General features: G+C 70.9%; 39 protein-coding genes and 1 riboswitch (2 of these 40 running past the window's edge). Of the genes, 26 read left to right on the forward strand and 13 right to left on the reverse strand.

What is annotated here, in order from left to right; translation table 11 throughout:
• On the reverse strand, positions 1-623 hold the 5' portion of the coding sequence (locus tag KZ829_RS06925) for an immunity 26/phosphotriesterase HocA family protein (protein WP_220143010.1). 292 nt of this gene lie to the left of the window's left edge; the window shows 623 of its 915 coding nt (coding positions 1-623); its start codon is at positions 621-623; the stop codon falls past the left edge of the window.
• On the opposite strand from KZ829_RS06925, the gene KZ829_RS06930 reads away from it, so the two are divergent.
• A complete protein-coding gene (locus KZ829_RS06930; RefSeq protein ID WP_220143011.1) occupies positions 623-883 on the forward strand; it encodes a hypothetical protein in 261 nt (86 codons plus the stop codon). The genes KZ829_RS06925 and KZ829_RS06930 overlap by 1 nt on opposite strands.
• 53 nt (positions 884-936) lie before the next feature.
• Here the strand turns inward: KZ829_RS06930 and KZ829_RS06935 are convergent, their stop codons facing one another.
• On the reverse strand, positions 937-1,656 hold the full coding sequence (locus KZ829_RS06935; protein ID WP_220143012.1) for a DUF6348 family protein: 720 nt from the start codon (positions 1,654-1,656) through the stop codon (positions 937-939).
• A gap of 430 nt (positions 1,657-2,086) precedes the next feature.
• Here KZ829_RS06935 and KZ829_RS06940 point away from each other — a divergent pair, with 430 nt between their 5' ends.
• From KZ829_RS06940 to KZ829_RS06960, 5 genes are all read left to right on the forward strand, one after another.
• Positions 2,087-2,974, forward strand: coding sequence for an alpha/beta fold hydrolase (locus tag KZ829_RS06940; RefSeq protein ID WP_220143013.1), 888 nt, complete (start codon positions 2,087-2,089; stop codon positions 2,972-2,974).
• Between the two features lie 603 nt (positions 2,975-3,577).
• Positions 3,578-4,099, forward strand: a complete 522-nt coding sequence (locus tag KZ829_RS06945; protein WP_220143014.1) for a DUF4262 domain-containing protein — start codon at positions 3,578-3,580, stop codon at positions 4,097-4,099.
• A 246-nt stretch (positions 4,100-4,345) separates the two neighbouring features.
• Positions 4,346-4,690 (forward strand): ArsR/SmtB family transcription factor, encoded by a 345-nt coding sequence (locus KZ829_RS06950; RefSeq protein ID WP_308285366.1) that lies wholly within the window; start codon positions 4,346-4,348, stop codon positions 4,688-4,690.
• A 55-nt stretch (positions 4,691-4,745) separates the two neighbouring features.
• Positions 4,746-4,960: riboswitch (cobalamin riboswitch) on the forward strand.
• Between the two features lie 124 nt (positions 4,961-5,084).
• A complete protein-coding gene (locus tag KZ829_RS06955) occupies positions 5,085-7,484 on the forward strand; it encodes a ribonucleoside-diphosphate reductase subunit alpha (protein ID WP_220143016.1) in 2,400 nt (799 codons plus the stop codon).
• Entirely contained in the window at positions 7,484-8,479 is a 996-nt protein-coding gene (locus KZ829_RS06960) for a ribonucleotide-diphosphate reductase subunit beta (protein ID WP_220143017.1), read from the forward strand. Before KZ829_RS06955 ends, KZ829_RS06960 begins: the two co-directional genes overlap by 1 nt.
• A gap of 42 nt (positions 8,480-8,521) precedes the next feature.
• On the opposite strand, the gene KZ829_RS06965 is transcribed toward KZ829_RS06960, so the two are convergent.
• Entirely contained in the window at positions 8,522-13,384 is a 4,863-nt protein-coding gene (locus tag KZ829_RS06965) for a GAF domain-containing sensor histidine kinase (protein WP_220143018.1), read from the reverse strand.
• Between the two features lie 57 nt (positions 13,385-13,441).
• Positions 13,442-14,689 carry a guanitoxin biosynthesis pre-guanitoxin forming N-methyltransferase GntF gene (gntF, locus tag KZ829_RS06970; protein ID WP_220143019.1) on the reverse strand — a complete coding sequence of 416 codons (1,248 nt, stop codon included), beginning with the start codon at positions 14,687-14,689 and terminating at the stop codon, positions 13,442-13,444.
• A 319-nt stretch (positions 14,690-15,008) separates the two neighbouring features.
• Here gntF and KZ829_RS06975 point away from each other — a divergent pair, with 319 nt between their 5' ends.
• Both KZ829_RS06975 and KZ829_RS06980 read left to right on the forward strand, forming a co-directional pair.
• A complete protein-coding gene (locus tag KZ829_RS06975; protein WP_220143020.1) occupies positions 15,009-15,887 on the forward strand; it encodes an alpha/beta fold hydrolase in 879 nt (292 codons plus the stop codon).
• Positions 15,888-15,912: 25 nt separating this feature from the next.
• A complete protein-coding gene (locus KZ829_RS06980; protein WP_220143021.1) occupies positions 15,913-16,329 on the forward strand; it encodes a VOC family protein in 417 nt (138 codons plus the stop codon).
• Positions 16,330-16,352: 23 nt separating this feature from the next.
• Here the strand turns inward: KZ829_RS06980 and KZ829_RS06985 are convergent, their stop codons facing one another.
• A complete protein-coding gene (locus KZ829_RS06985; protein WP_308285387.1) occupies positions 16,353-17,231 on the reverse strand; it encodes an acyltransferase family protein in 879 nt (292 codons plus the stop codon).
• Positions 17,232-17,511: 280 nt separating this feature from the next.
• A complete protein-coding gene (locus tag KZ829_RS06990) occupies positions 17,512-18,483 on the reverse strand; it encodes a LysR family transcriptional regulator (RefSeq protein ID WP_220143023.1) in 972 nt (323 codons plus the stop codon).
• Positions 18,484-18,507: 24 nt separating this feature from the next.
• On the opposite strand from KZ829_RS06990, the gene KZ829_RS06995 reads away from it, so the two are divergent.
• The 9 genes from KZ829_RS06995 to KZ829_RS07035 all read left to right on the forward strand — a co-directional run bounded on the left by KZ829_RS06995 (position 18,508) and on the right by KZ829_RS07035 (position 34,699).
• Positions 18,508-19,374 (forward strand): serine hydrolase, encoded by an 867-nt coding sequence (locus tag KZ829_RS06995; protein ID WP_308285367.1) that lies wholly within the window; start codon positions 18,508-18,510, stop codon positions 19,372-19,374.
• Between the two features lie 157 nt (positions 19,375-19,531).
• Positions 19,532-20,467, forward strand: a complete 936-nt coding sequence (locus tag KZ829_RS07000; RefSeq protein ID WP_220143295.1) for an MBL fold metallo-hydrolase — start codon at positions 19,532-19,534, stop codon at positions 20,465-20,467.
• A gap of 266 nt (positions 20,468-20,733) precedes the next feature.
• Positions 20,734-22,752, forward strand: coding sequence for an FGLLP motif-containing membrane protein (locus tag KZ829_RS44420; protein ID WP_220143024.1), 2,019 nt, complete (start codon positions 20,734-20,736; stop codon positions 22,750-22,752).
• A gap of 302 nt (positions 22,753-23,054) precedes the next feature.
• Positions 23,055-25,307 carry a vWA domain-containing protein gene (locus KZ829_RS07010; RefSeq protein ID WP_220143025.1) on the forward strand — a complete coding sequence of 751 codons (2,253 nt, stop codon included), beginning with the start codon at positions 23,055-23,057 and terminating at the stop codon, positions 25,305-25,307.
• 15 nt (positions 25,308-25,322) lie between these two features.
• Positions 25,323-28,487: a tubulin-like doman-containing protein gene (locus KZ829_RS07015; protein WP_220143026.1), complete on the forward strand. Its 3,165-nt coding sequence runs from the start codon at positions 25,323-25,325 to the stop codon at positions 28,485-28,487.
• Positions 28,484-30,727, forward strand: a complete 2,244-nt coding sequence (locus KZ829_RS07020) for a hypothetical protein (RefSeq protein WP_220143027.1) — start codon at positions 28,484-28,486, stop codon at positions 30,725-30,727. The genes KZ829_RS07015 and KZ829_RS07020 overlap by 4 nt, the downstream gene beginning before the upstream one ends.
• A complete protein-coding gene (locus tag KZ829_RS07025; protein WP_220143028.1) occupies positions 30,727-32,652 on the forward strand; it encodes a GTPase domain-containing protein in 1,926 nt (641 codons plus the stop codon). Before KZ829_RS07020 ends, KZ829_RS07025 begins: the two co-directional genes overlap by 1 nt.
• Positions 32,652-33,536, forward strand: a complete 885-nt coding sequence (locus tag KZ829_RS07030; protein WP_220143029.1) for a hypothetical protein — start codon at positions 32,652-32,654, stop codon at positions 33,534-33,536. The genes KZ829_RS07025 and KZ829_RS07030 overlap by 1 nt, the downstream gene beginning before the upstream one ends.
• The gene (locus KZ829_RS07035; RefSeq protein ID WP_220143030.1) at positions 33,533-34,699 is read left to right on the forward strand and encodes a hypothetical protein; all 1,167 of its coding nucleotides are present in this window, start codon (positions 33,533-33,535) and stop codon (positions 34,697-34,699) included. Before KZ829_RS07030 ends, KZ829_RS07035 begins: the two co-directional genes overlap by 4 nt.
• Positions 34,700-34,754: 55 nt before the next feature.
• Here KZ829_RS07035 and KZ829_RS07040 read toward each other — a convergent pair whose 3' ends face one another.
• Both KZ829_RS07040 and KZ829_RS07045 read right to left on the reverse strand, forming a co-directional pair.
• Positions 34,755-35,495 carry an SDR family oxidoreductase gene (locus KZ829_RS07040; protein ID WP_220143031.1) on the reverse strand — a complete coding sequence of 247 codons (741 nt, stop codon included), beginning with the start codon at positions 35,493-35,495 and terminating at the stop codon, positions 34,755-34,757.
• 76 nt (positions 35,496-35,571) lie between these two features.
• On the reverse strand, positions 35,572-36,192 hold the full coding sequence (locus KZ829_RS07045) for a sigma-70 family RNA polymerase sigma factor (RefSeq protein WP_220143032.1): 621 nt from the start codon (positions 36,190-36,192) through the stop codon (positions 35,572-35,574).
• Positions 36,193-36,374: 182 nt separating this feature from the next.
• Between KZ829_RS07045 and KZ829_RS07050 the strand changes: the two genes are divergently transcribed.
• Both KZ829_RS07050 and KZ829_RS07055 read left to right on the forward strand, forming a co-directional pair.
• Positions 36,375-39,116 carry a helix-turn-helix transcriptional regulator gene (locus KZ829_RS07050; protein WP_220143033.1) on the forward strand — a complete coding sequence of 914 codons (2,742 nt, stop codon included), beginning with the start codon at positions 36,375-36,377 and terminating at the stop codon, positions 39,114-39,116.
• A gap of 278 nt (positions 39,117-39,394) precedes the next feature.
• A complete protein-coding gene (locus KZ829_RS07055) occupies positions 39,395-40,216 on the forward strand; it encodes an SAM-dependent methyltransferase (protein ID WP_220143034.1) in 822 nt (273 codons plus the stop codon).
• 97 nt (positions 40,217-40,313) lie between these two features.
• Here the strand turns inward: KZ829_RS07055 and KZ829_RS07060 are convergent, their stop codons facing one another.
• Together KZ829_RS07060 and KZ829_RS07065 are read right to left on the reverse strand one after the other, a co-directional pair.
• Positions 40,314-41,462 carry an endo-1,4-beta-xylanase gene (locus KZ829_RS07060; RefSeq protein WP_308285368.1) on the reverse strand — a complete coding sequence of 383 codons (1,149 nt, stop codon included), beginning with the start codon at positions 41,460-41,462 and terminating at the stop codon, positions 40,314-40,316.
• 224 nt (positions 41,463-41,686) lie between these two features.
• Complete coding sequence (locus KZ829_RS07065) at positions 41,687-42,997, reverse strand: extracellular catalytic domain type 1 short-chain-length polyhydroxyalkanoate depolymerase (RefSeq protein WP_220143035.1); 1,311 nt, start codon at positions 42,995-42,997, stop codon at positions 41,687-41,689.
• Between the two features lie 264 nt (positions 42,998-43,261).
• Here KZ829_RS07065 and KZ829_RS07070 point away from each other — a divergent pair, with 264 nt between their 5' ends.
• The 4 genes from KZ829_RS07070 (at position 43,262) to KZ829_RS07085 (ending at position 48,210) form a co-directional block, all read left to right on the forward strand.
• Positions 43,262-44,212: a PaaX family transcriptional regulator gene (locus KZ829_RS07070; protein WP_220143036.1), complete on the forward strand. Its 951-nt coding sequence runs from the start codon at positions 43,262-43,264 to the stop codon at positions 44,210-44,212.
• Between the two features lie 352 nt (positions 44,213-44,564).
• The gene (locus KZ829_RS07075; RefSeq protein ID WP_220143037.1) at positions 44,565-45,587 is read left to right on the forward strand and encodes a glycoside hydrolase family 11 protein; all 1,023 of its coding nucleotides are present in this window, start codon (positions 44,565-44,567) and stop codon (positions 45,585-45,587) included.
• Between the two features lie 150 nt (positions 45,588-45,737).
• The gene (locus KZ829_RS07080) at positions 45,738-47,351 is read left to right on the forward strand and encodes a methyl-accepting chemotaxis protein (RefSeq protein WP_220143038.1); all 1,614 of its coding nucleotides are present in this window, start codon (positions 45,738-45,740) and stop codon (positions 47,349-47,351) included.
• A gap of 22 nt (positions 47,352-47,373) precedes the next feature.
• Positions 47,374-48,210: a polysaccharide deacetylase family protein gene (locus tag KZ829_RS07085; RefSeq protein WP_246635216.1), complete on the forward strand. Its 837-nt coding sequence runs from the start codon at positions 47,374-47,376 to the stop codon at positions 48,208-48,210.
• Here the strand turns inward: KZ829_RS07085 and KZ829_RS07090 are convergent.
• A complete protein-coding gene (locus KZ829_RS07090; RefSeq protein ID WP_220143039.1) occupies positions 48,207-49,604 on the reverse strand; it encodes a DUF1349 domain-containing protein in 1,398 nt (465 codons plus the stop codon). The genes KZ829_RS07085 and KZ829_RS07090 overlap by 4 nt on opposite strands.
• An 86-nt stretch (positions 49,605-49,690) precedes the next feature.
• Here KZ829_RS07090 and KZ829_RS07095 point away from each other — a divergent pair, with 86 nt between their 5' ends.
• From KZ829_RS07095 to KZ829_RS07105, 3 genes are all read left to right on the forward strand, one after another.
• Positions 49,691-50,797, forward strand: coding sequence for a sensor histidine kinase (locus KZ829_RS07095; protein ID WP_220143040.1), 1,107 nt, complete (start codon positions 49,691-49,693; stop codon positions 50,795-50,797).
• Complete coding sequence (locus tag KZ829_RS07100) at positions 50,794-51,450, forward strand: response regulator transcription factor (protein WP_220143041.1); 657 nt, start codon at positions 50,794-50,796, stop codon at positions 51,448-51,450. The genes KZ829_RS07095 and KZ829_RS07100 overlap by 4 nt, the downstream gene beginning before the upstream one ends.
• 313 nt (positions 51,451-51,763) lie before the next feature.
• On the forward strand, positions 51,764-54,688 hold the full coding sequence (locus KZ829_RS07105; RefSeq protein WP_220143042.1) for a M36 family metallopeptidase: 2,925 nt from the start codon (positions 51,764-51,766) through the stop codon (positions 54,686-54,688).
• A gap of 47 nt (positions 54,689-54,735) precedes the next feature.
• Here KZ829_RS07105 and ppk2 read toward each other — a convergent pair whose 3' ends face one another.
• Positions 54,736-55,584: a polyphosphate kinase 2 gene (gene ppk2 / locus KZ829_RS07110; RefSeq protein ID WP_220143043.1), complete on the reverse strand. Its 849-nt coding sequence runs from the start codon at positions 55,582-55,584 to the stop codon at positions 54,736-54,738.
• 135 nt (positions 55,585-55,719) lie between these two features.
• Positions 55,720-57,671, reverse strand: partial view of a DUF6493 family protein gene (locus KZ829_RS07115; protein WP_220143044.1) — the 3' portion only. The gene runs 733 nt beyond the window's last position; only the last 1,952 of its 2,685 coding nucleotides appear in the window; its start codon lies off the right edge, out of view; its stop codon occupies positions 55,720-55,722.

The following is a 57,671-nucleotide window of genomic DNA, read 5'->3' on the forward strand; positions in this document are numbered from 1 at the left end:
TACTGCCCGTACGGCAGGGCCACAGGCTCAGCGGCAAGATGGTCGAGCGTCGGCCCGGCTACTCGGCCCACGAGGGCCCCCACGCTCAGCCCGAAAGTGCTGTCACTGTTGAGGGCAACGACGAGGTGGTAGTACTCACCCGAATCCGCGGGAATCGCGATGACGTCGCCCGGCTCGGCCCGCACGCGAATCCGTCGCCCACGCGCAGTGACACCGACGACATCGCGCGCTGCGGCGTCGGCGAATTGTGTATGGCCGGCACGAACCGCCGCCGCGATGCCCGCCGCCAGCACGCCGAGCGTGACCCGCTGGCCGGTGCCGGCGTACGCGGCGTCGGCCAGCGCCGCAAGAAGCCCGTTCGCCTCGACGTACACCGCGTCGTTGAGATCAGCGGCCCGGGAAACTCCGGGCCTACGGTAGCGGCGACCGCCTGCCAGCGTCGCCGCGAAACGAGGACGTTCGAACCGCCCGATCATCGCCTCGCCAGCCGGGACCGAGTCATCGAGGATGTCGAGGAACTCGCCCAGCGTCGGCGGACCTTCACCAAGTTCGTCCTCGAACTCATCGATCAGGTTGGCCAACGACGCCAAAGCAGCGGCCGGAACCCCGACAGGGTATGTCATTGCCTCAGTATCCCTTGCCGATCTTGCCGCAACGGCCTGCGGAACTTTACCCGAGCAGCAGAAACCTGGCCGGACCGTCCGAGGTTGCTACGTCGGGCCGCGATGGCCCGTTGATGTTCGATCGGGTCGAGCGGATTCTCCACAAGACCGCTGAACGGGATGTCGCCTTCAACCTGACCGATCGTTTCACGTACTCGCATGATGTGCCGACGGCCGGTCAACGCCCTCACGTAGCCGCGATCAGCGAGATGCTGAGCTGATCTGGGGCCTTGAGTCGGGTCAGGGGTCTGCCAGGCGGGTGGTGGTGGATGGCCTAGTCCCGGCCGACCAGGAGGATGAAGGTGCGGGCGAGCTCGAAACCATCGGTTCGCGGCCAATCCAGGGCCGCGAGCGCCGCACTGGACGCTTCGTGCCGCCGGCCATTGATCCGGATCTCGCATTCCGTGAAGTCTCCGCCCTGGCCCACCAGCATCCGGACACCGTTGAGGAACCGCCGGTCGAGGCCGGCCGTGATGACCGGCGCGAGTTCCGACCACGGCATCGTTTCGGCGAACCATTCCTGCTTTGCGTGGGAGCCGTCAACGGACCAGCCGGTCACGCCGCCAACGATCGCGTGCCAGCCAGCGAATCCACCCTCATCGCTGGAAGAGAAGTGGGTCGCTAACCGGCCTTTCTGCTCGATCATCTCCAGCACTGTCACGAGGCTGGTATCGATCCAGGCCTGGATCGCCTGGTGGGCCGCCTCGACCGGATCGTCGGCGAGGCCCACCGTGCAGTCGACGAGCTTCGGCACGTAGAACAGGTTCGCGTTCAGCAGGATTTCCAGGTCGAAGTGGCGGTGGTCGTCGCTGTGCGGGGGAAGAACACGGACGCCCAGGGATCCCGAGCGCAGCATCGGTGCGCGGCGGCGGCCGGGCCACCAGCGACTGCGGTCGGTCAGTCGCCACGTGCCACCCAGCTCGGCAAGCATCGGCGCGGCAATCTCCAGGACGCGTCGCGGCGAGAGGGCCTGCGACGCCTGCGGGTCGATCATGGTGGGTGAGGCTACCGCCATGATTCTCAACGACCCGCGGCGGTTGCCGCAGTGGCTGTCAGCCGGCGTTGTCTCGGTGTGAGTTCCCCCGCTTCGATCGGATCCTCAGCGGCGCGAGGCCTTCCTGCTCACACAACTACATAAAGAGGAGAAGGCAGTGACCGCCCATACGCTGCGTAACTGGGACCGGGACTTCGGGACTCTCCGATCGCAGAGAGGTCACCGGGCGGCGCACGCCGGCATGCCGCCTGGCTGTGCGGCAGGTCAGGCCGGGGACCGGCCGCATCACATCCTGTCGAGGGCGATCACGAGTTCGTTGGGAGCCTGCCCGCCGCTCAACGCCCAAGCCCAGCCGGGAAGGTCGACGAGTTCCACATCTTCTGGATCCTCCTCGGAGCGGCTCTCAGACTTGTTGATCTAGATTGCGGGCATGACAGCCGAGACACGGGAACGCATCATCACCCTCGCGGATGGACGGCAGGTGCCGGTGCTGGAGGGTGGCGACCCCGGTGGGCGGCCGGTGCTCTTTCACCACGGCACGCCCAGCTCACGACACCAGGCGACGCCGTTCAGCGATGCCGCACGCGACCATGGAATCCGCCTGATCTCCTTCAATCGGCCAGGCTACGGCCGCACATCGAACACCTCGCCGAGCCTCGCCTCGGTCGGCGTCGACACGATCGCGATCGCCGACGCCCTGGAAGTAACCAGGTTCGGCGCCGCCGGGCTCTCCGGCGGCGGACCCTACGCTCTTGCCACCGCCCTGGCCGCGCCCGAACGGGTCACCGCGGTAGCCATTGTCGGCGGCATCGGACCGTGGCGACTCGCCCTACCCGACGATCCCGACGACCACGAACGTGACCTGCTCGCGCTGGCCGACGCCGGCGACCTTGACGCCGCACTCGCCGGCTTCCGGTCCGACCTGGCCCCCGATATGGCACTGCTCGACATCGCCGACGACGATGCGATGGTCGACGCCTACTTCGGCGGCATCCCGGCAACCGAACTCACCTGGCTCACCCCCGAGGTCCGCCGCTGCTGGGCCGTCGACATGCGCGAGGCACTCAGCAACGCCGACGGGTACGCCCGGGACAACCTGGCCTGGGGCGGCCCCTGGGACATCGACGTCACCGCGGTGCGCTGTCCGGTTCACCTCTACTACGGCGACCGCGACAGCCTGGTTCCCGAAGCCAACGGCCGCTGGCTGGCCGCGCACCTTCCCAACCCCACCTTCGTGACCTCTCCGAACGCCGGCCACGGCACCACAACCTTCGCCCACTGGGACACCGTCTTCGCCGACCTACCCGCACCTGTTTGAGCTCGCTCGCGCGCCTGGCCCGCAGACACCGCCGAACAGCGCTTGAACGGCAGATCAAGGCCCGATGCGGTGGCGTCGTACCAAGTCGCGGCCAGAAACGGCGACAGCGGACGTCTTCCAGTTGCTGTGGTGCCCGGCGCTGCACGACGACGACTGCCGGCCGCTGCCGCTCGTGCGGTGGCGCGCGGAGGCCGCGATCGGCGAACTGCTCGATAATCCGGAGCCGCCGGACGACGAGGCCGTCGAGGACGATCACGTGCCGGTGGCCTGCGCGCCGAGTCCCGAGCGGGTCCGGGAACTGCCCGACGCCTGGGAACTCGATGACGGCCTGCGCGATCGGGTAGAGGCGTGGGCGCAGGAGCGCGGGTGGAGGTACTTCGCGCACCTCAGCGCCGCCGACGGCACCAAGGCGGGCGGCCGGCCGGAGTGGATCCAGGACCCGCAGTACCCGGTGTGTGACTGCGGCACCACGGGTACAGCTCGGTTCGCTCTGCGGCAAGCGGCCATCCGCATCTGCCGCTGGACATGCGCCCGGCTGAGTCTGCCGTCACTGACCGTAGCACCAATGCTGCCGCTGACAGGGTCATCGCATACCCTCGGCGTGTGTTCGAGGCTTCGCGGATCTGCCGCTGCATCATCTGTCACGACTACGGCGATCGCGATGACTACGATGCGGCCGACGATGGCGTGATCGGCAATGTCAACGAGTTCGGGTGGAGCGTCACTGGTGTTCCCGCGGATGAGCAGGGGCCGGGCTGGTCGTACACGATCGGCCGTTGGCACAGCCGCGGCGGGCCCGAACTGGCCATGTTCGGACTCGACCTTCGTGTCATGCAGTCTTGTCTGAACATCCTTGGCCAACGGGACGGCCTTGCCGACGGCCAGTCCCATGACGATGTCGTCAACGGTTACCCGGTGCGCCTGAGGACCGTCGAGCCGACCTGGTATCGGGCCTTCTTCGGCCAGGCCATCTGGTTCTACCGGCGCCCGCCCGTTCCGATTCTCGAAGTCGTCTGGCCGGACCGCGACGGTGCTTTCCCCTGGGACACGGGAAGCCTGGCCCAGCCACACCTCTGGCTCGCACCCGCCGCGCACGTGCAAGGTGTCTGGACCCAAGACGTCTGAACCGAGGTAGGCGTACGGGCTGGAGCCGATCGACTGGAACCGGTCGGCCCGTGCGGGCCTTACTTGCCGCGCTCGGTCGTCACCTCGCCCGAGGCCGGTCGGAGGGCCCGGGAAGACTCGACCTGATCCCAGGGCTCGTCCGGCAGCGCCGGCCCATCGACCCAGCCGGGAACCGAACGCTCCGCCGAAGCGACTCATCCGGTAAGGACGGTCAGCGAGAGAGCGGGTCACAGGATGAGATACGGCGTGCAGAGACGGCGGCCGCGGGGCTGGGCACATCCCGACCTCGGTGACGTCGACCTCGGCAGGGTGCTCGATGCCCTCGGCGACCCGGTGCGGCTGGAGGTCGTCCGGCAACTGGCGGCCGCCGGGGGAGTGGTGCGGGGCGCGTTCGATGTGCCGGTGACCGGTCAGACCCTCTCCCATCACCTGAGGACTCTCACCACCGCCGGTCTCGTACGGGTGAGCCAGGCCGGCCGGTTCCGGTGCTGCGAGCTGCGTACACGTGAGGTGGAGCAGCGCTTTCCCGGATTGCTGCCGGCGATCCTGGCCAATGCCGGCGGCGGTGCCGTACGAACGATGCCGCCGTGAGAGTGACGGTTTGGACACACCATGTGGGGCTGTGACTTTCCGATGCCGCCCATATATGGTGTTCCCCGCAGCTGGTTCGGTCGCGCCCGTCAGGGTGTGTCCGAGGCAACAGGGAACCCGGTGTGAAACCGGGACTGCCCCGCAGCGGTGAGTGGGAACGACCGCCGTCATGAAGCACTGGGCTCGTCAGAGCCTGGGAAGCGACGGCCAGTAGGCGGCTTTACCCCAAAGCCCACGAGTCCGAAGACCTGCCAGCGCGCCGTGCATCTCAGGTGATGCGCGGCGGTCGAAGGCCGCGTGGGACGGCCGACGCCATCAGCCGGGCCCTCACGGGCCGCGGCGGCGTCCTCCTGCGCACCCGAGACCTCGGCCGGCGTGATGAGGGGGACGAGACATGACAGCAGCTACGCAGGATCCGCCGGCTACCGGACATGTGGTGCCGGAGCAGCGCCGCCATGTGATGCAGGTGCGCAAGCGAAACGGCGATCTGGAGCCGGTCGACGTCAACAAGATCGTCAAGGCGGTCGAGTTGTGGGTCACCGATCTCGGCGAGGTCGACCCGCTGAGGGTGGCGACCAAGACCATCAGCGGCCTGTACGACGGAGCGACCACGGCTGAGCTCGACAAGCTGTCGATCCAGACGGCGGCCGAGCTGATCGGCGAGGAGCCGCAGTACTCGAAACTCGCCGCCCGGCTGCTCGCCGCGTACGTCGACAAGGAGGTCCGCGGCCAGGGTGTCGCCAGCTTCAGCCAGTCGATCCGCTACGCCCACGGCCTCGGCCTGATCGGCGACGAGACCGCGGCGTTCGTGGCCCGCAACGCGCGTAAACTCGACGACGCCGTGGACGTCGCCGGTGACCTGCGGTTCGAGTACTTCGGCCTGCGCACCGTCGCCGACCGCTACCTGCTGCGCCACCCACGGTCCCGCCTGGTCGTGGAGACCCCGCAGTACTGGCTGCTGCGCGTCGCCTGCGGGCTGTCCACAGACGCCCGTGAGGCGATCGGCTTCTACCGGCTGATGTCGAGTCTGGCCTATCTGCCCAGCTCACCCACGCTGTTCAACTCCGGAACCCGGCACACCCAGATGTCGTCGTGCTTCCTGGTCGACTCGCCGAAGGACGAACTGGACTCGATCTACGAGCGTTACCACCAGGTCGCGAAGCTGTCGAAGTACTCCGGCGGCATCGGTATCGCCTGGTCGCGCATCCGCGGCCGGGGCGCCCTGATCCGCGGCACGAATGGAAAGTCCAACGGCATCGTCCCGTTCCTGAAGACGCTCGACGCCGGGGTGGCGGCGGTCAATCAGGGCGGCCGCCGCAAAGGCGCCGCATGCGTCTATCTCGAGCCGTGGCACCCGGACATCGAGGAGTTCCTGGAACTGCGCGACAACACCGGCGAGGAGTCCCGCCGCACGCACAACCTGAACCTGGCGAACTGGATCCCGGACGAGTTCATGCGCCGTGTCGAGGCCGACGGCGAATGGTCGCTCATCGACCCGTCCGACGCCCCGTCACTGCCGGACCTGTTCGGTGACGAATTCACCGAGGCCTACCGGGCAGCGGAGAAGAAGGCTGTCAAAACCGTCAAAGCCCGCGATCTGTACGGCCGGATGATGCGCACCCTGGCGCAGACCGGCAACGGGTGGATGACGTTCAAGGACCGCTCGAACGCGCTGTCGAACCAGACGGGCGAGCCCGGCAACGTGATCCACCTGTCGAACCTGTGCACCGAGATCCTCGAGGTCAACAACGACGACGAGACGGCCGTCTGCAACCTCGGCTCGATCAACCTGGGTCAACACGTCAACGTTGACGGTGTTGACTGGGTCAAGTTGAGGGAGACGGTGCGGACCGCGGTCGTCTACCTGGATCGGGTCATCGACATCAACTACTACCCGTCGCAGCAGGCCGCGGCCTCGAACCCGCGGTGGCGGCCGGTCGGGCTCGGGCTGATGGGCCTGCAGGACGCGTTCTTCACCCTGCGACTGCCGTTCGACTCGGCCGAGGCCAAGGAACTGTCGACCCGGGTCCAGGAGGAGATCTTCCTGACCGCGCTGGAGGTGTCGGCCGACCTGGCTTCGACTTTCGGGCCGCACCCGTCCTATGCGCAGACCCGCGCGGCCAAGGGCGATCTGCACCACGAACTGTGGGGCGCCCAGGTCGCACAGGCCGACCGCTGGGCGGCGCTCAAGGAGAAGATCGCCGAGCACGGGCTCCGCAACTCGCTGCTGATCGCGATCGCGCCGACCGCGACGATCGCCTCCATCGCCGGTGCCTACGAGTGCATCGAGCCGCAGGTGTCCAACCTGTTCAAACGCGAGACCATGTCGGGTGAGTTCCTTCAGATCAACACCTATCTGGTACGGGAACTCAAGTCGCGTGGACTGTGGACCGCCGCCATCCGCGAGCAGATCAAGCGCGCCGAAGGCTCGGTGCAGGCGATCGCCGAACTGCCCGAGGACGTACGGGAACTGTTCCGCACCGCATGGGAACTGCCGCAGAAGGCGCTGATCGAACTCGCGGCGGCCCGGGCCCCGTTCATCGACCAGTCGCAGTCACTGAACCTGTTCATGGCCGCACCGACCATCAACAAGCTCTCCTCGATGTACCTGTACGCGTGGAAGGCCGGTCTCAAGACCAGCTACTACCTGCGCTCGCGCCCGGCGACCCGCATCCAGCAGGCCACCGTCGCGGTCGCGCCCGCTGTCACCGCCCCGGTCTCGCTCATCCCGGCGCTCACGCCGGCCGAGGCCTGTTCCCTGGAAAACCCCGAATCGTGTGAGGCCTGCCAGTAATGCTGCTCGACCCTGGAATGGACCTGACCCTGCGGCCGATGAAGTACCCGCACTTCTTCGACCGTTTCAAGGACGCCATCAAGAACACCTGGACCGTGGAGGAGGTCGACCTGCACTCCGACCTCGCCGACCTGGCCAAACTGTCACCCGCCGAACAGCACCTGGTGTCCCGGCTGGTCGCGTTCTTCGCCACCGGCGACACCATCGTCGCCAACAATCTGGTCCTCAATCTGTACCAGCACGTCAACTCGCCGGAGGGCCGCCTCTATCTGTCGCGGCAACTGTTCGAGGAGGCCGTACACGTCCAGTTCTATCTGAATCTCCTCGACACCTACGTGCCCGACGAGCAGGAACGGTTCGAGGCGTTCGCCGCGGTCGAGAACATCCCGTCGATCGCCCGTAAGGCCGAGTTCTGCTTCAAATGGATCGACTCGGTCTTCGATCTGCGGCAGTTGGAGACCAAGGAGCATCGGCGGGCCTTCCTGCTCAACGTCATCTGCTTCGCCGCCTGCATCGAGGGGCTGTTCTTCTACGGCGCCTTCGCGTACGTCTACTTCCTGCGCTCCCGCGGCGTGTTGCAGGGCCTCGCGTCCGGCACCAACTGGGTGTTCCGCGACGAGAGCATGCACATGGCGTTCGCCTTCGACGTCGTCGACCAGGTTCGGGCCGAGGAACCCGACCTGTTCGACGCCACGATGGAACAGCAGGTCCGCGACATGCTCGCCGAAGCCGTCGAGTGTGAGGTCCAGTTCGCGGCCGATCTGCTGGAGCAGGGCGTCTCCGGGATGTCGCTCGGGGACATGCGCGAATACCTCCAGCACGTCGCCGACCGGCGGCTCGCCGCACTCGGCATCGACCCGATGTACGGCAGCAGGAACCCGTTCGCGTTCATGGAATTGCAGGACGTTCAGGAGTTGTCCAACTTCTTCGAAAGGCGCGTTTCGGCGTACCAGGTCGGCGTGACCGGAACCGTCAGCTTCGACGACGACTTCTGACCGGCACCCGAAACGGCCGGGACCCTCGCGGTCCCGGCCGTTTCAGGCGCGGCTCACGTCCGGGTGAGTTCCCACCGGGACAACGGTCGCCGACGGAAGCGAGACGACGAAGGTCGACCCGTGCGCGGGCGAGTAGCGATAGCGGATGTCGCCGCCGTTGGCGCGAGCCAGTTCGCGGACGATGTACAGGCCCAGCCCGGTGCCGGCGACCTTCCCGGCGGTGTTCTCGGCGCGTGCGAAACGGTCGAACAGCCGGTCGCGGAACTCCGGTGGCACGCCCGGGCCCCGGTCGGCGACATCGATGGTCACGGGGCCGCCGTCGGAGCCGTGCACGTCGATCGCCTCGACCCCACCGCCGTACTTGTCCGCGTTGCTGATCAGGTTGGTGAGGATCTGGTCGAGGTGGCCGGGCTGGACTGCGGCGACGAGGTCGGGCGGGCAGGAGACGGTGACCGCGGTGGTGGCGGCGGCTCCGAGCGCGGCCTCGATGTGGTCGAATACCCGGACCGGGCGCGGGGTCGCGGTGAGCCGGCCGGCGTCGATGCTGACCAGGGCGAGTACCTCCTCGACGATGCCGGCCAGCCGCCGGGCGGCGCCCTGCTGTATGGCGAGCAGCCGCTCGGCCGACGGCGGCAGGGGATCGCCGGTCAGGACCAGATCGAGGCTGCCGAGGATCGTGGCCAGCGGATTGTTGATCTCGTGGCCGAGCATGCCGATCAGGTCGGCCTTGAGCTGGTTGGCGGCCTCCAGCTCGCGGTTGCGGTCGGCGATCTCCGCGGTGCGTGCCCGGACCTCGTTCTCCAGGGAGTCGTAGTGCAGAGCGTTGTCGAGGGAGACGGCCAGTTGCCCGGCGATCAGTTCGACGGTCTCCAGGCGGCCGGTGGAGAAGACACCGCGCTGCCTGTGGTTGGCCAGGACCAGGACGGCGTCTCTGGTGCTCTGGCAGGGCACCGGGATGACCAGCAGGCTGCAGGCCTCGAGACCGGTCAGATACGGATCCTGCGAGAACCGGTCGTCGCGGGTCGCGTCGGCGACCAGCAGCGGTCGGTGGGTGCGCTCGACGTAACGGACGGCGGACGTCGGCAGGCCGGTGGTGGAGGAGCCGGAGACGGTGTGGTCCCGTAGCGACAGATGCACGTCGGTGGCCCCGGTCATCGCGCGCAACACATCGATCACCTGCGTGGTCAGCCCGGCGAGGGTGGTCTCCGAGCTGAGCGCCCGCGACGCGCGCAGGATCGCCCTCAGGTCCAGGCGGTCGGCGCCGCTGCCCGGGCCGATGATCGCCGTGTTCCGCAGGAAGGGGTGCTCGGCCTCAAGGCGTGCGACCGGGCCGCCGGCGCCCCACGCCTGGTAGGCGTCGCGCGCCTCGGCCAGCAGCCGGCGCCCGGCGTGAGTCAGCCCTTGCTCCAGGTGCAGGCGGGCGGCCCGTTCGGCGAGCAGGGCGTGATGCCACGGGCGGCCCGTCACCTCGTTCAGGCCCTCGTCGAACAGCCGGATCGCGGCGCCGGCGTCGCCACCGGCCCGGGCGATCTCTGCGTCCACGAGCAGCAGCAGCGGCCGGAAGTTGCGGGGCGCGTCGGCGGCCCGGCGGGCCAGCCAGTCCCGAGCGTCCGCCGCCGCGGGGGAGGGATCACTGAGACAGCGGGTGACCCGGGCGAGCGCACCGGAGTAGAACCCACGGATCGCCTTGCAGTGCACCATCGCCGCGGCCGAGTGCTCCTCCAAGGCCGTGGTGTCGTCGCTCAGCAGCGCCGCCAGGGCCCGGTCAAGGTGATAGCCGGAGAGCAGGGCCGAATTTTCGCCGATCTCGTCCAGGTAGGCCGCCTCGTCGAAGTCCGCGCCGTCGAACGACCCCGGCCCGGCGGTTTGCCCACGCAACACCTGGATCAGCTGCCGGTGTCCGAGAGCCATCAGCCGGGCATACCGGTTGCCGGTCCGTTCCGCGAAGGCCAGCACCGCCGCGGTCTCCTCGGCGCAGGTCTGCAGCGAGTCCTCGGTCTCCAACAGCAGGACCAGCAACCGCGCCCAGTGCCACCCGCCGATTTGCACGTCGCCGGCCGCGAGGAGCTCGTCGCGAACCTGCCAGCAGCCCTCGACGACCTCCTCCAGCGGCTCGAACCAGGGCGTGGCCAGCAACAGGTGCTGGTAGGCGGCCACCGCCGCCGCGTGATAGCCGTGCTCGCGAGCGGCCCGCAGCGCGTGCCCGGTCAGCAGGTATCCGGTGCGGTGGTCGTCGAGCAGCCAACTCGTGACGCGTATGGCCCCGCCCAGGGTGCCGGTCAGCGGCGAGCACACCCCGTTGTGTTGCCACAGCACGTGTGTCCGCAGCACCAGCCAGGCGTGCAGGTCCGGGTCGATCATGTAGGTGGGCCCCTGCATCCGCTGCAGGATCCGGGCCACCGCGACGATCCGCGGATCGGTGGACTCCCTGGTCGGGTAGGCCGGTCCACGGTCGGCCACCCAGTCTCGGAGTTCGAGCACGGCGCGCCGGTTGTCCGCGACCAGGTCGGCCGGCGGGGTGATGCCGAACCGCCGCAGCGCGTCGAGCCCGAGAGCGATCGCTGCGTGGCACTCGTCGCGCACGGTCAGACTGTTGATCTGCACGGCGGTGGCGGTGGCCAGGAGGAGAGGGTCCGGGGAGTGAGCGGCGAGATCGTGGTAGATCCGGTCAGCCTCGGCGTGCCGGCCCAGGCAGTAGAGCACGGTGTGCCGGTCCACCGCGATCGCGTCCCGGTCTGCGGCGCTGCCGGCGGCGAGGACCCGGTCGGCGGTGGCCAGCAGTTCGTCGGCGGCCGGATAGTTGGTCATCCGCGCGGCGTGGCGGCCGGCCTGGTGCAGCAGAGCCGATGCGGTCCGGCGTTCGCCGTCGTCGCCGATGAGGCCGGTGACCGCGAGGTACTGCTCGGCGGCCTGCTGCCCGTAGTCGCCGTGTGCGGCCAGGCGGCGGGCCATCGCCAGCCGCGATCGATCCATCTCGTCGACCGGAACCAGATCTCGGGCTGCCTGCAGGACCAGGTCGTGGCAGAACTTGACGTTGCTGTCCGCGCTGATCAGGCCATCGGTGACGGCGGGAGCGAGGTGTGCCGGGAGGGAGACGGGCGGGGTCGCGGTGGCGGTGGCGAGCAGGTCCGGGGGGACGTTGCTGCCGAGACAGGTCAGCGCGACCAGTAGGCGCCGGGTCGTCGCCGGCTGTTGCCTCAGGCGGGCGGTGAGCAGTTGTGGAAGGTGGTGGCGGGTGACGAAGTTCCGTATCGGATCAGGTTCGAAGTCCCAGCCGCCTTCCGCCGGCGTCAGCAGGCCCTCTGCGCGAAGCCCGTTGATCAGTGCCACGGTGGCGTACGGATTCCCGGAAGTCGCCTCGCCGATCAGGTCGGCGAGCGACTCCGCGGCCGAGGGCTCCAGACGCAGCACCGCCCCGGTCAGCTCGGCCAGCCCGGCCCGGTCCAGCCCGGCCAGCCGCAACGGCGGCTCGGCGAGTCCGTCGCGCTCCCAGCGTGCGGTGAGGCCGGCGAGCGGACGGCCGGCGCCGGTCTCCTCATCCCGGTAGGCGCAGACGACCAGCAGCCCGGGGACCGGCCCAGCGGTCACCAGCCCGTCCAGCACCCGTAGCGATGCGCTGGTCGCCCACTGCAGGTCGTCGACCATCATGACCAGAGGGCGGTGCGCCGCCACGGTGCGCAGCAGCGTGACCGAAGTCCCGCTGACCCAGCTCGGCGGGGTGACCAGGTCCGGCGGCTCGGCCGCCTCCTGCCCGCCGAGAAGTATGTCCAGCTCGGGCACCGCGCCGGACCACACTTTGCCGACCCGATCCAATGCGGCGACCAGCCGTTCCCGGTGGTCCTCCAGTTCCGCCTCCGGCAGGGCGAGCAGGAGCCTGGCCAGGTTTCTGATCACCTGGACCGTGCCGCCGGCGTCGACACCGGTGCGGAACTGCTCGTACTTGCCGGCGAGAAACCAGCCGCCGCGAGCGGCGATCAACGGTCGCAGCGTCTGTATCAGGGCGCTCTTGCCGATTCCGGCCGGCCCACTGACCAGCACGGCACGGCCGTCGCCGGCCAGCGCGCGGTCAAGGGCCGTGGCCAGTCTGCCGATCTGCGGGTCCCGGCCGACCAGGATGGGCGGTGGCGGCAGGAACAGCGGGAAGTCCCGGTCGCCCGGCGTCCAGTCGCCGTCCGGGTCGGCCGTCCAGCGGGCGAGATCGTGGGCCAGGCCCTCGGCGCTCTGATAGCGCCGGTCCGGGTCCTTCTCCAGCAGCCGCATGATGATGTCGCCCAGCCGCGGTGGCAGGCCCGAGGCGGACGGGGTGCCGACGAGGGTGTCGCGCACCAGTTCCAGAGGGTCGTGGCCGGTGACCGGGGGAGTGCCGGTGGCGAGGGCGTAGAGGGTGGCGCCGAGGCCGTAGAGGTCGGCGCGGCGGTCGGTGCTCAGGCCGGTGCGGCCGGTCTGCTCGGGCGCCAGGAAGCCGAGAGTGCCGACCGGGCCCTCGTCCGGTTCCGGGGCGCCGGTGAGCGCGACGTCGAAGTCGATGAGCAGCGGGGGAGCGTCCGGGCGCAGCACGACGTTCGCCGGGGTGATGTCGCGGTGCAGGACGCCGGCCCGGTGGACGGCGGCGAGTGTGGTGGCCAGGGCGTGTGCGGTGCGGACCAGGTCGGGCAGGGGCATCGGCCCGGCCGGTGGAGGGGTGCCGCCGTCGTCCTGCAGGATCAGGGTCCGGCGCGGCTGGTGTGCGGCGAGGCGGGGGATGCCGGGCAGACCGGCAAGCTTTTCCAGTACGGCACGTTCGTGCTCGATGCGACGGATCGCGCCGGCCCCGGTGGCGTGTTTGCAGACCACGCTGGGACCGTCGGACGGGGTGTGGCGGGTCACCTGTGTCCGGTCGCTCAGGTACAGCAACTCCTCAGCCACGTATCGGATGATCCCACTTTTTGCATGATTTTTCTCTATATCAGCAGCCGCTGGCCGCTAAGCGCGGCGCGCCCGGCAGAGCAGGATCGCGGCGTAGCCGTGGGAACCGCGCTGAGCCGTCGGTATGACCTCGATCCCCTCGTTCAGCGGTTCGAAATCGGGCCGGAGGGCCGCTTTGAGGTCGCGTTCATCGATGTCGGCGCCGGGGAACGTCTTGCCGCCGACCGTGTAGCCACGGCACCGGCGCAGCGCCGCGGTGAGGAAGAGGCCGCCCGGCTGGACCAGGCCGGTGATGTGACGCATGAACAGTTCCCACGTGGCGCGGTCACCGGTCGCCGAGTCCGCGCAGTAGGCACTGACCACCGTCGGGTAGCTCCGTTCCACCGGACGAGGATGGTGAGCGTCCACCCGTACAAGTGTGGTGATCTTTGCCCTGGTCAGGTCTTCGCGCGCGGTGATCTCATCGTCGGTCGGACAGGTGTTGCCCTCACACTGCAGGGTGTAGCGGACGAACGGCCGCCAGTCGTGGGCCCCCGGCGCACGCTCGATCCACCGTCGGATCTCGGCCAGGTTCTCCGGCAGATAGTCGCCCAGATGGATCTCGGACGCCGTCTCGGCGCACGCGAACACGTGGTGGAGGGTCGGACCGGTCCCGAAGTACAGGATCGGCTGGTCGCGTTCGGCGTGGCGCATCGCGTCGACGAGGAACGCGATCGTGGCGATCTCGTCCGGTTCGACGGTGCGGTAGTAGTCGGTGAGGTACTCGGCCGGCACCCAATCGGTGTCGAACGACGCATGTCCGCGATCCCGGCCGAGAACGGTCCGGGTGAGGCGGGCAAGGACGACTTCGTAGGACGCGGCGCCGAGATTGGCACCGCAGAGGAAGACGAGTGCCTCATCGGTGGTGATCGAATCGGTCGCGGCGGCCGCGCCGAATGCGGCCAGGTAGTACGGCACCTCCTTGGCGATCTCCGTGCCGGTGTACGCCACGGCGGCGGCCAGCCGGGCGGCGGCCCCATCGCCGAACCGGCGCCGGGCGACGTCGTACGCCAGCTTGGACAGCACGTTGGTGCTCGCCCCCGTCGCCGCCAGCAGACTTCCGTTCGCTCTCAGGCTGGCGCGCAGCCCGAACACCCAGGCCGTGTAGCTGGCCAGGAGGAACGCCACCACCGACTGATGGCCCAGGTCGGCGAGCAACCCGGACGCGACCAGAGCGGCACCGGTGGCCGCCGCCCAGGCATCCAGCGCGTAGGTGGACGCCACGGTTGCCGCCAGGCTCGTGGCCCAGGCGGCGGCCGGCGACATCCTCGAACCCCTCGCGGTCCTCGCCGGCGTTACGGGCGATCGGACCATGGGGCCCCTCCAGGCACTGATTCCGCGAGATGCCCAGCGAGCGCATGCACCGCGAGCAGCCCGGCGACAAGACACCGGCGCACCGGACGTTGTGCTGTACCCATCGCGCCTCCTGAGCAGAAAGGTCGTGATGGAGACCGCGGACGACGCCTGATTCGTACGTCGCCTTGCCGACAGCATCGAGAGCCGGCTGACGAGATCGTGTTGCCCCAAAATCTATCGTTCTGTATACCTAAGACTCTGCTTCAACCTGATCAAATCCAGGAGACCTGTGCCCATCACTCCCCTCGGGATCGCCTACGACCATGCTGTAGGCACCGACGGCCTGCCGATCGTTCTCATCCACGCCGGTGTCGCGGATCGTCGGATGTGGGATCCCCAGTGGCAAACTCTCAGCGACCAACACGATGTGGTGCGGCTTGATCTGCGGGGCTTCGGGGAATCGACGGCTCCTCCAGAAGGGTCACTGTCGCACGTCGATGACGTCCTCTCGACGCTGTCGCATCTCGGCGTCGGGCATTGCCACCTGGTCGGCTCGTCATTGGGCGCCGGTGTCGCAGTCGAAGTGACGCTGACGGCGCCGAAGCTTGTTCGATCCCTGCTGCTGTGCCCGCCGGGTGGCAGCCTGCTGGCGGAACTGACCGACGATCTCAAAGCCTTCTTCACCGCGGAGAGGACCGCCCTCGCCGTCGGTGATGTCGATGCCGCTGTCGAGGCCAACATCGCTTCCTGGGTCGTCGGCCCCGGCCGGGAGGCTTCCCAGGTCGACGCCGGCTTCCAGAACTTCGTGCGCCGCATGCAACGCCAGGCGTTCGAGGTGAGTGCGTCCTGGCCGGATGTCGACGAGGCCGAGCTGGATCCGCCCGCCCTGGATCGGCTGGGGGAGATCGCAGCGCCGACCCTGGTGCTGGTCGGCGGTCATGACCTGACCACGACCCGGAACTCCGCCGACCGGCTGTGCGAAGGTCTTGACGAGGTTCGCCGCGTCGACTGGCCCGATGTAGCGCACCTGCCCTCGCTGGAGCAGCCGGAGCGATTCCTCGCCCTGCTCCTCGACTGGACAGCTGACCCCCGAAGCGCGTCGGCGGACGCCGAGGATTCCGGTCCTCCCGACACCGATGAGTTCCGGAAGATCGTACGGTCTACCTGACCAAACCGCCTGCCCAGGAGGGCCCATGACCTCGATCCAGCCCATCGCCAGCACGCCTGACCTGCCCCGACTGCGCGCCTTCTACGAGACGGTGCTCGGCGCGACGCAGACCCTCCGCGTACCCGAGGAAGGTCCCGAGTTCTACGTCGAGCTGCGGATCGGCGCGACCACGCTCGGGCTCGTGCAGGAGGAGAACACCGAGATCGGCGCACCGGTGCGGATCATCCTCAGTGCCGATGTCGCAGACGTCGACGCGCTGCTCCCCGCGGTCGAGTCGGCTGGGGGCACCGTACCGGGACAGGCCAACGACATGCCGTGGGGCCAGCGCGTCGCGCACGTCCTCGACCCTGACGGCAACATGCTCAACCTGACCAAGTGGCTTCGAGACGAGTTGCCGTCCGGACCATCAGCATCAGCGGCGAGGGAGTATGAAACGCCTTAGGCTGCATGATCCACGGCACTCTCCTAGGTTCCGTCAGCCTGTCCTCGATGAGGGCGGGCGACGCCTGGCCCGGGCCAGTCTGCCCGGTGCGCAACCCGCCGGAGTTGGCGTGGGCGCGCGCAAGATCGGCCAGGCGATGGCCGGCTGTCTGCAGGGATGTCACCTGTGTCCGCGTAGGCCGAGTTGGTCGCTGAGAATGCACCTCGCCGGGTGCTGCCCGCGTCGCGGAACGGGGTCTCGAAGTGGACAGCGAACAGGCGGGATGCTGCCAGGCAGACCGGTAGCGCCAGAGTGACGGTGATCGTGAAGCCGGTCAGGCCGGGTCCGGTGTGTGGGGCTATAAGGAGGGTGCTGATCAGGGCGACGATCGGCATGTGGATCAGGTAAAGACTGTAGGAGAACCCTCCGAGGGCCACCAGCGGGCTGCTCTGCTGCAGCCGGATGAGTCGTGCCGGACGGCGGGTCGCCAGGGCAACCAGGAACAGGGCGATCGCCGGGCCGGTGGCCAGGTCCAGCCAGTAGTAGCGCGATATCGTCCACACCGAGTCGTGCAGGACGATCAGTGTCAGCACGGGGGCGGCGGCCAGGGCGGACAGACCCAGCCAGGGCAGGCGCCGTACCCGCTCGCTTCCGGTGACGATCCCGGCGGCCAGCATGCCCAGGGTGAACAGCGGGGCCATCTCCAGGGTGCAGCCCGTCGCTCGTGCCCCGGTGGACCATCCCGGCCACAGCAGGCCCGCAGCCACGGCCGGTACGACGATCACGGCGAGAGTCACCACCGGCCCGAGCCGTCGCCGGGCGGGCAGCAGCAGGGGGAACAGCAGGTACAGGATGGCCTCCACCGCGATCGACCAGAATGCCCCGTTGGGCGCGGGCGCGGCGATCAGGTCCTGCAGCAGCAGACCGCCTGTTCACTTAACCGGTTCACCAGCAGCGTCCCCGGACGACCCCGACCCGGAAGGGTTCATCCGGTTCGTCGCCCAGGACGTACGCGCGGCGCTGAACCGGCTCCCGGACGAGGGCCGCCGCAGGACCGGCACGAGATAGCCAGGCCGCCACGTCGAAGCCAACCGCAATTCGGGATTCGAAAGCCCGGGTGGATCAGCATCGGCCGGTGCGTGCTGGCCGGCGGGCAGTGGCCGGAGCCGCAGCTTCGTGATGGCCCGGCCGGTGATCCGGCCTTCAGTCGAGCCCGCTTCGGCGGGCGACGTCGAACACCACCGACCAGGGAGCCGGCGTTTCGAGCCCGGGCGCCGGCACGGCCGCCGGTGGGCCGGCCAGCAACCGCGTGGCGAGAGCGGCGAACCGGGCCGCGGCCGGGTGTGGCGCCCGCCGGGGCCACACCGCGGAGACCTCCTGCCACAGCGCAGCGCCGGCCAGCGGCCGCCACGCCACCCGCGGCTCGCGCCGGACCGTCGCCTGCCGCTCCAGGGCGACGCCGTGACCGGCGATGACCAGAGCGCAGAGCATCTGCGGGCTGCGGGCGTGCCGGATCCGGGTCACCGGGAAACCGCGCTCACCGGCCGCCGCCAGGATCCGGTCGTACCAGTCCGGGGCGGTGGCCCGCGGGAAGATCACCAATCCGTGGCCGGCGAGCTCGGCGAGATCCACCGCCGCGGCGCGGGCCAGCGGCGACACCCGCGGCAGCACCACGCCCAACGGGGTACGGATGACGCCTCCACAGTGCAGATCGACCAGGTCGACGGGATGCTCCACCACACCGACGTCCAGCCGGGCCGCCGCCAGCGAGTCGAGCTGCTCCGCGGTGGTCAGCTCCTGCAGATCGACGTCGAGGCCCGGCGCCTGGTCCGACAGCCGGTCGAGCAGCTCACCGAGCACCGGTGCGGGGGTGCCCGGCAGCACCCCGGCACGCAGCGTCCCCATCGCGCCGTCCCGGATGGCCCGCATCGACGTACGCATCCGCTGCTCCGCGGCCAGCAGCTGCCGCGCCTGGTCGGCGAGCATCTCACCAGCGGTGGTCAGTGTGGTGCCGCGCGGCAGCCGGTCGAACAGCGTCACACCGAGGTCCCGCTCCAGCCGGCGCATGGCCTGACTCAGCGGCGGCTGCGCGATGCCGAGCACCTCCGCGGCCCGGCCGAAGTGCAGCTCCTGGGCGACGACCAGGAAATACCGCAGGTGCCGGAACAGATCCACGACACTCCACCCTAGGGTGGGCCGGTGTCACAGCTTCCGATGGTCTCCGAGAACGCCGAGTACTGGCTGCACGCCCGCGACATCGACTCCGGGCGGTGCACCGGCCACCGGTCCGGCGAACCGGTGGTGATCGGCTCCATCTTCAAGATCCTGCTGGTGCTCGAGTACGCCCGCCAGGTCGCCGCCGGCGCCCTCGACCCGGCCGAGCGGGTCCTGCTCGGACCGGACGACCGGCTCGGCGGCTGGGGGACCGGCGGCTGCGCCGACGACGTCGAACTGTCCCTGCGGGACCTCGCCTACTTCACCATGTCGGTCAGCGACAACACCGCGGCGGACGCGCTGATGCGGCGGGTCGGCCCCGACCTGGTACCGCTGCTCGCCGACGAACTCGGCCTGACCCGGACCCGGGTGACCGGCGGGCCACGCGACCAGCTGTCGTCGATGTTCGCCGACGTGGGCGCCGCCGACGACGCGGCGTTCGCCCGCATCTTCCCCGCCCTCACCGACGACCAGGTCCGCCGCCTGCGGATCTACGACCCCGGGCAGACGACCTCCAGCACCCCGGAGGAGATCACCCGGCTGCTGCGGATGATCTGGCGGGACACCGCGGGCCCTGCCGGCGCCTGCGCGGCGGTGCGCGCGCTGATGGCGCGGCAGATGTTCTGGACGCGCCTCGCGGCGGCGTTCCCGGCGGAGGTACGGGTGTCCGGCAAGACCGGCACGCTGCCCGGCCTGCACATGGAGGCGGGAGTCGCCGAATACCCCGACGGCGGCCGGTACGCCCTGGCCGTGTTCGTCCGCACCCGGAACCTGGCCACCACCCGCCTCGACGTGGACATGATGCTGGGCCGAGCCGCCGCGGACGCGGTCCGGCGCCTGCGCGACGAGTGACCTGGACCACTCCGGCCGGGCGGCGCCGGGTGCCCGGCCAGCGCTCATATCGAACCGGATATGAGCCGTTCACCCGGTCGATCTTGGACGTCACCGGAACCGGGTTGATCTCCTGACCGGGCACCGTCACCGCCCGAGAGGAACCATCTTGACCAGAATGTCGTTCGGCCGTCGCGATCTCCTGCGCGGCGCCGCCGCCGGAACCGCCCTCGCCTCCCTGCCGGCCGTCCCCGCCGCGGCCGCGCCCACCGCGCCGAGGTCACGCCGGCGGACCGCCACGTTCCGCTGGCTCGGCACCTCCGGCTGGCACATCGAGGTCGCCGGCCGCACCATCCTGATCGACCCCTACCTGAGCCGCTTCCCGACCGGCGGCTTCGACCCGGCCACCCCGTTGCGTGTCGACACCGCCGCGATCGCCGCCGCGCGTCTCGGCACACCGGAGACGATCCTGGTCACCCACACCCACTGGGATCACTTCAACGACGTGCCGCACCTGGCGACGTCGGCCGGTGCCCGCGTATTCGGCACGCTCACCGCGTACCACCTGGGTCTGTCCCTGGGTGTTCCGGCCGGACAGCTCAGCCCGGTCAAAGGCGGCGAGGTGCTCGACTTCGGCGACTACACGGTCGAGGTGGTGGCCGCGCTGCACAGCCGCAACGCCGCCTACTCCATGGCGTTCCCCGGTGTCCGGACCGAGGTGCCGAGCCGGGCGCCGGCGACCATCGCCGACCTGCCCGAAGGCGACACCCTCGCCTACCAGATCCGCGTCACCGACGGGCCGTCGGTGTTCCTGATGGGCGCGAGCGACTTCGTCGAACGCAATCTGAGCGGGCTGCGCCCGGACGTGGCGATGATCGCGATGGCGAGCGGGGACGCCACCCACGCGTACGTTCCCCGTCTGCTCGCCGCACTCGGGCACCCGGAGGTCGTCATCCCGGTCCACTGGGACGGCTTCGAGTCGCCGTTGACGAACCCTCCGCCGGTCACGCCCGCCGGCGCCGCCCGGCTGCGCGCGTTCGGCGAGGCGGTCCGGGCGTCCTCGCCGCGGGCCCGCGTCCTGGTGCCGGAGTACGGCACCCCGTACACGTTCTGAGCGTCCACCCGTCCCGGATCGCCGTCCCGGAGCGGCGATCGTTTCATCGGGAAGCTTCTCGGGGATCGGGGAACGCTTCTGCCGGGGTGTTGTCCTGTAGGTGTTCCGGGCGCGGCGGGATGACACAAAGGAGAGACAGCTCGGCGAATGTCTCTTTCATCTCTGGTCCGATGTGGCGTCACCCGGAGGGGGAGCGGAGTTGCGTGGGGTGTTTATCCTTCTTCTGTCTGGTTTGCACCTTTTAAGCAGATAGGAGCTGAACCGCGGTGAACTCGGACAGTCCCGGCTGGCGGTTCGCGCTCGTTGCGGCGCTTGCCGCAGTGTTGAGCGTGCCGGCTGCGCTCGCCTCCAGCAGTCCCGCCGCCGCGGCACCCGCTGGGTCGTCGGCCACGCTCGACATCCTTCCGGCCGAGGGGCTTCCCGGCGCCATGGTCAGCGCCGTCGCCACCGGCCTGCCGGAACACTGCACGGACATCGGCTTCTACTGGCGAGGCCAGAACGTGGTCGCCGCGCCCCTGTCGAACACCGTCGGCGTCGTCCGAGCCACGTTGCGCATCCCCGACAGCACGGAATCCGGCCTGGTGCTCATCGAGGCCAGGTGTGACGCCGACCTTGAACCGGACAAGGACCCGATCACCGGGGCAGGTCCCTCCGCCAAGTTCACCGTTCTCGATCGGCCACCGCTGCGGCCGAGGCCTCTCCAGCTGTCACCGGCGCGGGGCCCGGCCAAGGGCGATCCCCAAGCCGCCGGGCCCACGACGAAGCGGGCCTCGACCGTTGCCGCCCAGCCCCGTCCATCGACCTCAACCGTCACGACGTCACCTCGAGCGCCGGCCTCGGCCATCACAACGCCGGCCCGCATCCCGCGGTCCGCCCCGGCCGCCTCCTCGAAGCGACCCGTCGACCCGCCGTCGGCCGGGTCCGGACCGGCGGCGGCGCTCACACCGGCGCCATCGCTCACCCGTACGCCGTCATCCGTCACCGAATCACCCACACCGTCCTCGGCGAAGCCGGCGGGCTTCACGCCGATCCGGGCCAGTTGGGCCATGCCCACACTCGACGACGTCTCCCTGGATCCGTCGCTCCTTCTGCTCGTCGCGGCCATGGCGGTCCTGCTGTTCATCCTGGTCGCGTTTCCCTCCGACGTATTCAACAAGACCTATGAAAACCGTCGGGAGGAGATTCACGGGGCGATCCGCGCCCTGGGTGTCAAACGCCGCAACCGGATGCCGTCCTGGCTCCAAGCGACCCTGCTGATCGTGGTCTCGGTCGGCGCCGCCCTCCTCTCCGGCAAGGGCGAGGGCCCCGCCGCGCAACTACCGGACGGCAACTGGGCCCTGAACCTGGCCGCCGTGCTCATTGCGGTTCCGTTGGTGATGGCCGCCTACAGTGGCCCGGGCGAGATCTACCTGTGGAGGGTCCGGGGCAGCGCGTCCCTCTACGTGCCGCCCATCGCGCTGGCGGTGGGCGTTGCCTGCGCGCTCTTCTCGCAGGTCTGTGAACTCAACCCCACCTATGCCTACGGCCTGTTCTGCACCTTCATCCTCTTCAGGGGTACGAAGCAGGCGAACCGGACGAGCACCGGCGCCCGGACCGAGCCGACCGAAGCGCAACGGGCGTACGGCGTCCTGTGGAGCGTCGCCGGCCTCAGTGTGCTGATCGCCCTCGGATACATCGGCTTCAGCGCGAACTGGGAGAACGCGCACGCCGCCGACGCCGACTGGTACACGGTTCTGTTCGATGCGGTGGCCTACTGGGTCGTGGTGCTCGGCGCCGAAAGCCTGGTTTTCGCCCTGATCCCGATGCGTTTTCTGGACGGCCGCACGGTGGCCGGCTGGCGGTTGCTCGCGTGGATGCCGCTGCAGATCGCCGCCGGCTTCTTCTTCTGGTACGTGATTCAGCGTCGCGGTGAAGTCAACGAACTTCGGCCGACCGGCGACGAATGGTTACGCGCGATGGGCTTCTTCCTGCTCTTCGGCCTGGCCGCGATGACCTTCTGGGGCTATTTCCAGTGGAAGGGACGGCCCACGGCGGGCTTCAGCACACAACCGATGGCCCCGTTCACCGTTCTCTTCCAGCCGGTCACCTTTGCCGGCCGGCTGCGGACTGAGGCGGCGGAGTTGGCGAAGACGGTGCGGCGCGGTCTCGTGCGGCGCAGCCCCGTGGCCCGCGACCCCGAGGAACCCGGCTGCGCCGACCGCCTCAGCGAAGCGGGGAGAATCACCTCGCGATCCGCGCTGACCACGGCATCGTCGACGCGGTCGTCGAATCACCCGGAGGGGTAGTCCGATCGGGCGGAATGCGGCCTCGGGCAGGGTAATCCGAACGAGCGTTCTCCGCGGTTCCGGTATGCCGGAGAGAGCCGGACGGCATTTTGCGGTGATCACGTATCCGCAGTTCGGGGCGTTCCTCCGTAGACGGTGAGCTGGTTGCGCCGTATTCGGTATCTGACGGACATGTCAGTTCGGCTACGGCGTACTCACGTCTTTTCGATTCCCGATTCATTTCGCTTCCGGGCCTAGCCTGGTCGTCAACCCGGACTCTCGCAGTGGAGTTCGTGGGCTCGGCGAAACGTGGAGGGAATTCCATGAACGGCAGATTCGGCCGGGCATTCGCGGCGGCGCCGCTCGTGGCGTGTGCCCTCGGGGTTCCCGTCCTCCCGGCGCGGGCCGCCCCCTCGCCGAGCGGCGAGGTCGAGCCGATCCATCTGGCGATCGCCGTCGACGAGTCGGGCAGTCTCAGCGACGACGAGGTACGGCAGGAGCGGATCGCCGCCGCCAGCGTCGCGATCGCCGAACTGTCCCCGCAATCCGATGTGACCGTGTTCGGGTTCGGCAGCAACGCCGGAAACGTACAGGCCGTCGACCCGGACCGGATCTGCGAACTCGCCGCCGGAGCGGGCGCCGCGGCGCGCGACGCCATGGTCGCCTGCGTGCAGGACAACATCCGGCGCCGTACGGGAGAGAGCGCCGACACCGACTTCGTGGCCGCGCTCGGCCAGGGAGTCAAGACACTTACCCGGACGTCCGACGACCGGCGGCGGATCCTGCTGCTGCTCACCGACGGCCAACTCGACGTCCGCCGGGACGGCCATTACGGCAGCACGCCCGAAGGCCGGCAGCGCGAGGCGGAGAAGGACATCCGGGACCGGATCCTGCCGGAGGCCAAGGACGGCGGGGTGCAGATCTGGCCGCTGGGGTTCGGTGACGACGTACGCGCCGAGCTGCTCGACGTGATGGCCGCGCAGAGTGCCCCAGCCCGATGCTCCCAGGGCGAGGTCACCCCGGAGGCACGTCTGGTCGCCGACGGGGCGGCCGCGGTCACCGCCATGATGGACGCCTTCGTGAAGGGCCGCTGCCTCAACTCGAATCCTCCCGAGGAGAGCCCGCTCCCCAAGGGGAAGACGGTGGAGTTCACTGTCACAGTGCCGGCCATCGCCACCGACGGGGCCATCAACGTCACCAAGGGCGGCGACGAACGGATCAAGGTGGAGTTCATCGGGCCGGACGGGAAGCCGGCGCCGGCCACGGGTACGGTCGGTGACACCACCTTCGAACTGGCCGGCAGCGGCGGTCTCGTCGAGTCGCTGCGGATGCGCAACCCGGCCAGCGGCACCTGGCGGGTCAAATTGACCGCCCCGGCGGACGCGAACCCCGGCACCGTCACCGCCCGGGTGGTCTGGCAGGGGGTGTTGCACACCGTCTTCGTGCTCGATCCGCCCAGCCCGCGGGCCGGCGAGACGGTGTCGGTGTTCATGCGGCCACACACCCGAACCGCGGAGATCGGCGACCCGTCGGAACTGGCGGGATACTCCTTCGCCGCGCAGGTCAGCGGCACCGGACTGGACCAGTCGCTGCGGCTGGCCGACGACGGCGCCGGGGCGGACGAGCACGACGGCGACACCTACTACAGCGCCAGTTTCACCCTGCCCCCGACGGCGACGGGCAGCTACCGGGTGGTCGGCAACGCCTCCGGGCCCGGGGTGGTCTCGGACCAGCAGGAGACCACGTTCCGGATCGCCGCGCCCGGTCCGCAGGTGCGGGCGCGGATCCTGCTCGACGCCACGACCGCATTGCCCGGCGCCGAGGTCACCGGCACGATCCAGGGCTCCAACGGATCCAGCGCCGCGGTACCCGCCCGGATCGTGCTCACCGGCGGGCGCGACGGCACGGTCACCGTCACACCGGCCGGCATCACGCTCGCGGCCGGCGCGTCCGAGACCGGCTTCACGCTGACCGTCGCGGACAACGCCGCACCCGGCCCGGCCGGTGGGATCGTGCAGGTGCTCGGCGCCGACCGCACCGTGCTGGGCAACACGCCGCTGAACCTGACCGTGCTCGCGCCGCCCAGCCTGCTGGAACGGTACGGGCTCTACCTGCTGGCGGTCGTGGTCGTACTGGCCACCCTGCTCGCGGTCCTGCTGCTGGCCCGGCGCCGCAGGCGGGCCGCGATCGAGGTGAAGGGCCTCACGGTCGCCCTGCACGAGGACGGCCGGGAACTGCCCCCGCAGTTGGTCGCGCCGGCCGGGACCCGGTTCGAGTTCGACGTGCTGGTCCCCGACGACGGTTCGGCGCCGGCGCTGCGGCGGGTGTCCGCCGGTAGCGACCGCTACCGGATCGAACGTGGCACCGACGGTTCGGTACGCCTGTTCGTCCCGGACGCCGACACCCTCCCGGACAGCCCGTTTCTGCCGCTCGCCCCGGGTGCGGTGGTGCCCCTGCCCCGGCATCCGCGGCTCGGCCTGCGGCTGTCCGGCCGCCCCACCGCACCGGCCGCCATCGCGGCGCCCGACGACGCCACCCTGCCGCTGTACCTCAGCGGACGCGACGACGACCTCTAGAAACGGATACCGCGTATGCACCTCTACCACCCCGTGATGTTCGTGGGGCTGGGCGGCACCGGCTGCCGGATCGGCGCCGAACTCGAACGCCGCCTTCGTGAGGAACTGTGCGGCCCGGACGGGCTGAAACTGCACGGTCCCGCGTTCGGCCTGACCGAGCTGCGCCCGTTCGAACTGCCGTCGTGCCTGCAATTCGTCTACGCCGACCTGAGCGAGGACGAACTCGGCCAGCTGCGGCGGCGGTCGGTGCCCAACGAGGCGCACTCCGAGGTCGCCGACCGGACGGCCTACTACGCCTACGACCTGCTTCCGCAGTTCCGCAGCTATCCGGAGGTGGCGAAGTTCCTGCGGGTGAAGGCGGCCGACTTCGTCCGCGACTGGCTGCCACCCGGCGAGCACGAGCCGATGGTGGTGCCGTTACGGCTGGGCGCCGGGCAACTGCCGACCGTCGGGCGGGCCGCCCTGTACGCCACCGTCTCCGATTCGGTCGACGTGCTGCGCCAGCCGATCATCCGGGCCATCGGGCGGATCACCAACTCGGCGCCGGAGCTGCGGCTGCTCAACCCGGCCCGGGAGCCGGGCCTGCAGACCGTCGACGTGTTCGTGGCGTTCTCGGTGGCCGGCGGCACCGGCGCGGGCATCTTCTACGACTACCTGCACATCGTCGAGTCGGCGTTCCGGCAGGCCGGGATCGACGCCAAGATCTATCCCCTGGTGCTGATGCCGTCCGCCTTCGAAGCCGGCAGCGGCGGCGGCGTCAACGCGTCACTCAACGCCGGGCGGGCGCTGCTCGACATGTTCCGCCTGGTCGACGAACTGAACCAGGATCAGCGGGCGCACGGCGATCTCGGCGGCGCACCGACGGTCAGGGGCCGTCACGTCCGCTATCCGCGTGAGGGCGACGTGCCGATGCGGCTCGGCGCGATGCAGACCGCATTCCTGTTCAGCAAAGCGGTCGGGATCGCCCGCGACGACCTGCACCGGTCGATCGTGGCGCTGATCCTGTCGCTGGTCGGGCTGGACGTGCCGGCCGGGGGCCGCGACGCCGGCGGCCCGGTGTCGTTCGCCGACAGCTTCATCAACGGCGTGGTCGAGCGGCAGAGCATGTCGCCGACCAGGATCGGGTGCCGAGGCGTCTCGACCAGCCTGGTGGGGTCGTTGACGGTGCCGTTTGACGACCTGGCCGACATGTTCGCCGGGCGGCTGCTCGGCCGTGGCGTCCGCGAGTTGCAGTTGGTGCCGCCCGGCCGTTCGGAGTCCAACCGGGACCTGATCCGGGAGTTCTTCAACGGCTCGTCGGTCGGGCCGGTGTGGCAGCGGGCCGCCGGCGCGTTCGACGATCCGGCCGCGGAGCAGGGCATCAAAGGCGCTGCCGTGATCCGCGGGATGCTGCGGGAACGTGGCGTCCGGATGGGTGACAGCCTGCAAAATCTGGATCAGACGCTGCTGCGGACCATGCCCGAGCTGGTGCGGGACTTCAACCCGGCGGACGGGGCGCGGTCGGTGCTGCGTCACGCCGACCTGTTCCGGCTACGGCGGGTCGTGCTCGGTGAGGCGGCGCTGGCCGAGAACATCGACCAGCTCGGCGTTCGCGGGGTGATGGAGGGCCGGCGGGTGCCGCCGGCCGCGACGGTGAAGGCGTGGGAGAGCGATCCGCGGCCGCCGCAGCTGATCGAACTGCGGGACCGGATGGGTGGGCTGGTCAAGGCGACGGTCAGTGAGAAGCCGGTGGTCGACACCATCGCCCTGCAGGACGAGTGGTTCCGGTACCGGGCCCGGCGGTTCTGGCATGCCAGCTGGAACGACCACCGGCAGACGTGGCAACAGCGGCTGACACGGTTCACCGGGCATCTGCGGTCGCTGATCGAGGAGCTGACCGCGTACGAACGCGGCTGTGAGGAGGCGTTCAACCGGCGGGCCGAGGAGCTGTACCGGGCGCGGGTCGGCGTCACCTATCTGCTGCCGCCGCGCCAGGACCTGGAGCAGACGTACGCCGAGATGCTGCGCCGGCTGGCCCGCCGCGGCAAGCGGGAGAACGCCACCGAGGGCGAGATCCTGAACGCGCTGCTCGGCCCGGACGGCTGGGCGAACGCACTCGCCGAGGCGTCGGTGCTCGGCCGCTCCGGCGGCACCGAAGGCCTGCGCAACATCCTCGGCCTGCTCAAACAGGAGGTCGCGGGGATCCTGCGGGGCGGCGACCCGGACGAGGTGCCGCTGCTGCCGCACATGAGCAACCTGCTGCGGGTCGCGGCCAAACGGGCGCAGGACGTGCCGGTGGCCGACAGCGACGTGCAGCAGTTCGTCGGGACCCTGTCCGGGATGCTGCCGGGCGGGTTCATGCCGGAGGGGTCCGGACGGCTGTCGGTGCTCGTGGTCTATCCGGCGGCGGAGGCCGACGACCTGGTGGAGAAGTGGCTCAGCGGCCAGCTGCGGATCGTCACCCGCCGTGGTGACAAGCCGGTCCAGTTCCGGGCGGTGCAGACCGAGTCGATCACGGTGGTGCTCACCCGTACCGCGATGGGGATCACCGAAGTGCCGGAGCTTCGGCAGGTGCTGCTCGACTGGGCCGGGGCGGTGCGGGAGCCGAGGGCCGACTCGTTCCTGCCGTGGCGGCAACGGCTGGGTTTCGGCGCGGACTGGCTGGCCACCACCGAGGCACACCGGGAGGAGATCCTGGTGCGGTTGCTCTGCGCGGCCTGGAACGGGCAGGTCGAATGCATCGGTGGCAGTGACTCGCCGGAGCGGATCCGGATCGCGTTGAGCCGGCGGCCGGACGCCGAGGCCATGGTGCTGGAGCTGGGCGCGTTCGGCCGGGCGTCGTCGTGGGGAAGCCTGCTGCGGCAGTACGAGACATGGACGCTCGCCGACGGCGGGGAGATCCGCCTCAACTTCTGCGCCCAGCTGATGGAGTCGATGCCGAACGGCTTCACCGGGATCCTCGACGACCCGCACCCGCTCTACTGGGAGCTGGTCGGCATGGCCGACCGGCAGGTGAAGGTGCTCACCGACATGCGCGAACGGATGCCCGCCGGCGCGAGGCAGCGCTGCGAACAACTGATCGGGTTCTGGAGCCGGACGTTGCCCGCGGCCCGGCAGCGGACCTTCCTGCGCGAGGCGCCGAACGGCAACTCGCTGATCGCGCTGGAGATCACCGTCAAGAACCGGCACGACGAGGCATGAGCCGCGGCCCCGCCGGAGCGGTTCCGGTCATCGACCTGCGGCAGGAGTACGGCGAACTGGTGTCCCGCCGCGACTTCGGCGACTACGTGCGGCAGCGGGCCGGGTTCCTGCTGCCGCACGACCAGCTCGACGACCACGTCGACGTGAGCGGTGTGGTGGTCGTCGACGACGCGGCCGCGCTGCCGGGGCACACCGGTGCCCTGGCGTCGGTGCTCGCGTCGCCGGCGGTCCGGCAGATGGTCTGCGTCGTGGTCGGGACGGCCGAACCGGACGGCGGCGCCACGATCGTGTTGCCGTCGGTGCTCAACGGCGAGTTCGTCACGGTGCTGTGGGCGGGCGATCCGGACGGTATCCCGTGGCGGCTCGACGGTGGCGCGGCATCACTGGTCCGGGTCGGATCCGCCACCGAGCCACCCTTGACCGACCTGCTGGAGGCGCTCCGGGCCCGCGAGGTCTTCCAGCAGGTGCTGGCGACGGCCGCGGCCACGCAGACGCGGGTCGCCGCGCCGGCGGTGCGGTTGCGGTCCGGCCGGATGGGCGCGGGTCTGCTCGCGGCGGTGCAACGGCGGGCCATGCTCGCGGTGGCCACCGGTGTGGACCCGTACGACCCGCAGCCGGACGCCCCGGCCTCCGATCACGACCTCATCGAAGACCTGAGCACCATGCAGCGCCGGTACGTGCCGTCGTCGCACGCCGAACCCGGTGGCCGGGTGCGGGCCGCGCGGCAGGCCGCCGAGTCCTCGGTGGCGGCTGTCGAGCAGACCGTCACCGCGGCGGTCCGCCCGTGGGCGGTGTGGGCGCCGTTCACGGGTGTCCCGGTGTCGAGGCTCGCGGCGGCGGCCGCCGGGCATCTCGGCGACTACCGGGCCGTGCTGGCCGAGCTGTTCCAGCGCCTCGACCAGTGCGGCGACGATCAGCGGCGGGCGGAACTGCGGCGCGAGGGCATCGAGTTGCCGGCGGTCACGATCACCGCGGCGATGGCCACCGACGACGTACGCCGTGCCGTGCACCGTTCGCTGGAGTCCGGCCGCGGCCTGGAGCAGACGGTCCGGCCGTTGCGGGCCGCGGCGGCGCGGATGCTGCCGATGGGCAGCGCCGCCCGCCGGCCCGACCTGGACCGGGCGGTGGAACCGATCACCGCGCTGCCACCGATGCCCGGTGGGTTCGGTAGCGCGCTGGTCCCGCTGCTGATCCTGCTGGCGCCGCTGCTCGCCGGCCGGGTGGGCGGGATCGCCGCGGTGCTGCTGCTGACCCTGGGCGCCGGGCTGCTGCGGGCCAAACGCCGGCACCTCGGGGTGTCGCCGCCCGAGTGGGGCCGGGATCTGGGCAGGGTGCTGACCGTGCTGCTGCTCGCCACCTCCGGACTGGTGGCGGGGGAGTTGCTGCGGCTTTCGGGGACGCTTTGGCCGTACCCCTTGATCGGGGTTGGTCTGGTCCTGGCCTTGCTCACGCCGATGGTGTGGTGGGCGCTGACGGCTCGCCGCTGGCATGCCCGTGTCGGTGTGCCCGGCATGTTGCGTCCCGCGCTGCACGGCCTGGACGGCGTCTGTCACGACACCATCACCGAGTGGGCGGTGACCGAGGACCGTCGCCGCGCCTCCGACCTGCTGCGGGCCACCGCCGCGGCGCTCGACGCGGTCGCCGGGGTGCTCCGCGACGGCGCCGCGAAGCTGCCGGCCGAGATGGCCGCGCATCTCAGCGGGCGTGCGGTGGCCGCGGTGCGGCAGGACCTGACCGCCCTGGTACGGATGTGCATGCAGGCGCGCTGGCCGGAAGCCGCCGCCGGTGACCTGGCCGGGATGGCCGAACGCAACGAGCGCCGGTCCGGTGAGCTGCTCGCCGAGTACGAGCGGCATCTGCACCGGTGGGGTGTGCAGGAGCCGCCGCCCGGCTGGCCGGCCCGGCCGGAAGCCGACCAGCTCACCTGGTGGCAGGACGGCAACGGACTGCGCGACGCCATGTTCGCCGACGGCCGGCCGGTCCAGTTGCTCTGCGGCGATCAGCAGACCAGCCTGCTGAGCCGCGATCCGCACCGGGCCGCGACGATCCGGTTCGCGCCGCGGCACGCCCGTTCCACGTTCACCGAACGTGACCACGACGACCAGGGCGGCTACCCGCCGGTGCCGGCGTCCACCCTGGCGGATGTGGTGTGGACCGGCACCGGCACCGCCGCGGGGCTGGTGCATCTGGTGCCGTTGCGGTCCGGGGTCCGCTACGTCCAGTCCGAAGGGGGAAGCTGATGGTCGACACGGGGCGTGACCAGACGTTGGACTTCCTCACCCCCGGAGGCGACGAGGTCCGGTGGACCGCCCGGCCGGACCGGTCGGCGGCGCCACGCCCGTCCCAGCGGTCCGGCATCGTCGAACGGGTGTGGCTGGTCCGCGGCAGCGACCAGCCGGTGATCCAGCGGAGACTGGACCCGCGGGCGAATCCGCACCGCCTCGACACCGAGATCGCGGCCGGTCTGCGGCTGGCCCGCCGCTACCCCGAGAACGGCTATCCGGCGGTGCTGCCGCGGATGCTCGGCTACCGGGCCGACATCGACGAACCGTACGTGCTCTGGCAGCCGCCGCCCGCCACCGAGGTCGGGCAGGTGGCCGCCCGGCTCGGCAACGACGCCATCGACCGGGCGTTGTGCGACCTGCTCACCGCTCTGGCGCACCTGGCCGCCGCCGGGATCGTGCACCGGGGCATCAACGATGCGCGGGTGCGGTGGACCGGCGAGGGCGCGATGATCGCCGGTCTGCCGGTCGCCGCGTTCGCCGGTGACACCCGCACCGGGTTCGGCCGCGAGCCGTGGGCGTCGGCCGAGCAGGTGCGCGGGATCGGCCGGGCCGACCCGCGCGACGACGTGTGGAGCGCCGCCGTGCTGCTGGGGGTGCTGCTCGGGCTGGACGGCGACTCGTACCGGGAGCGGCTGGGCCCCCGCTACGCGGTGCTGCTCGGCGACGCGCTGGCGCCCCGGGCCGCGCAACGGCCCACCGCCGCGGAGCTGCTGCGGACGCTGAGCTGGCCGGTGCCGGTGGTGGAGACCTCGCCGCTGGACAGCGGCCGGGAGCAGTACGAGCGGATCAGGGCGAGCCGGGCCGGCGCCGCCGCACCCGCCGCGCGGCCACCGCAACGGCGCCGGCGCTGGTTCTGGTCCATCGGGCGCGGCAGCGCGGGCCCGGCCACCCGGGACTGCTATCTCTGCCTCGACCCGGTGTCCTGGGCCGAGACCGATCTGTTCGTCTGGACCGACAAGGGATACAAGGCGCTCGACCTGGGTACGGCGGGACCGCAGCACCGCCGGGAGTACCGGCTGCGGCAGGCGTTCCGCCGCTGCCCGAACCGGACCGGCGAGATCGGCCCGCACTATCTGCCGGCCGCCTACCTGCGCAGCGGGTCACCGATCAACATCGGCCTGATCGGTGACACGGCGGCGGGCAAGACCCATCTGCTGGCCGGGATCATGCAGGAGATCGAGAGCGGTGTGCTCGGCGACTTCGGGATCATGACCAGCGCTGTCGACATCGCCTGGCACGACGACTTCCGCCAGTCCCGGATGAACCGGCTGTACCGCGACGGCGAGGTGCTGGAACACACCCGGCCGGTGGACACCGTCGACTTCGCCGACGGGCTGATCCTCGGCACCGGATCCCGGGAACGCCCGATGATGTTCTTCGACATCGCCGGGGAGATGCTGCAACCCGGCCGCCGGCAGAGCCGGGCCACCCAGTTCCTGGCCGCCGCCGACGCGCTGATCTTCGTGGCCGACCCCGTCCGGTCCGACCCGGACACCACGTTCGAGGCGGTCATCGACCGGCTCGCGCACCGGCGGGGACCCGACGGGCTGCTGGACATCCCGTCGGTCGTGGTGGTCACCAAATCGGACCTGCTGCGGTTCGAGGAGCCGGTGGACCGCTGGATCCGGGCCCGCCGTGCCGACGGTCCGGCCGAGAGCCGCGACGTGTACGCCTACCTGCACCAGCGGGGCCGGACCGCCCAGTTGGCGCCGGTGCACCGGATCCGCCGGTGCACGCTGCATTTCGCCTCGGCGACCGGTGGCCGTGACCGGGGCGGCCGCTACCCGCACGGCGCCCGCCCGCAGCGTTGCGCCGAGCCGCTCATCTCGCTGCTCGCGATGCTGGGCGCCCTGCCGGCCCCTAGAGACGGGGACGGTTGATGCCGGCTCGCGTCGATCTGCTGGTCTTCGAGTGGGCGTCACGACTGCTGGACGGCGGCAGCGGCCTGGGCGTGGTCGAGTCCACGTTGCCCGCCGACCAGCGGCAGATCTGGGCTGAGCGGCTGGAGCGGCGGGTGTCCGTGCCGTCCGGCGGCGCCGGGCCGAGCACCTGCTATCTACGGTACGGTGACCAGGCGGCGCTCCTGCACCGGTTCCCGGTCCGTGACGTCCACAACCGGTGGGCGTCCAGCACCCAGGTGCTGGTCGGGCCGCCGTCGGTGATCACCATGCGGCGGGCTGTCGCCCTGCGCCCGGACCGGGCTCCGCAGCGTTTCGGCCAGCCGGCCGACGGCTATCCGCGGTCGTGGGCCGACGCCAGCGACGCCGCCGTAGACCTCGACCGGCAGGCCCGCCTGCACCGGGGGGAGGCCACCGTGGTGGTTGCCGAGCTGAGCCGGGCCCGCCCGCACGGCTGGGCGGTACGGGCAGGCGACATCGATCCGCGGGCGTTGCTGTGGACGGTCGCCGCCTGCCTGGGCGACATGGAGTTCTCCACCCGGGAGACCGAGATCACCGACCCCGAGCTGCCCACCCTGGTCTTCGTCAACGGCCCACCGGCCCGGTCCAGCGTCGGCACGGCCCGCCACTGGGTCGACCTGGGCGCCACGACCGACCTGCCCGCCCGGGACCTGGCGATCGCCGGGGATCTCGTCGAGACCCGCACCGGGCGTCGCGGTGGCACGAGTTCGCGGACCCGTGACGTCGGCACTGCCAAGGTCACCGGGCCGGGGCCGGCGCCGGCCGCGTTCCCGCTGCGCCTGCTGATGCTCGCCGCCTGGTGGGCCGCGGTCGCGGTCCTGCTCACCGTGCTGAGCGCCGGATGACGAACCCCGCCACCCCACACCGGTGGCCGCTGTTCCCGCGCGCCGATCCGGGCGACCTGCTCGCCGCGGTGCTGCCGGCGGTGAGCATCCTGGTGCTGGGCGCGGTCATGCGGGCCGCATCGGTACCGCGGGTGCTGCTGGTGGCTCTCGGCGTGGGCGGCTGCGGATACCTGATGTCGATGGCGACCCTGGACCGGCATGCCGTGCCGGCTGCCCGCCTGCGGGCGGTGATCTCCATCTTCACCCTGCTGGCCGCGTCCGGGCTGGTGCTGCGGACGTTCGCCCGCGGCGGCACGACCCGGGAATGGCTGATCTACGGGCTCGGCATGCTCTCCTTCCTCGTCGCCGCGGAGATCGGTGCGCGCTGCGGAGACCGGCCGAGCACGGCGGCCATGGCGGTCACCCTGCTGGTCGTGCTGGCCGCGTTGACCGTTCCGCTGTGGCACGGCGAGGCGGCCTGCGCGAGCGGCAGCGGCTGTGTCGCCCCGCTGCCGCCGATCACGCTGGGGATGGCGTTCCTGCTGGCGGCCGGGCTGGCCACCGACATGATCCGGCCCGCTCTCGCCGAACTTGCGGTGGCCGTCACGCTGCCGACTGTCACTGTTCTGGCGGTCCTGCGTGATCGTGTCACGGTGGTCCTGCTCGGCGCGGTCCTGTTCGCGGTGATGCTGGCCGACCTGTCGGGTGCTCCGGCGGCCGGCCGGGCCGCGCGGCGTCGGCTGCTGGTGCTGCTCGCCGTGGTCCCGGCGGCGCTGGTGGCCGGTGTGGCCGCGCTGCTGACGTTTCTGCGCGTGGCGCAGCCGGCGCCTCCCGCGTACGGGCCGGGGCTGCTCGCCCCCGGCGGCCCGCTGCCGCTGGAACCGTTCGGCCGTGTCCTGGTCGTGCTGCTGGTGGCGGTGCTGCTGTGGAACGTGGTCCACCTCTGCGCCATGGTCCGGCGGCGCCGGCCGGGGTTCCCGGCGCTGCTGGCCGCCGGGGTCGGAGCCCATCTGGTCGTCTCGTTCGCCGTGCCGTGCCTGGCCTGGGCCGGGCTGCCGGCGCCGCCGGGGCTCAGGACGCTGCCGCCAGCCGCCGACGCCCTGAGTTTTCTGGTCGCCTTCGCCGAACTGGGCCTGCTGACCGGGGCGGCCACCCCACCGAGGACCGGCTCGCACCGCCGGTGACCACGCCCTACGGCAAACGGCCCGCACCATCCGGTGCGGACCGTCGCTCGACCGCCTACTTCTTCGCCGCGAGCCACTCACCGAAGGTGATCGCGGCCAGGTGGGCGTCGCCCTTGGCGATCAGCGCGTCGCCCGGCACCGCGGCGAACATGCCCGCCGCCGGGTCCACCACGACCGGGCGCTGGTCCCCGTTCGCCTCGAGGGCGATCCGGCCGAGCTCGTCGAGCGTGAACACCTCCGGGCCGGCGACGTTGCGGTAGCCGTTCAGCGGCGCTCCGACGCTGACCTTGGCCACCTCGGCGGCGATGTCGGCCGAGGCGAGCGGCTGCACCGGCGTCGCGGGCAGGCGCACGGTGTTCTCGTCGGAGGTCCACGACAGCACCGCGGGCACGAACTCGAAGAACTGCGTGGCCCGCACGATCGACCACGGCACCGGTCCCGCCTTGAGGATGTCCTCCTGCAGCACCTTGGCCCGGTAGTAGTCCAGGCCGGGCACCTGGTCGACCCCGACGATCGACAGGATCACCGCGTGCCCGACGCCCTGGCGCTGGGCGGCGGCCACCATGTTGTCCATCGTCGTACGAAAGAAGTCCGGCGACTTGTCGTCGAAGGTGGGCGAGTTGGTCAGGTTCACCACCACGTCGGCACCCTTGAGACCGTCGTCGAGCCCATCGCCGCTGAGCAGGTCGACACCGTTCGACGGCGACAGCGGCGCCGCCTCGTGCCCGTGCTCGGTGAGCAGCCTGACGACCTGGGAGCCGATGAGGCCGGTCCCGCCCAGCACTGCGATCTTCATTCGAACCACAACCCTTCGCTCTCACTGCCTTGTCACCACATTGACCGGACAGACCCGCCAGCTGTGACACGTTGCGTCACCTCGGGCCGCGCCAGCGGGACAGATGGTCGACCAGGCGCCCGGTCTCGCCTCGTCGCGCCGCATCGGCAAAGGCTCTGAGCAGCCCGTCGCGCTCGGTCTGATCGACCGGACCGCGGCGGTCTTCCCGCAGATGCCGGCGTGCTCGCGTCGCCAACTGCCGCGCGTTGGCTTCGCTGATGTCGAGTGCCCCGGCGATCTCGCGAAATGGATAGTCGAACGCCTCACGCAGCAGGTACACGGCGCATTCGGCCGGAGCGAGCCGTTCCATCAGGAACTGGACCGCGACCTCCAGCACGTCGCCGCGCTCAGCGTCACGCGCCGGATCGTCGACCGCGAGCACGAAGTCCGACAGCCACTCGCCGGCGGACACCTCGCGACGAGCGTAGGCCGAGGCCGCCGCGTTGAGCGCCAGCCGCCTCGTGACGGTGACCAGGAACGCGATGGGAGACCGGACCGTCGCGTGGTCCGCGGTCTGCCAGCGGACCCACACGTCCTGGACGACGTCCTCGGCGTCGGCCGCGCGACCCACCACCTGATGGGCGACGCCGAGCAGCCGGGAACGGGCACTCTCGAATTCCGCTGTCGCTCGGACCGTTGACGGGCCGTCAATCGTCAATGCCATTCCGTCCGATCGCTTTCGGCCGGCTTGCCCGCAGGCGCCGACCCGACTTCTGTGACCTGGGTCGAGGCTGGCAGGGGATGCTGGTTGTCGAGTCCGCCAACTGGCCAGCCTGGGTCGCCAGTGGCGGCGACCAGCCAATTGACATGATCAACTAAGGCGATATAGCGTTCCGGACGATGTCGACGAGCCCCGAGATGCACGATCGGCACAGCGAGCGCGACACACTGGATCAGCTGCTGTCGGCCGTCCGGTCAGGTCAGAGCCGGGTGCTGGTCATTCGCGGCGAGGCGGGCGTCGGCAAATCGGTGTTGCTGGACTACCTGGCCCGGAACGCGTCCGGCTGCCGCGTCGCCCGGGCGTCGGGCCACGAGTACGAGACGGAACTCGCCTACGCGGGCCTGCACCAACTGGGTGCCCGGCTGCTCGATCTGCGTGACCGGTTGCCCGACCCGCAGCGTGACGCGCTCATGGCGGCGTTCGGCCTGAGCACGGCCCCGGCTCCGGATCGCTTCGTCGTGAGCCTCGGCGTCCTCGGCCTGCTCTCCGCGGCGGCCGAGGAGCGGCCACTGCTCTGGGTGATCGACGATGCCCAATGGCTGGACAAGGCGTCGGTGCTGACGCTCGCCTTCGTCGCGCGCCGCCTGCTCGCCGAATCAGTCGGTCTGGTGTTCGCGGTTCGCGAGCCGAGCAACCTCCGCGAACTGGCCGGACTCCCCGAACTCGCGCTCGGCGGGCTGGGTGACAGCGACGCCCGGGCGCTGCTCGACTCGGCGCTACCCGGGCGCGTCGACGAGCTCGTCCGGGACCGGATCGTCGCCGAGGCACGCGGCAACCCGCTCGCCCTGCTCGAGCTGCCGCGCGGGCTGCCGCCGACCGAGCTGGCCGGCGGTTTCGGGCTGCTCGACACGACGCCGATGGCGAACCGGATCGAGCAGAGCTTCCTGCGGCGACTCGACGTGCTCCCGGCGGCGACTCGACGGCTTCTGCTGGTGGCGGCGGCCGAACCGGTGGGCGACGTGTCCCTGCTCTGGCGGGCGGCCGGCCGGCTCGGACTCGACGCCGGCTCCGCGGCGCCGGCGCAGGCGGAGGGATTGATCGATCTCCGTGGCCGGGTGCGGTTCCGTCACCCGCTGGTGCGCTCCGCGATCTATCGGACCGCGACCCTGCCCGAACGGGAACGCGCGCATCAGGCCCTCGCCGACGCCACCGATCCGTACGTCGACCCCGACCGCCGCGCATGGCACCGCGCGCACGCGACGACCATGCCGGACGAGGACATCGCCCTGGAATTGGAGCTCTCGGCGGGGCGGGCGGCTCATCGCGGCGGCGTCGCCGCGGCGGCCGCGTTCCTGCAGCGGTCCACCGAACTGACCCCGGACCCGGCTGAACGTGGCCGCCGCGCCCTCACCGCCGCGAAGGCGACCTTCGACTCGGGGGCGCCGGAAGAAGCGCACAAGCTCCTGGCGCTGGCGCGGCTGTGCCCGTTGGACGATCGGCAGAACGCACAGCTCACCCACATGCGCGCACAGATCGTCTACGCCCTCCGCCGCGGCAGCGACGCTCCACCGTTACTGCTCGCCGCCGCACGCCGCCTCGCGCCGCTCGACAGCGAGGCGGGGCGCGAGGCGTACCTGGAAGCCATGGAAGCCGCGATCTTCGCCGGCCGCCTCAACGAAGGCGGCCCGGGTGAAGTGGCCACGGCCGTCCGGGACGCCCCTCCGGCCGGACGGTCGCCACGACCGATCGACCAGCTCCTCGACGGTCTCGCGACCCGGTTCACCCAGGGCTACGTGGCCGGCGTGGCGCCACTACGGGACGCCCTGACCGCATTCGGACGCGATCGCGGCGACGAGAACGCACTGATGCGATGGGTCTCCCTGCCGTGGCTGGTCGCCGGCGACCTGTGGGACGACGAGACATGGCATGAGCTGGCGACCCAGGCTGTCCGGCGCGCTCGCGACGCCGGCGCGCTCGTCGCCCTGCCGCTGGCGCTGGGTCACCGGGCGTTCGTCCACGTGCACGCCGGCGAGTTCGCGGCGGCCGCATCGCTGACCGAGGAGGCCGATGCGATCACCGAGGCGACCGGGAATGCTCCTGCCAAGTTCGCCGCTCTGGTGCTCTCCGTCTGGCGTGGTGTGGAATCCACGGCGCGGCCGTTCGCGGATTGGGGCCTGCAGAACGTTGTCGGACGTGGCGAAGGAAGAGGAATCGGCGGTTACGGCTACGCCACCGCGGTGCTGTACAACGGCCTCGGCCAATACGACCTCGCTCTGACCTTCGCTCGATCGGCCTGTGAGTACGACGACCTGGGAATCTGCGGGTTCGCCCTCGTCGAGTTGATCGAGGCGGCCGTCCGGAGCGGCGCTCACGAGGAGGCCGTCGCCGCCTTCCGGCGGATCGAGGAACGGACGAACGCCTCCGGCACCGACTGGGCGCTCGGCGTCCAGGCCTGGGCGGCCGCCCTGCTGCACGCCGGCGAGGCCGCCGAGTCCCGCTATCGCGAGGCGATCGAACGGCTGGGGCGTACCCGGGTCGCCGTCCATCTTGCCCGCGCGCACCTGGTGTACGGCGAATGGCTGCGCCGGGAGAACCGGCGGACGGACGCTCGTGAGCACCTGGAAGCCGCGTACGAGATGTTCAGCCGGGCCGGGGCGGCGGCGTTCGCCGACCGCGCCCGTCGGGAGTTGCTGGCCGCGGGCGCGACCGCGCGCCGGCGCACCGTGGAGACGCAGATCATGCTCACCCCTCAGGAGGGACAGATCGCCCGGCTGGCCCGCGACGGTCTGTCCAATCCGGAGATCGGCGCCCAGCTGTTCATCAGCCCCCGGACAGTGCAGTACCACCTGGGCAAGGTCTTCGCCAAGCTGGAGATCACCTCGCGCGGCCAGCTCGGCCGGGTCCCGCAAAGCCGGTTCTGAGCGGCATCGGCACGCCGGCCTCTCCAGTCACATATCGCGGTCCCGTGGCGAGGTCAGAGGTTCAGGGCGAACTTGAGGAAGTCACCGGTCCGGAACCGTCGAGGGCCGGGGCGATCGGGAGCGTCGGCCGCCGGAACGGGTTGACAGTTTCCACGTGTCCCGGCGGCGGTGGGAAAGCAGGTTTGCTCCGGTGGCACCCGCTCCGAGCGATCCGGATGGTTGGTCGTAAGGTTCCGGACACCCATCGATGTTTGCGCCGGACACGGAAGGAATGCGCAATGACGGAGAACGCGGCCACCTCAGGACCCGATGGTCCTCCGCAGCTGAACACGAACGTGCCGCACTCGGCACGGGTCTGGAACTACCTGCTCGGTGGTAAGGACAACTTCGCGGTGGATCGTGAGGCAGCCGACTACGCCGTCAGGTTGATGCCCGAACTCGTGCTGTCGGCGCGGGCGAACCGGCAGTTCCTCGGCAGGGCCGTGCGGTTTCTGGCCGGCGAGGGACAGATCCGTCAGTTCTTGGACGTCGGCACGGGGCTGCCGACGGCCGACAACACTCACGAGGTGGCCCAGTCGGTCGCTCCCGAGGCACGCATCGTGTATGTCGACAACGACCCGCTGGTGCTGACCCACGCCCGAGCGTTGCTGACCAGCAGTCCTCAGGGGGCCACGGACTATATCGAGGCCGACGTCCGTGATCCGCGGGCCATCTTGAAAGCCGCCGCCGGCACGCTGGACCTCACGCGGCCGACCGCCGTCGTGCTGTCCGGCATCATCAACTTCGTGATCGACGACGCCGAGGCCCACGCGGTGGTCACCCAGTTCGTCGACGCCGTGCCCTCCGGCAGCTACCTGCTGATCTCCCATCCGACCACGGTGGTCAACGGGCCGGCCGTCGAGGAGTCGATGCGGCAGTGGAACGAGAGCGGGGCCGCTCCGATCAGAACCCGCGGCATCGAGGAGATCCGCGGGTTCTTCGCCGGACTGGATCTGCTGGACCCCGGCGTCGTCACCTGCACCGCATGGCGGCCGGACCCGCAACACCCCGGAATCACCGAGGTCGTATCGGAGTTCGTCGCGGTGGGGCGCAAGCCCTGAGCGCACCACCGAGTTGCCGCGGTGACCGAGTGCCACACGAGGATCGGGCGTGATCGGGCCCGCGCATCGAGGGTGAGCGCAGGCCCGATCGCCGGCCTCAGCGGCGCGGGGCGCCCGAGGCGAGCGCCAGATCCTGCTGGAGCACGTGATACTGCCCCTTCGGGTTCAGTTGCTCGTCGTAGATCAGGGCGGCGCCCTCCTGCGGGTCGGAGAACCAGCCGGGCACCCATGAGTGGGCGTCGTCGATGCCCCACGGTGTGAACGAGATGCAGGCGCGTACGGCCAGGCATGCCTTGAGCGTCCGGGACCAGTAGCTTTCCTGGGCGTACGGGGCCAGGTCGTTCACCGGCACGTTGACGGCGTCCGGCTTCGTGAAGGTGCGGACGTCCACCTCGGTCAGGGCGACCTTCTGACCCAGTGCGGCGAAACGCTCGAGGTTGTTCAGCAGGTCCGGGTAGCCGTACTGGGTGGACAGGTGGCCCTGGAACCCGACGCCGTGGATCGGCACGCGCTGTGCCTTCAGCGACTTCACCAGCTCGTACACCGCGTTGCTCTTGGGGCCGGTGAACTCCAGGTTGTAGTCGTTGTAGAAGAGCAGGGCCCTGGGGTCGGCCTCGTGCGCCCAGCGGAACGCGTCGGCGATGTAGCCGGTGCCGCCCCAGGCTTTGTACCAGATGGTCTGCCGCGGCTGGCCGTTGTCGTCGAAGGCCTCGTTGATGACGTCCCACTGCCAGATGTCGCCCTTGAAATGGCGAACCTGGGCCAGAATGTGCTTCTTCAGGACCGCTTTCACCTCCTCGTTCGAGAGGGTGGTGGTGTATCCGTCGGATGACAGCCATGCGGGTAGCTGGTTGTGCCAGACAAGCGTGTGGCCGCGTACCAGTTGCCGGTTCTTCTTCGCGAAGGCGACGAGCTGGTCTGCCTTCTCCCAGGTGTACGTGCCCCGGACGGCCTCGACTTCCGACCACTTCATCACGTTCTCCGCGGTGACGCTGGAGAACTGCTCCGCGGCGATCCGGGTGTACTTCTCGTCGGTGCCCAGCAGGTCCGAGTTCACGGCCGTGCCGATGCGCAGGCCGATCGGCGCGGCGAGCGCACGCAACGAATCGGCCGGGTAGGACGGGCCCGGCGATGGCGTCGCGGCCACCGGTTCAGGGCCGGCGCTGGCGGATCCGGCGAACATGAGTTGTCCGCCCAGCAACGCCGCGGCGCTGGCGACAGCGAGGGGAAGCCAAGGACGACGCACGGGAACTCCTTGTGGAGGAGGACTGGGACCAGGGCGAAGCCTGAGACGAAGGCTCCGAAACTTCCGGGATTCTTACGGAAGTAACGACTGGAATCTATGCGCAGCCCGGTAGGCGGTCAAGAGGCGCCGCCGCGCCCGACCGCTGTTCCGATCGGTCCGGGATCATCGCCGTCCACACGCGGCGGTGAGGCGGTGCGGGTCCCGCACCGCCTCGCCCGCTCATGTCACGAGGCGCACGTGTTGCCGTTGAGGGTGAAGCCGGTCGGCTTGCCGGTGTTGCCGGTGTGGGTGGCCTGGAAGCCGATGGTCACCGTGCCGTTCGGCGGGATCGCCGGGTTGTAGCTCGCGTTCCTCGCGGTCACCTGGCCGGACGACGGGGAGTAGGTGGCGTTCCAGCCGGAGGTGATGGTCTGCCCGCCCGGCAGCGTGAACGCCAGCGACCAGCCGTTGACGGCGGTGGTTCCGGTGTTGGCGACGGTGAGGCTCGTGGTCAGGCCGGAGTTCCACGCGTTCACCGTGGCGGTCACCCGGCACGGGCCCGAGGGCGCCGGCGGGCTCGACGAGGGCGGGTTGGACGGCGGCGGGCTCGACGACGGAGGCGTGGACGGGTTCCCGGTGCTGTTGAGCCCGAAGAAGGCGACGGCGGCGGCCGCCATGCCGCCGCTCGGCAGACTGTGCCCGGCGCCCTGGATGCTGTACGCCTCGACCTGATCGCCGTACCGGCGGCGATTCCAGCTCGGCTGCGGTGTGTCCGACGACGTGGGTGTCTGGCTCAGCCCGAACACGTTGGTCCACTGCTCGATGGTCTCCTGCAGCAGCGAGTACGGCACGAGGGTGTCGCTGGCGCCGTGCCACAGCTGGACTCGCGGGCGCGTCCCGGTGTAGCCCGGATACGCCTGCCGAACCGCGTCGCCCCATTGCTGCGGGGTCCGGTCCATGCTGCCTCCGGTGCACCTGCTGGCGCCGGGCGGATAGTCGGCGGCGTTGGCGAAACAGTTGAACGGCACGCCCATGAACGCCGCGCCGGCCTTGAACACGTCGGGATACAGGGCGAGCATGTGGTTGGTCATCATCCCGCCGGACGAGCTTCCGGTCGCGTAGACCCGGTTCGGATCGCCGCCGTACTGTCGTTCGGCGTACCTGATCATGGAGATGATCGACACCGGATCGCTGCCGCCGCCGCGCCGCTTGGCGGCGTCCGACCAGGTGTCGAAGCAGTTGCCGAAGCCGGCCTGCTGGGTGGCGGAGGGGTAGATGACGACGAATCCGTACCGGTCGGCCTGCCCGGCGAACTCGCTGCCGGAGTAGAAGCCGGGCCCCGAGCCTCCGCAGCCGTGCATGGCCACCACGACGGCCGGGTTGGCGGGTCGGTTGTCGGGAGCGTAGACGTGCATGCGCATGCCGCCGGGGTTGTCGCCGAAGCTGGTGACCTCGGTCAGGGAGGCGGCGAACGCGGGCCGGGCCGCGGGCACGGCCAGGCCCGCGACGGCCAGTGAGACCGCGGCGGCAAGCAGGAGTCCTCTTCTGATCTTCATGGCCTGATTCCTTCGTTCGCCCGCACGCAGGCGGGGGCGGCCGGTCCGTGCGGCGACGCGCGCGGACGGCTTTCGGCAGAGAGATGGGTACGGCGTGATGCCCGCGCGTGACATGCCCCTGTGTCGCGCGGCGCCCCCAATGTGTGACAGTTAGTCTTCACCCGGGATGACTAACTGTCAATCAATGGGCATCGATGATTGGCGGCGGGGCGCACCGCTAGAGTCGTAGCGATGTCCGGCCGAGATCTTCGGGGAGCCGCCGCTGTGGGAAGCCCGTACGACATCGACGAAATCTTTCCCCAGGACGTCGCCGAATCGGTACGGCTGCCCAGGCGGCAGGCCGGCAACTCGCCACAGGGCCTGGCGGTGACCCTGCTCGCGGACTACACCCTGCGATCGCGGGCCTGGCTGCCCTCCGCGGCCATCGTGGAGCTTCTCGCCGAGGCGGGAGTCAGCCCGGCCGGCGCCCGGACGGCGATCAGCCGGCTGGCCCGGCGCGGCGTGCTCGAGGGCCACCGGCAGGGCCGGCGCAGCTCGTACCGGCTGACCGCCGCGGCCGCCGCCTTCCTGGCCGTCGGCGGCAGCACGATCCTGTCGCAGGGCCTCGCCCAGCCGTGGGACGGTCAGTGGACTCTGGTCGCCTTCTCGCTGCCGCAGGAGGAGGGCACCCTCCGGCGGGGACTGCGCAGCCAGCTGCGGTGGATGGGGTACGCGCCGCTGTACGACGGCCTCTGGGTCTCGCCGCACGACCTCGGCGAGAAGACCAGGGCGCGGCTCGCCGAGCTCACGTTGGGCACCCTGACCGTCTTCCGGGCCCGGCACGTCGAACTCGACGCGGCGATCCGCCGCAATCCGATCGACGCGTGGGACACCGGCGGGATCGCGCGGCAGTACGAGTCCTTCATCGAGCGGTGGAGCGCCACGCCGCCGCGGACCCGGGCCGGTGAGATCTCCGGGGCCGAGGCGGTCCGTGCCCGTACCGAGGTCATGAACACCTACCGCAGGCTTCCGGTCCTCGACCCCGGCCTGCCGGACCGCCTGCTGCCGCCGGGATGGCTGCGCGAACCCGCGCGCGAGCTGTTCACCACCGTCTACGACGGAATGGCCGGGGCTGCCGAGGACCACGTCCGGGAGGTGGCGGGCCGGCACTTCGGCGGCGCCGTGCCGGGGATCCGGGCACACGCCGTCGCCGACCTGGCCGCCGGGTTCTCCTGACCAGGCTTCGGAAGTTTCGGAGTGCTCCGCGCTAACGGCGCTTCGGCACTGGTGTGGTGATGCCCTCCTGCCCCGAGCTGGCTGGAATATCGCCTGGTAGCTGGCCTTATGTCTCCGAGGCCTCATCGGAGATCGATTCGGTATTTCCGTAAAGTTACCGGAAGTTGTTGACATGCGGGCCGAGGCGGGCCACCATCGTCGCAACGACGACCCTCGATGACCGTCCCATCCGCCACGAGGGACGACACCGGCCCCGGTGATGCGCTTCCTCGTCACCGGCATCTTCCCCAATGTGGTTTGTCGTGCCCGTGGGGGCTGTTCCCCGGCAGCCCCTCCTCAGGAGGAAACACACATGACCGCAGATCTCGCCCACCCCAAGCGCCGCAGACGCGGCCTCCGCCTGCTCGTCGGCGCTGCCTGCGCCGTGGTGATCGCCGTCTCCGGGATCACGCTCGCCGGCGTCGCGCACGCCGAGGCTGACCGGACGGTCAGCTCGAACACCACCGGAACCCACAACGGCTACTACTTCTCGTTCTGGAAGGACAGCGGCAACGCGAGCATGACGTTGCGTGCCGACGGCCGGTACTCCAGCAGCTGGGACCGCGGCACCAACAACTGGGTCGGTGGCAAGGGCTGGGCCACGGGCACCCGCCGGACGATCACCTACTCGGGCAGCTACAACCCGGGTAACAACAACACCTACCTGGCCCTGTACGGATGGACGCGCAGCCCGCTGATCGAGTACTACATCGTCGAGAACTTCGGCAGCTACAACCCGAGCAGCGGCGCCACCCGGATGGGTACCGTCACCACCGACGGCGGCACCTACGACATCCTGCGCAGCCAGCGGGTCAATGCGCCGTCGATCGACGGCACCCAGACGTTCTACCAGTTCTGGAGCGTGCGGCAGTCGAAGCGCAGTTCCGGCACGATCACGATCGCCAACCACTTCGACGCGTGGGCCCGGGCCGGCCTGAACCTCGGCACCAACCACAGCTACCAGATCATGGCGACCGAGGGTTACCAGAGCCAGGGCAGCTCGGACATCACGGTCCGCGAAGGCGGCGGCACGAACCCGACCAACCCGACCAGCCCGCCGCCGGGCGGCGGCGGCAACTGCACCGCCACGCTGTCGGCCGGCCAGCAGTTCGGTGACCGGTTCAACCTCAACGTCGCGGTCAGCGGCACCAGCAGCTGGAACGTCACCCTCAACCTCAACGGCGGCCAGAGCGTGCAGAACAGCTGGAACGCCGCGGTCAGCAGCAGCGGCAGCACCGTCACGGCCCGGCCGAACGGCAGCGGCAACAACTTCGGCGTGACCATCATGGCCAACGGCAACTGGACCTGGCCCACCGTCACCTGTACCACGAGCTGATCCCGCGATCGTGACGCGGCGGCCACCCGGCCGCCGCGTCACCGTCGGGTTTAAGCAGATGCTCAGCCAGTTCCACTCAATCCCCACCGCGCCGCGCCCGATGAGAAGGGCACAGCCGGGTGTGCCGGCGCCGGACGGGGGAGAGTGCACATGCGTATCGCGGATATCAGTGTCGGCAAGCGTCTCGGCGTGTCCTACCTGCTGCTCACCGCGCTGATCGTCACGTCGGCGGGCGCCGGCTGGTGGGGCCTGCGCCAGCAGGCCGACGCCGAGGGGGAACTCGCCGTCCTGGAGCAGGTGCGCGACGACATCCAGGCCGCCAAGTACGCCGCCTCCGACGTCACCGGATGGCAGGGGCTGGCGATCGCCGACGCGGGGGCCTACGGGGCCGAATACGCCCTGGGCCCCGACGGTTACAACCGGCAGGGCGAGATGAAGTCGAAGGACGCCCTCTACGCCGGTCTCGCCGCCACGCACACGGACGGCATGACCGAGGCCGAACGGGCTCAGTTCAACCAGCTCAAGCCGGCCTGGGACGACTTCTTCGTCTGGGACGAGACCATCATGAAGTGGCTGTCCGAGGACACCAAGGCCTCCCGTGCCAAGGTGATGGACAGCGTCAACGGCGGTGCGGCGTCGGAGGCGTACGGCAAGGTGCTGGACATCACCGCGGAGCTGGACGAATCGGTCAACACCCGTGTCGAGGACGTGCGCGCCGACGTCAACCGGATCAGGAACACCGCGACGACGGTGCTGGGCGGCGCGCTCGCCATCGCCGTGGTCCTCGCGGTGATGATGGGCTGGCTGGTCACCCGGTCGGTGGTCCGCCCTCTCAACGTCGTGGTCGAGGGGCTGAAGCGCCTCGCCGACCGGGACCTCACGGTACGGGTGGACCTGAACCGCCGCGACGAGCTCGGCCGTCTCGGCGCCGCCCTGGACCAGACCGCCGACGCGCTGCGGGCGACGGTGTCGACGATCGCCGGGCACGCCGGAACCGTCTCGTCGGCGTCCCACGAGCTGTCCGCGGTGTCGGCGCAGATCGCCGAGACCAGCGCCGACATGGACACGCAGGCGGCCGCGGTGGCGTCGGCGGCCGGCAGCGTCTCCGGCAACGCGAACACTCTCCAGTCAGGAAGCTCGGAAATGGCCCAGGCGATCGACGACATCGCTCGCAGCGCCGGTGAGGCGGCCCGGGTGGCCGGTGAGGCGGTCACCGTGGTCGAGCAGACCAACCAGACGGTCGGCAAGCTGGGCGACTCCTCGGCCGAGATCAGCAACGTGGTCAACATGATCACCTCGATCGCCGAGCAGACGAACCTGCTGGCGCTCAACGCCACCATCGAGGCCGCCCGGGCCGGCGAGCTCGGCAAGGGCTTCGCCGTGGTGGCCGGCGAGGTCAAGGAGCTGTCCCAGGAGACCGCCCGGGCCACCGAGGACATCGCCCGGCTGGTCAAGGCCATCCAGCAGGACACGTCGAACGCGGTCGGCGCGATCAGCGAGATCGGCGGCGTGGTCGCCCGGATCTGCGACTTCCAGACCCTGATCGCCGCGGCCGTGGAGGAGCAGACCGCCACCACCAGTGAGATGGGCCGCAACGTCGCGGAGGTGGCCGAGAGCAGCGAGGCGATCGCCACCAACATCGCCGGGGTGGCGACCGCGGTGGGCTCGACCACCACGGTGGCCAACCGGGCCCGGTCGAGCGCCCAGGGCCTGGAGCGCACCAGCACCGAGCTCCAGCAGCTGGTGGCGACCTTCACCCTGTGAGGCGTGTGACATTCTGTCCCGCATGTCGACCTACGGCCGGTTCCTCGCCGCCGCTCTGGCCCTGATGCTCACGGCCTGCGGCGCCGGGGAACCGGCCCCGGCCGTCACCACCCCTTCGCCGGTTCCCGAAGCCACGGTGAGCACGGCGCCCACCGTCGTGGCCACCACGCCGGGCGCGAACGCTCCTGGATCGCTGCCGCCGGTGGTCCAGCACGGGTCCCGCGACGTGCGGAAGGTCGCGCTCACCTTCGACGCCGACATGACCGACGCCATGAAGACCCGGCTGCGCAACGGCGCCGTCTCGTCCTACGCCAACCTGCGCCTGCTGGCCATCCTGGAGACGCGGCGGATCCCGGCCACCTTCTTCGTGACCGGGCAGTGGGCCGAGCAGTACCCCGACGTCACCCGCCGGATCGCCGGGAACCCGCGCTTCGAGATCGCCAACCACAGCTACGAACACGCGGCGTTCACCGGCGACTGCTACAACCTGCCGCGACTCGCCCCCGGCGAGATGACCGGCGACGTCGACAAGACCTTCACGACCCTTCATCCGTACGGCGGGCGCCAGACCCGCTACTTCCGGTTCCCCGGGCTCTGCCACGACCGGGCGGCCCTGCGGGCGCTGGCCCCGCTCGGGGTGACCGTGGTCGACGGTGACGTGGTCAGCGGCGACCCGTTCGCCCGCGGCGCGGCCCCGGTCATCGACGCCGTGCTGTCCCGGGTGAAGCCGGGATCGATCGTCATCATGCACATCACCGAGGCGAACGCCCGTTTCACCGACGACGCCCTGCCCGCCGTCCTGGCCGGCCTGCGGCGGCGCGGCCTGGAACCGGTCACCCTCTCCGAGCTGCTCTCCTAGACCGCTCGCGTCACCGGCCGGTGCGCGGAGGCCCGCCTGCCGGCCGCGACCGCGATCAGCCCGGCCCAACCGGCGAGCACCGCGAGCCCGGCCCACCACGGCAGCGGGAAGTACCCGGCCGACGGCGCGTAGTGGGCCAGCACCTGCGGATACTCCACCTCGGTCTGCTTCACGGCGAACCCGGCGGCCGGGGTGACCCGCAGCAGCCACTGGGCGACCGGGTCGGGCAGCAGCGGTACGGCGGTGACCGTGTACGGCACGACCACCAGCAGCAGCGCGAGCGCCCAGCCGTACCGGAGGAGGGAACCGAGCCCGTAGGCGAGCACCGCGCACAGGCCGACGGCCACGGCGAGCCCGGCGACCACCCGGACACCGGCCGGCCCACCGGTCACCGCGAGGACGGTGCCGACCGACAGCAGCCCGGTGACCAGCGCCGCCGCGCCGGCCGTGGCGGCCCGCCGCGGCTCGAAGGGCGCCGCCCGGCCGTAGCGGGCGGCCACCACCAGGATGATGATCAGGGCGACGGCCAGCCCGGTGAGGGCCGCGTCGGCACCCGGGTCCGGGTCCTCGGCGAGCGGCCCGATGTCGCCGGTGCCGCTGATCGTGACCACCCCGTCCGCCTGCACGGCCCCGGCCGGGTTGTGGTGCTTCTCCCAGTCGGTCACGTTCATCTCGCCGACCGGCTCGCTCGTCCAGGCACCGCCGCCGCCCTCCACGGTGACGTTGTCGAACACGCCCACCGCCTGCGTGAAGCGGCCCTGCCCGATCCGCCCACCGAGCGCGACCTCCTGGAGGGTGAGCCCGTGCGGGGAGGCCGCGAACAGCCCGACCCGGACGGTGTCCGGCAGCCCGTCGAGCTCGGCCGACCCGACGTCCTGCCATCGCACCCCGTCGGACGACTCGGCGCCGGTGATCGTGTCGCCGGACCGGGTCAACCGCAGCCAGCGCGGGTTCCCGGCGGACACGCCGCCGGGCCGCCCGGCCACGTCGTGGCGGTAGCCGTGCTGGAACCGGGCCCCATGCTCGCCGGTCATCATCAGCGCCGCGTACCGGGAGCCCGGCCGGAGCCCGTCCTTGACGATGATCCCGGTCTTCGCCCACGGGACCAGGCCGGGGACGATCTCGTCATGGTCCGGCGGGGGATAGGTGATGGTGCCGGTCATCGACGTCAACCGGACCGTGACGGCGCCCTGCGGCCCGAGATCGCGGTGCAGGAACCAGAACCGGTCGCTGACCACGTCACCGTCGCCGGTCACCGGGGTCGGCGGACACGGGCCGGGGTCGCAGGAGGTGTCGATGGCGGAGGCGGACAGGACGCCGAGCGCCACGACGGACACGGCCGCGGCGGCGAGGGCCACGATCCGGCCCGGGCGGAGGAAGTCTGCGCTGAACATGCCCGGATTTCTAGGCGCCGGCCGGTAACACGGCCCGAACGCGGGCTGTCACGCCGCTGTTAGGTCCGGCCCGGCATGCTGTAACGATGTTCCGGTCGCGTCTGGCTACGGTGGGGACCCGGTTCACGGTCCTCTACGCGGCCGTCTTCCTCGGGTCCGGGGCGCTGCTGCTGGCGGTCGCCCTGGCGTTCTCCGGCGGCAGCAGCACCACCACGGTGGCGCCCTTCCAGCAGCAGAGCGGCCCGGCCGCGGCCCAACAGCGGATCACGGCGCTGGAGGAGCGGCTCGACGCCGTCCAGAGCGAGCAGGCCCGGCGGCTGGTGTTCGGGTTCGCCGTGGCGCTGTTCGTGATGGCCCTCCTCTCGCTGCTGCTGGGGCGGCTGATGGCCGGCACCGTGCTGTCGCCGGTTCGGTCGATCACCGCGGTCACCCGCCGCATCTCCGCCGACAACCTGCACGAGCGGCTCGCCGTGCACGGCCCCGACGACGAGGTGAAGCAGCTCGCCGACACCATCGACGGGCTGCTGGAACGCTTGGAGGCGTCGTTCACGGCGCAGCGCCGGTTCGTCGCCAACGCCTCGCACGAGCTGCGCACCCCGCTCGCCACGATGCGCGCCACCCTGGACGTGGCGGTCGCCAAACCCGACCCGGCCGCCGCGACGCTCGTGCTCGCCGGGAAGCTGCGCACCCAGCTCGACCGGGTCGACCACCTGCTCGACGGGTTCCTGACGCTGGCCCGCGCCCAGCACGGCGGCACCGGCGAGGCGGTGCCCAACGACCTGACCGAGCTGACCGCCGCCGCGCTGCGGGACCGGGCCGCCGAGGTGTCCGCCCGGCGGCTCGCGGTGACCGTCGAGCTGCCGGCCGCCAGCGTGGTGCGCGGCAACCCGGCGCTGCTGGCCCGGCTCGTGGCGAACCTCGTCGACAACGCGGTCACCCACAACGTGGACGACGGGTGGATCCGGATCGCCGGCGGTGAGTCCGAACTGATCGTGGAGAGCGGCGGCCCGGTCTTCGCTCAGGATCAGGTGGACCGGCTCACAGGTGCGTTCGAGCGGCTCGGCGCGGAGCGGGTCGGCTCGTCCGGGCTGGGGCTGTCCATCGTGGCCGCGGTCGTGGCGGCCCACCAGGGCACGCTGGAGCTGACCGCCCGCCCGGACGGCGGCCTGCGGGTGGCGGTGCGGCTGCCGTGAGGATCCTGGTGGTGGAGGACGACCACGCCCTGGCCGACGTCGTGGTGGAGGGGCTGACCGACGCCGGGATGGCGGTCGACGCCGCCCACGACGGGCTGAGCGCCGCCGGGAAACTCGAGCTCACCTCGTACGATGTGGTGGTTCTCGATCGTGATCTGCCCGGCCTGCACGGCGACACCCTGTGCCAGATGATCACGGACCGCCCGGACCGGCCGATGGTGCTGATGCTCACCGCGGCGGGCGAGCCCGGCGACCGGGTCAGCGGGCTCACCCTGGGCGCCGACGACTACCTGGCCAAACCGTTCCACTTCCCGGAGCTGATCCTGCGGATCCGGGCGCTGGCCCGCCGCAGACCGGACGCCCGGCCGCGCACCCTGCGGGCCGCCGGGATCGAGCTGGATCCGGTCCGCCGCACCGTGGTCCGCGACGGCCGTCAGCTGCCGCTGTCGGTGAAGGAGTTCGCCGTGCTGGAGGCGCTGCTGCGGGCCAGCCCAGGATTCCTGAGCGCGGAGACCCTGCTGGAGAGCGTGTGGGACGAACACGCCGACCCGTTCACCAACACGGTCACCGTGACGGTCGGCCGGCTGCGGCGCAAACTCGGTGACCCGCCGGTCATCACGACCACGCCCGGGGTGGGCTACCGGATCGTCTGACTTTTTGCCTGACCCTCTCGCCTGGCCTTTCGCCGCCGGGCCCGCGCCCGTGGCCGACGTCGGCGATACCCGCCCCGATCGTCGACCGCGGCCGCCCGGCCACCTCGCCGTCGCCGGTGACGCCGCCGGCCACCAGCACCCCGGGACGCAGGTTCGCGGGCACAGCGGATGTCAACTTGACGCCGCAAACTTCATCGACAAAGCTCACCATCGAGCAACCTCAATTTTGTGGACGTTCGGCCCATGCCGCCAAGCCGCACATCTGATGTCGGATGCGAAGTGACCGGTAACGACCGTCCATAAAGGAGGTTCCGTGCGCACACCATCCCGTGCGTTGGCGGGCACCACCACAGCCCTGGCCGCCGCGGTGCTCGTGCTCTCGCCAGGATCCGGCGGAAGCGCCGCACCGGGCGCCGCCATCCCCAGCCGGGCCGAGACCCCGGAGATCCACGCCGACCACGATCACGGCGAGCTCATCGACAACCGCAAGGGCCGCGTCGCGCCCAGCGCCGAACAGCGGACGCTGGCCGCCGAGGCCGACGCCTCCGCCCGGTGGACCGTCTTCGGCACCCCGGCCAGCCTCACCGCCACCACCGCCGAGCCGCTCGCCTCGGGCCTGCCCGCCGAGCCCGTCGCCGCGGCGCGCGCCTACGTGACCGGCAACCTCGACGTCCTCGGCATCACCGCCGCAGCCGCCGAGTCCCTCGAACCGCTCACCACCCGCAAGCTCGGCGAGGGCGACGTCGTGCTGCTGCGCCAGCGGTTCGGTGACCTCGACGCCGGCCGTGACGGCCTGATCTCGATCGGCCTCCGCGACGGCAAGGTCTGGCACGTCAGCTCCTCACTGGCCCGCGACGCCGCCGCCCCGCAGCCGGCCACCCTGACCGCCGCCGAGGCCGAGCGCATCGCCGCCGCCGACGCGGGCATCACCGGCCCCACCCTGCTGGGCACCAAGCTCGTCGCGGTACCCACCGCCGACCGGGGCGCCCGCGCCGCCTACCAGGTCGCCCTCGGAGCGGGGCTGTCCAGCGCCGACCCGGTCGCCTACACCACGTGGGTGGACGCCCGCGACGGCGGCATCCTGGTCCGCGAGGACATCGTCGACCACGACGCCGACAACCCCGAGTGGGAGGTCTTCCCCAACTCGCCGCGCACCGACTACTCCTCACGGGACACCCGCCGCCGCTGGTGCTGGGCGCCGCAGCGGGGCTGTGACGAGGCCGTCGCGACGAGTGCGTCCCCGCAGGCGTGGGACGTCGACCCGGCCACCGGCACGTCCACCACCACGACCAGCGGCAACAACGCGTTCGCGGTGCACAACTGGCTCTCCAACGACCCGTTCACGGTCGGCACCGAACTGGCCACGTCCAGCCCGTCGCGCGAGTACACGTACCCGTGGACCAACCAGTGGCACGACACCAAGTGCGCGCCCACGGTCTTCGACTCGGCCGCCCGCAACGACATCGACGCGGCCCGCGCCAACCTGTTCGTGCAGCACAACCGGATGCACGACTGGTCGTACCACCTCGGCTTCACCGAGGAGACCTGGAACATGGAGGGCGACGGCGGCGACCCCGAGCAGGGCAACGCGCAGGCCGGCGGCATCAGCGGCGGCCCGCCGGACTTCCTGGCCCGCAACAACGCCAACCAGATCACCCCGCCCGACGGGCAGGCCCCGATCACCAACATGTACCTGTGGCAGCCCATCGCCGGTTCCTTCTACTCGCCGTGCGTCGACGGCGACTACGACATGTCGGTCATCGGCCACGAGTACACGCACGCCATCACCAACCGCATGATCGCCGGCCCGGACGCCGGTCTCAGCTCCCCGCAGGGCATGAGCGAGAGCTGGTCCGACCAACTGGCCGTGGAGTACCTGGCCGAGCACGGCTACGCCCCCAAGGGCGCCCGCGGCTTCACCGTCGGCGAGTACGTGACCGGTGACCCGGTCGCCGGCATCCGCAACTACAACATGAGCAGCGGCGCCAACCGGCTCAACTACAGCTCGGTCGACTACGACTTCGTCGGGTTGCAGGTGCACGCCTCCGGTGAGGTGTGGAGCGCCACCAACTACGACATCCGGTCCGCGTTCATCAAGCGGTACGGCTACGGCAGCTCCGCCCTCCAGAAGGCGTGCGCCAACGGGAAGAAGGCGGTCACCTCCTGCCCCGGCAACCGGCGCTGGATCCAGCTCGTCGTCGACTCGTTCCTGCTGATGGCCAACAGCGCCAACAGCCAGGTCGACGCCCGCGACGCGCTGCTCGCCGCCGACCGGATCCGCTTCGGCGGCGCCAACCAGGACATCCTGTGGAACGCGTTCGCCAAGCGTGGCCTCGGCGAGGGCGCGGCCAGCAACGGAGCGGGTGACGTCAACCCGACGCCGAGCTTCACCTCCCCGCACGCCAAGGAGGCGACGGTCACCTTCCGGCCGGTAGACGAGAAGGGCGCGCCGGTCGCCGGCGCCAAGCTGTTCGTCGGCGACTACCAGGCCCGCGCCGTCGCGGTCGCCGACACCGACCCGGCCACCGCCCTGCCCGACACGGTGAACCTGGTGCCCGGCACCTACGCGTTCGTCGCGCAGGCGCCCGGCCACGGCCACGCCCGCGTCTCCCCGGAGTCGCTGCGCTCCGGCGAGAGGGAGAAGCTGACCGTGAAGCTGCCGCGCAACGTCGCCTCGGCGGCCAACGGCGCGACCGCCACCGGCGACGGCGTCAACCTGGCCCGGCTCCTCGACGACGACGAGGCCACCAACTGGGCCTCGCTCGGCAGCGCGGTGGCCGGCAAGGGCGTCAGCGTGGACCTCGCGGGCGACGCCCAGAAGGTCCGGCGGGTCCAGGTCAGCGCCATGCTGCGCCCGGCCGTCACCGGCGACGTCGACGCCGGCACGCAGGCCCGGGTGTCGGCGCTGCGCCAGTTCCGGGTGCTCGCCTGCACCGCGTCCGCGACGGTCACCTGCTCGGCCCCGGCCGACTTCACGACCGTCTACACCAGCAGGCGGGACGCGTTCCCGGCCGTGGCGCCGCGACCCCGGGCGCCGCAGCTGATCGTCCGGTCCTTCGACATCCCGGATGTCACGGCCACGCACCTGCGCATCGAGGCCGTGACCAACCAGTGCACCGGCACCCCGGACTACGCCGGTGAACAGGACAACGACCCGCGCGCCAACACGGACTGCGCCACGGCCAGCCCGCAGGCGCTCAACGTGCGCATCGCCGAGTTCCAGGCGTTCACGCGCTAGCAGCGACTTCTTTCGATGGGCGGGCCCGCGGGCCCGCCCATCTCATCTCAGCGCACGTCGCCGTACGGCGTGGGGATGAAACGCAGCGGCAGGTCGGCAGCGAGATAGCCGTTCTCGGCCCGCCGTTTCGGCAGTTTGATGTCGCGCGGCTTGAGCGGCTCGTACGGCACCTGGCTCAGCAGATGCGTGATGATGTTGAGCCGGGCCCGTTTCTTGTCGTCGGTGTACGCGATGAACCAGGGCGCCCAGGAGGTGTCGGTGGCGGCCAGCATCGCGTCACGGGCCCGCGAGTACTCGTTCCAGCGGCTGTACGACTTCAGATCCATGTCGGAGAGCTTCCAGATCTTCCGCGGGTCGTGGATGCGACTCTCCAGCCGGCGGGTCTGCTCGTCCGGGCTGACCTCCAGCCAGTACTTGAGCAGCAGGATCCCGGAGTCGACCATGGCCTTCTCCCAGGTGGGCACGATCTCCAGGAACCGCTCGGAATCCTCCGGCGTGCAGAAGCCCATCACCCGCTCGACGCCGGCCCGGTTGTACCACGACCGGTCGAAGATCACGACCTCGCCGCCGGCCGGGAGCCGGGCGATGTAGCGTTGCGCGTACATCTGGCTCTTCTCCCGCTCGGTGGGAGTGGGCAGGGCGACCACCCGGAAGACCCGCGGGCTGACCCGCTCGGTGATGCGTTTGATGGTGCCGCCCTTGCCGGCCGTGTCCCGGCCCTCGAACACCACACAGATCTTGGTGCCGGTCGCCTTGACCCACTCCTGCATGGCGACCAGCTCACCGTGCAACCGCCGCATCTCCCGCTCGTACTCGACCCGCTTCATCCGTTCCACCGGAGCGGCCTGGCCCGTGTCCTTGGGGTGATGTTTGTTCTTCTTTTCCTTCTTGCTCATGGTGATGTCTCCCGGATGCCGGCCTCGCATGGTGTAATCGGCAGCCTGTCGCGATCGCCGCCCCGGCGCGTCATCCGCCCCGGATGAGCCGATGAGAATCGGCCCCTCCTGCACCCGCCGACCCGGTAGCATGCGTCAACCCGCCAGGACGGTGCGCAACCGGCGCGCCTCCTTGAGCAGCCGGCTCCCGCCCGACCGGCCCGCCACCTCGGCCAGCCCAGGGATGTCGTCGTGGGCGCCCACCTCGCCCGCGACCTGCGTGGCCAGCTCCAGAAGGTCAGGCAGGCCACGCGGCCCGGCCGGCAGCAGCCCCGGCAGGGCCGCGGTCAGCAGCTCCCACAGGGCGCGGGACCCGCCGCCGCGATGGACGTCGGTCAGGGCCGCGACCACCCGGGTCAATTTCACCATGCCGTCGGCGCACAGGTCCGCGAGTTCGGTGCCGACCACGGCGCCGATCGGCTCGCAGCCGGCCGCCAGGATCAGGAACGCGTCGACGGCGGCGAGCCGGTCCGGCTCGTGGCGGGCGCCCAGACCATACGCCACGGCCAGCGTCAGGGCCGGACCCACCGGCCCGGAACACTCGGCCAGCGCCGGCAGCATCGGCCCGTCACCCTTGCCGTCCATGTCGGCGTGCGCCGCGATCACCGGCAGCACCCAGGCGGCGACCACCTCCCGGTGCTGCGGCAGCACCGCCGCGGTGATGTCGATGGGCGACGAGAAGTCCCACGGATAATACGACGGCACGTTGCTGCGGGTCAGGTTGACCAGCAGGCCGCCCAGCAGGTGCTCGACCGGCCGCGACTCGTCGAGCTGGGCGACCACCCGCCGCTTGAGCGGGGGTGTCCCGCCGTACGCATACCGCCCGTCCTTACCGGTCTGCGGCCACCGGGTGCTGACCGGATCGGGCAGCCCACCCTCCTTGAGCCAGACCGCGAACCGGCGGCCCGCCGCCGACGTCAGCTCCGTGGCCGCGGCCGCCACCTCGGGGTCGACCTCCCGCGGCACCCGCAGCAGCGCCTGCTCGAAGTCGATCGGCCACGGCTCCCGCCCGGCCGCCTCCGCCCGGACCAGACGCTCCAGCAGGACCGCCGCGTCGAGGACCCCGGTCACCCGGGTGGGCGTGGCCATCAGCTCCGCGGCCGGCTCGGCGGACACCCGCTCGCCCAGCTCACGGATGCGCAGCTCGAGGACGCTGGCGGGCCCGCCCCGCAGCGACTGCCGGGGGCCGGAACCGAACACCCAGGCGTTGCGCACGTTGTCCGACGACGCGGAGCTCCTGTCCCGGCCGAGGATCACCCGGATCACGTCGCCGAGAAGGGCGTTGCGCAGGAGCTCGCCGTGCCAGCCGTGATCGGTCAGCTCGTAGTGGTGGCGGTCGAGGAGGGGCCGCAGGGACTCCGCGACCGGCACCCCGGCCGCGGGCAGCGCCACCAGCGCGGCCAGCACCCGCTCCCACGCGACGGCGGTGCTCCCGTGCAGCAGGGCGACGATCTCGGTGGCCAGCTCGGCGCCGCTCGTGATGGGCGGCGGCATCGCGGCGGCCGGCGCCAGCGGGCCGAGCTCCGCGACGCCGGGCCCGGCGGCCTCCGGAGCGGCCACCCCGAACAGCTCGGCGGCCCGCGCCGGCAGGTCACCGCCGAGGGCGCCGGCGGCGTCGGCGATCCGCCCCACGGCGCCGGCGTCGAGCCGGGCCACCTGACGGGCGATCAGGTTGAGCGCCCGCTCCTGCACGTCGAGCGTGGGGTGCCCGAACGCCACGGCGACCGTCTCCATCAGCTCGCCGGCCCGCTCGGGGGAGCGGCGGGCCACCTTCTCCAGCCAGGAGAGCTGGGTCTTGACCAGCCCTTTCTCGACCCGGAGCAGGGTCGCGGCGCTCGCCTCGATCAGGGTCTCCAGCTCCAGGCGGCCGGCGTCGTCGACCGTGCGCAGCGCCCGCTGGGCGAGCCCGGCGATCGCCGACGGCGCCCCGGCCAGGAGCCGGGCGTAGTCGTGCGTGAACCCGGCCATCTCGTCGACGGTCGGCGCGAGAGCGTCGTGCAGCATCGCGAACGGCCGCAGCAGGGCCGGGCGGTCGCCGCGGGCCAGGC

This window comes from Actinoplanes hulinensis (assembly GCF_019429605.1).
GTDB lineage: Bacteria > Actinomycetota > Actinomycetes > Mycobacteriales > Micromonosporaceae > Actinoplanes > Actinoplanes campanulatus.

Excerpts from the sequence above, each read along its gene's own strand:
- KZ829_RS06935 (WP_220143012.1), bottom strand. The coding sequence starts at position 1,656 with ATGATCGACCCGCAGGCGTCGCAGGCCCTCTCGCCGCGACGCGTCCTG.
- KZ829_RS06940 (WP_220143013.1), top strand. The coding sequence starts at position 2,087 with ATGACAGCCGAGACACGGGAACGCATCATCACCCTCGCGGATGGACGG.
- KZ829_RS06955 (WP_220143016.1), top strand. The coding sequence starts at position 5,085 with ATGACAGCAGCTACGCAGGATCCGCCGGCTACCGGACATGTGGTGCCG.
- KZ829_RS06960 (WP_220143017.1), top strand. The coding sequence starts at position 7,484 with ATGCTGCTCGACCCTGGAATGGACCTGACCCTGCGGCCGATGAAGTAC.
- gntF (WP_220143019.1), bottom strand. The coding sequence starts at position 14,689 with ATGTCGCCGGCCGCCGCCTGGGCCACGAGCCTGGCGGCAACCGTGGCG.
- KZ829_RS06980 (WP_220143021.1), top strand. The coding sequence starts at position 15,913 with ATGACCTCGATCCAGCCCATCGCCAGCACGCCTGACCTGCCCCGACTG.
- KZ829_RS07000 (WP_220143295.1), top strand. The coding sequence starts at position 19,532 with ATGTCGTTCGGCCGTCGCGATCTCCTGCGCGGCGCCGCCGCCGGAACC.
- KZ829_RS07010 (WP_220143025.1), top strand. The coding sequence starts at position 23,055 with ATGAACGGCAGATTCGGCCGGGCATTCGCGGCGGCGCCGCTCGTGGCG.
- KZ829_RS07015 (WP_220143026.1), top strand. The coding sequence starts at position 25,323 with ATGCACCTCTACCACCCCGTGATGTTCGTGGGGCTGGGCGGCACCGGC.
- KZ829_RS07020 (WP_220143027.1), top strand. The coding sequence starts at position 28,484 with ATGAGCCGCGGCCCCGCCGGAGCGGTTCCGGTCATCGACCTGCGGCAG.
- KZ829_RS07025 (WP_220143028.1), top strand. The coding sequence starts at position 30,727 with ATGGTCGACACGGGGCGTGACCAGACGTTGGACTTCCTCACCCCCGGA.
- KZ829_RS07030 (WP_220143029.1), top strand. The coding sequence starts at position 32,652 with ATGCCGGCTCGCGTCGATCTGCTGGTCTTCGAGTGGGCGTCACGACTG.
- KZ829_RS07035 (WP_220143030.1), top strand. The coding sequence starts at position 33,533 with ATGACGAACCCCGCCACCCCACACCGGTGGCCGCTGTTCCCGCGCGCC.
- KZ829_RS07040 (WP_220143031.1), bottom strand. The coding sequence starts at position 35,495 with ATGAAGATCGCAGTGCTGGGCGGGACCGGCCTCATCGGCTCCCAGGTC.
- KZ829_RS07050 (WP_220143033.1), top strand. The coding sequence starts at position 36,375 with ATGTCGACGAGCCCCGAGATGCACGATCGGCACAGCGAGCGCGACACA.
- KZ829_RS07055 (WP_220143034.1), top strand. The coding sequence starts at position 39,395 with ATGACGGAGAACGCGGCCACCTCAGGACCCGATGGTCCTCCGCAGCTG.
- KZ829_RS07065 (WP_220143035.1), bottom strand. The coding sequence starts at position 42,997 with ATGAAGATCAGAAGAGGACTCCTGCTTGCCGCCGCGGTCTCACTGGCC.
- KZ829_RS07075 (WP_220143037.1), top strand. The coding sequence starts at position 44,565 with ATGACCGCAGATCTCGCCCACCCCAAGCGCCGCAGACGCGGCCTCCGC.
- KZ829_RS07080 (WP_220143038.1), top strand. The coding sequence starts at position 45,738 with ATGCGTATCGCGGATATCAGTGTCGGCAAGCGTCTCGGCGTGTCCTAC.
- KZ829_RS07085 (WP_246635216.1), top strand. The coding sequence starts at position 47,374 with ATGTCGACCTACGGCCGGTTCCTCGCCGCCGCTCTGGCCCTGATGCTC.
- KZ829_RS07090 (WP_220143039.1), bottom strand. The coding sequence starts at position 49,604 with ATGTTCAGCGCAGACTTCCTCCGCCCGGGCCGGATCGTGGCCCTCGCC.
- KZ829_RS07095 (WP_220143040.1), top strand. The coding sequence starts at position 49,691 with ATGTTCCGGTCGCGTCTGGCTACGGTGGGGACCCGGTTCACGGTCCTC.
- ppk2 (WP_220143043.1), bottom strand. The coding sequence starts at position 55,584 with ATGAGCAAGAAGGAAAAGAAGAACAAACATCACCCCAAGGACACGGGC.